Source organism: Halomonas sp. A3H3 (genome assembly GCF_000982975.1).
In the GTDB taxonomy this organism is placed as follows: Bacteria; Pseudomonadota; Gammaproteobacteria; order Pseudomonadales; family Halomonadaceae; genus Vreelandella; species Vreelandella titanicae.
Genome location: NZ_HG423343.1, coordinates 1,489,350 through 1,529,905 on the forward strand (window position 1 = coordinate 1,489,350; position 40,556 = coordinate 1,529,905).

General features: G+C 49.7%; 37 protein-coding genes and 1 pseudogene. 24 read left to right on the forward strand and 14 right to left on the reverse strand.

Annotated features, from left to right (window positions below; translation table 11 throughout):
* Both HALA3H3_RS06520 and phnE read left to right on the forward strand, forming a co-directional pair.
* A partial coding sequence (locus tag HALA3H3_RS06520) for an ATP-binding cassette domain-containing protein (RefSeq protein ID WP_144410448.1) occupies window positions 1-445 on the forward strand: 445 nt, incomplete at its 5' end.
* Window positions 446-461: 16 nt separating this feature from the next.
* On the forward strand, window positions 462-1,265 hold the full coding sequence (gene phnE / locus HALA3H3_RS06525; RefSeq protein ID WP_053856916.1) for a phosphonate ABC transporter, permease protein PhnE: 804 nt from the start codon (window positions 462-464) through the stop codon (window positions 1,263-1,265).
* A gap of 137 nt (window positions 1,266-1,402) precedes the next feature.
* Here phnE and HALA3H3_RS06530 read toward each other — a convergent pair whose 3' ends face one another.
* Window positions 1,403-2,407 carry a porin gene (locus HALA3H3_RS06530; protein ID WP_022520796.1) on the reverse strand — a complete coding sequence of 335 codons (1,005 nt, stop codon included), beginning with the start codon at window positions 2,405-2,407 and terminating at the stop codon, window positions 1,403-1,405.
* Between the two features lie 323 nt (window positions 2,408-2,730).
* Between HALA3H3_RS06530 and HALA3H3_RS06535 the strand changes: the two genes are divergently transcribed.
* The 5 genes from HALA3H3_RS06535 (at window position 2,731) to HALA3H3_RS26610 (ending at window position 6,266) form a co-directional block, all read left to right on the forward strand.
* Entirely contained in the window at window positions 2,731-3,894 is a 1,164-nt protein-coding gene (locus tag HALA3H3_RS06535; RefSeq protein ID WP_022520797.1) for a glycosyltransferase family 4 protein, read from the forward strand.
* On the forward strand, window positions 3,857-4,396 hold the full coding sequence (locus tag HALA3H3_RS06540; RefSeq protein ID WP_022520798.1) for a phosphatase PAP2 family protein: 540 nt from the start codon (window positions 3,857-3,859) through the stop codon (window positions 4,394-4,396). Before HALA3H3_RS06535 ends, HALA3H3_RS06540 begins: the two co-directional genes overlap by 38 nt.
* A gap of 949 nt (window positions 4,397-5,345) precedes the next feature.
* Window positions 5,346-5,471, forward strand: a complete 126-nt coding sequence (locus HALA3H3_RS06545) for an entericidin A/B family lipoprotein (RefSeq protein WP_053856917.1) — start codon at window positions 5,346-5,348, stop codon at window positions 5,469-5,471.
* Between the two features lie 5 nt (window positions 5,472-5,476).
* Entirely contained in the window at window positions 5,477-6,004 is a 528-nt protein-coding gene (locus tag HALA3H3_RS06550; RefSeq protein WP_022520801.1) for a YqiA/YcfP family alpha/beta fold hydrolase, read from the forward strand.
* An 88-nt stretch (window positions 6,005-6,092) separates the two neighbouring features.
* Window positions 6,093-6,266, forward strand: a complete 174-nt coding sequence (locus HALA3H3_RS26610) for a DUF6435 family protein (RefSeq protein WP_007111925.1) — start codon at window positions 6,093-6,095, stop codon at window positions 6,264-6,266.
* Between the two features lie 326 nt (window positions 6,267-6,592).
* Here the strand turns inward: HALA3H3_RS26610 and ntrC are convergent, their stop codons facing one another.
* The 5 genes from ntrC to glnA all read right to left on the reverse strand — a co-directional run bounded on the left by ntrC (window position 6,593) and on the right by glnA (window position 11,290).
* Complete coding sequence (ntrC, locus tag HALA3H3_RS06555) at window positions 6,593-8,020, reverse strand: nitrogen regulation protein NR(I) (protein WP_022520802.1); 1,428 nt, start codon at window positions 8,018-8,020, stop codon at window positions 6,593-6,595.
* Window positions 8,017-9,075: a nitrogen regulation protein NR(II) gene (gene glnL, locus HALA3H3_RS06560; protein WP_027958155.1), complete on the reverse strand. Its 1,059-nt coding sequence runs from the start codon at window positions 9,073-9,075 to the stop codon at window positions 8,017-8,019. Before glnL ends, ntrC begins: the two co-directional genes overlap by 4 nt.
* Before the next feature lie 358 nt (window positions 9,076-9,433).
* Window positions 9,434-9,607, reverse strand: a complete 174-nt coding sequence (locus HALA3H3_RS27295; RefSeq protein ID WP_022520803.1) for a hypothetical protein — start codon at window positions 9,605-9,607, stop codon at window positions 9,434-9,436.
* Window positions 9,544-9,696: a DUF4124 domain-containing protein gene (locus HALA3H3_RS27740; RefSeq protein ID WP_309599327.1), complete on the reverse strand. Its 153-nt coding sequence runs from the start codon at window positions 9,694-9,696 to the stop codon at window positions 9,544-9,546. Before HALA3H3_RS27740 ends, HALA3H3_RS27295 begins: the two co-directional genes overlap by 64 nt.
* Before the next feature lie 187 nt (window positions 9,697-9,883).
* The gene (gene glnA, locus HALA3H3_RS06565) at window positions 9,884-11,290 is read right to left on the reverse strand and encodes a glutamate--ammonia ligase (protein WP_022520804.1); all 1,407 of its coding nucleotides are present in this window, start codon (window positions 11,288-11,290) and stop codon (window positions 9,884-9,886) included.
* Between the two features lie 533 nt (window positions 11,291-11,823).
* Here glnA and HALA3H3_RS06570 point away from each other — a divergent pair.
* Window positions 11,824-12,447, forward strand: coding sequence for a hypothetical protein (locus HALA3H3_RS06570; RefSeq protein WP_022520805.1), 624 nt, complete (start codon window positions 11,824-11,826; stop codon window positions 12,445-12,447).
* Between the two features lie 61 nt (window positions 12,448-12,508).
* On the opposite strand, the gene HALA3H3_RS06575 is transcribed toward HALA3H3_RS06570, so the two are convergent.
* Complete coding sequence (locus HALA3H3_RS06575) at window positions 12,509-13,537, reverse strand: acyltransferase family protein (protein ID WP_022520806.1); 1,029 nt, start codon at window positions 13,535-13,537, stop codon at window positions 12,509-12,511.
* A 152-nt stretch (window positions 13,538-13,689) separates the two neighbouring features.
* Between HALA3H3_RS06575 and HALA3H3_RS06580 the strand changes: the two genes are divergently transcribed.
* The 6 genes from HALA3H3_RS06580 to HALA3H3_RS26615 all read left to right on the forward strand — a co-directional run bounded on the left by HALA3H3_RS06580 (window position 13,690) and on the right by HALA3H3_RS26615 (window position 21,012).
* Window positions 13,690-14,628 carry an alpha/beta hydrolase gene (locus tag HALA3H3_RS06580; protein ID WP_022520807.1) on the forward strand — a complete coding sequence of 313 codons (939 nt, stop codon included), beginning with the start codon at window positions 13,690-13,692 and terminating at the stop codon, window positions 14,626-14,628.
* Between the two features lie 66 nt (window positions 14,629-14,694).
* On the forward strand, window positions 14,695-15,000 hold the full coding sequence (locus tag HALA3H3_RS06585; RefSeq protein WP_022520808.1) for a hypothetical protein: 306 nt from the start codon (window positions 14,695-14,697) through the stop codon (window positions 14,998-15,000).
* Window positions 15,001-15,774: 774 nt separating this feature from the next.
* The gene (gene gmtY, locus HALA3H3_RS26025) at window positions 15,775-17,133 is read left to right on the forward strand and encodes a gamma-mobile-trio recombinase GmtY (RefSeq protein ID WP_082116913.1); all 1,359 of its coding nucleotides are present in this window, start codon (window positions 15,775-15,777) and stop codon (window positions 17,131-17,133) included.
* A gap of 2 nt (window positions 17,134-17,135) precedes the next feature.
* Window positions 17,136-19,700, forward strand: coding sequence for a gamma-mobile-trio integrase GmtZ (gene gmtZ / locus HALA3H3_RS26030; RefSeq protein WP_022520810.1), 2,565 nt, complete (start codon window positions 17,136-17,138; stop codon window positions 19,698-19,700).
* On the forward strand, window positions 19,693-20,340 hold the full coding sequence (gmtX, locus tag HALA3H3_RS06595; protein WP_022520811.1) for a gamma-mobile-trio protein GmtX: 648 nt from the start codon (window positions 19,693-19,695) through the stop codon (window positions 20,338-20,340). The genes gmtZ and gmtX overlap by 8 nt, the downstream gene beginning before the upstream one ends.
* Before the next feature lie 48 nt (window positions 20,341-20,388).
* Complete coding sequence (locus tag HALA3H3_RS26615) at window positions 20,389-21,012, forward strand: hypothetical protein (protein ID WP_022520812.1); 624 nt, start codon at window positions 20,389-20,391, stop codon at window positions 21,010-21,012.
* Window positions 21,013-21,042: 30 nt separating this feature from the next.
* On the opposite strand, the gene HALA3H3_RS06600 is transcribed toward HALA3H3_RS26615, so the two are convergent.
* From HALA3H3_RS06600 to HALA3H3_RS06630, 7 genes are read right to left on the reverse strand one after another with little or no spacing between them, the layout of a single operon-like run.
* Window positions 21,043-21,813 carry a M48 family metallopeptidase gene (locus tag HALA3H3_RS06600; RefSeq protein WP_022520813.1) on the reverse strand — a complete coding sequence of 257 codons (771 nt, stop codon included), beginning with the start codon at window positions 21,811-21,813 and terminating at the stop codon, window positions 21,043-21,045.
* Window positions 21,813-25,091, reverse strand: coding sequence for a type I restriction endonuclease subunit R (locus tag HALA3H3_RS06605; RefSeq protein ID WP_022520814.1), 3,279 nt, complete (start codon window positions 25,089-25,091; stop codon window positions 21,813-21,815). Before HALA3H3_RS06605 ends, HALA3H3_RS06600 begins: the two co-directional genes overlap by 1 nt.
* Window positions 25,088-26,944: a GmrSD restriction endonuclease domain-containing protein gene (locus tag HALA3H3_RS06610; protein ID WP_022520815.1), complete on the reverse strand. Its 1,857-nt coding sequence runs from the start codon at window positions 26,942-26,944 to the stop codon at window positions 25,088-25,090. The genes HALA3H3_RS06605 and HALA3H3_RS06610 overlap by 4 nt, the downstream gene beginning before the upstream one ends.
* Window positions 26,941-28,179: a restriction endonuclease subunit S gene (locus HALA3H3_RS06615; RefSeq protein ID WP_022520816.1), complete on the reverse strand. Its 1,239-nt coding sequence runs from the start codon at window positions 28,177-28,179 to the stop codon at window positions 26,941-26,943. The genes HALA3H3_RS06610 and HALA3H3_RS06615 overlap by 4 nt, the downstream gene beginning before the upstream one ends.
* Window positions 28,169-29,683: a type I restriction-modification system subunit M gene (locus tag HALA3H3_RS06620; protein WP_022520817.1), complete on the reverse strand. Its 1,515-nt coding sequence runs from the start codon at window positions 29,681-29,683 to the stop codon at window positions 28,169-28,171. Before HALA3H3_RS06620 ends, HALA3H3_RS06615 begins: the two co-directional genes overlap by 11 nt.
* On the reverse strand, window positions 29,680-30,267 hold the full coding sequence (locus HALA3H3_RS06625; protein WP_022520818.1) for a restriction endonuclease subunit S: 588 nt from the start codon (window positions 30,265-30,267) through the stop codon (window positions 29,680-29,682). The genes HALA3H3_RS06620 and HALA3H3_RS06625 overlap by 4 nt, the downstream gene beginning before the upstream one ends.
* Before the next feature lie 42 nt (window positions 30,268-30,309).
* Window positions 30,310-30,579, reverse strand: coding sequence for a hypothetical protein (locus HALA3H3_RS06630; protein ID WP_022520819.1), 270 nt, complete (start codon window positions 30,577-30,579; stop codon window positions 30,310-30,312).
* A 252-nt stretch (window positions 30,580-30,831) separates the two neighbouring features.
* On the opposite strand from HALA3H3_RS06630, the gene HALA3H3_RS26915 reads away from it, so the two are divergent.
* From HALA3H3_RS26915 to HALA3H3_RS06680, 10 genes and pseudogenes are all read left to right on the forward strand, one after another.
* Entirely contained in the window at window positions 30,832-31,005 is a 174-nt protein-coding gene (locus tag HALA3H3_RS26915) for a hypothetical protein (protein ID WP_022520820.1), read from the forward strand.
* 77 nt (window positions 31,006-31,082) lie between these two features.
* Entirely contained in the window at window positions 31,083-31,532 is a 450-nt protein-coding gene (locus tag HALA3H3_RS06635) for a LexA family protein (protein ID WP_022520821.1), read from the forward strand.
* Window positions 31,529-32,809 (forward strand): Y-family DNA polymerase, encoded by a 1,281-nt coding sequence (locus HALA3H3_RS06640; protein ID WP_053856919.1) that lies wholly within the window; start codon window positions 31,529-31,531, stop codon window positions 32,807-32,809. Before HALA3H3_RS06635 ends, HALA3H3_RS06640 begins: the two co-directional genes overlap by 4 nt.
* Before the next feature lie 106 nt (window positions 32,810-32,915).
* Complete coding sequence (locus HALA3H3_RS27090) at window positions 32,916-33,554, forward strand: hypothetical protein (protein ID WP_022520823.1); 639 nt, start codon at window positions 32,916-32,918, stop codon at window positions 33,552-33,554.
* Between the two features lie 216 nt (window positions 33,555-33,770).
* A complete protein-coding gene (locus HALA3H3_RS06650; RefSeq protein ID WP_022520824.1) occupies window positions 33,771-34,727 on the forward strand; it encodes a toll/interleukin-1 receptor domain-containing protein in 957 nt (318 codons plus the stop codon).
* 87 nt (window positions 34,728-34,814) lie between these two features.
* Window positions 34,815-35,132: pseudogene (locus HALA3H3_RS06655) on the forward strand (integrase core domain-containing protein); the annotation flags it as partial.
* A gap of 219 nt (window positions 35,133-35,351) precedes the next feature.
* Complete coding sequence (locus HALA3H3_RS06660; protein WP_022520826.1) at window positions 35,352-35,717, forward strand: hypothetical protein; 366 nt, start codon at window positions 35,352-35,354, stop codon at window positions 35,715-35,717.
* Between the two features lie 1,359 nt (window positions 35,718-37,076).
* Window positions 37,077-37,259 (forward strand): YhhA family cyclophane-containing RiPP, encoded by a 183-nt coding sequence (gene yhhA / locus HALA3H3_RS27830; protein WP_022520827.1) that lies wholly within the window; start codon window positions 37,077-37,079, stop codon window positions 37,257-37,259.
* A gap of 9 nt (window positions 37,260-37,268) precedes the next feature.
* Window positions 37,269-39,446 (forward strand): cyclophane-forming radical SAM/SPASM peptide maturase YhhB, encoded by a 2,178-nt coding sequence (gene yhhB, locus HALA3H3_RS06675; RefSeq protein WP_022520828.1) that lies wholly within the window; start codon window positions 37,269-37,271, stop codon window positions 39,444-39,446.
* The gene (locus HALA3H3_RS06680) at window positions 39,400-40,416 is read left to right on the forward strand and encodes a hypothetical protein (RefSeq protein WP_022520829.1); all 1,017 of its coding nucleotides are present in this window, start codon (window positions 39,400-39,402) and stop codon (window positions 40,414-40,416) included. Before yhhB ends, HALA3H3_RS06680 begins: the two co-directional genes overlap by 47 nt.
* The last annotated feature ends 140 nt before the right edge of the window (window positions 40,417-40,556 follow it).

Here is a 40,556-nt window from a genome sequence, read left to right on the forward strand (position 1 = left end):
AGTTGACGATAGCCGTATTATCACTGATGGCAGTGACTTTTTCAGAGCTTCCTTAGCACACAAGGCCCATGCCGACTGCCGTCAACTTTCCGGTGGTCAACAACAGCGGGTGGCCATTGCCCGCACGCTGATGCAGGACGCCGAAATAATTATTGCCGATGAACCTATAGCCAGCCTTGATCCAAAAGCCGGCAAAGAAATCATGGACTTGCTGCTGGACGTAGTGTCGGAGCGGCGTTTAACCGTGCTGTGCACGCTGCACCAGCTGGAGTTAGCCCAACAGTACGGCGACCGCATTATCGGTATGAAAGCGGGCCAAATAGTCCTCGATACGCCGAGGCAGCAAGTGGCTCTTGCCACTATGCAGCAGCTCTACCAGGGCGATGTGCGGGTAGACCAAATTTCGCCCCCAACTGTTGATAACGCCGCTCTCCCCACTTCCTGATAATAGCGAGGCAACCATGCCCAATCACCACCGAACCAGCACGCCTTTGCCACCACGCTTTGCCATGCCCTCCCCTTTTACCTGGGGGGTGGCGTTAATTTTTTTAGCGCTGTTTATTCAAGGTGTCATGGCCACCAACTTAACCCTGGAACGCCTGCTCCGTGGTGGCGTCAATTTAGTACACTTTATAGGGCGCGCCTTTCCTCCCGATCTGGCCGATCTCGATGTATTGGCGTGGTCGATGTTTGAAACCCTTAACATTGCCATTGTTGGCGTTACCATCGGGGTTATTTTAAGCCTGCCGTTTGCGCTGCTGGCGGCTCGCAACACCTCGCCAGCCCCGTGGATCCGCTCCATCACACGCTTGATGATTGCCACCATGCGTACCATTCCAGACCTTATTTGGGCGCTTATTTTTGTGGTAGCGGTTGGCTTAGGGCCGATTGCGGGGGTACTCGCGATTGTGATGGATACCATAGGCTTTGCGGCTCGCTTCTTTTCAGAACGTATTGAAGAGGTTCACCCAGGCCCTTCCGAAGCACTCAGCGCCACCGGTGCAGGCAGGCTGTCAGTCATTGGTGGTGCCATTTTGCCGGAAACGCTGGCCTCCATGACCGCCACTAGCCTTTACAGCGTTGAAAAAGCGCTCCGCTCTGCGGTAACACTTGGCTTGGTGGGGGCTGGAGGCATCGGGGTTGAACTAGCCGCTGCCATGCGTCTGTTTAACTATGACCGCGCGTTAACCATTATCCTGGTGATTCTGATTGTGGTCATTGGGTTTGAGCAACTCTCTTCCCAGATTAGAAAGCGCGTCATTTAAAAATTAGCTTATAAAAACGCTAAAAACCGGTGTGGAGTTATCCACACCGGTAAAGATCGAAACATGCGAGCTAACTAAAAGCTAAAGAACTAATGCAAAAAACTAATGCAACACTACCGCTAACATCACTCTATTAATTAGAAGTGATAGCGAGCGCCTAATGCGTAGTACATATCTTCTTCGAAGTCATTAACAGCATCCAGGTTACGATCGTTCAGCTCAAGGAACATATCGAAATTGCTAGACAGCTTGTACATTGACCCTAGCGCCCAAGCGTTACGCTCATCGCTAGCGCCGTCTACGTCGATGTTGTAGTAATCGGCGAAGAACTTCCAGGAATCGATGGCGTACGTAGCACCAACGCCGATTTTATCGAAACCACCACCGTTAACATCGTCATCACCGCGGGTTTCATAACCTACACGAGCAGCGAAAGCATCTGTAACAGCAAACTCGCCCGTAGCGCCATAACGCACTTCACCGTTACCGCCACCACGTACCGTATCTTCCACATAGCCAAGCGCTAAACGAGCTGGGCCTGTTTCGTAGACAACACCACCCTGAGTGGCGATAACGGATCCTTCGGAAGTCTGCTCGGCTTCAGTCAAACCACGCTCAGAGAAGTGCTTGGCAGAAATAACCGCCTGAAAACCACTCATTTTAGGCGTTTTATAGCCAATAGAGTCGCCGCGTGCCTGGGTACCACCACCCGCAAACTCGTAGCCGCGCTCAACGTAAACATCGAACGGCGTCATCACGTAGTTATCGTAGAAACTGTTGTAGTTCCCGGCCATAAAGGTACCGAACTGCTGGCTTTCCAGGCCTAGGTAGCTGTTACGTACCTCATCGAAACCAGAGGATGTATTACGCTCATCACCCGTAAAACGCCACTCTACACGTGCGAATGCACGCAGGTCAGAGGAAATCTGGTGGCCAGCGGTAATCCGTAAACGCGAGCCGAAATTACGGAACTCTTCGCCGTTATCAACACCGTTGTCAACACCACCGCCTTCAAGACCCATAGCGATGCGACCATAGATTTCGAGATCGGTACCGTCTTGGTCATAAACGGTTGCTGCTTGTGCTGCAGAGGCTGCCAATAAACCGCTAACGGCTAGGGCCAGTGTCGTTTTTTTAAACATGATCGTTCCCATTGAAGTAGTTAATGCTTGCGCTTGCGAAGGCACAATGAAGGACGAATAACGCCTCAACACAGGGAACCTTAAAGGAGTTATGTTTCATTAATCTTAAAGTTTTATTTTTTGGGAACTTATTTTTTTATGCGCTATTAAATAAAACTGCCATCCAAATTTAACATTGAACTGATATTAGAACAGATGGCTGTAGCACTTTGTCTACTAGCCTATTTATTTAAGCGTGTCATCACTTATTCACCTGTTTGTCTCGGCAGTGTCATTCACCCCACCCACACTGTACGAAAACGTGATAAAGGGATGAATCGCTCATGCGGCTCTGCATCGTTAGTGAGACATGGTCACCGGACATCAATGGCGTTGCCCATACGCTGAGCCGGTTAAGCTATGAACTTAACCGGCAAGGAGTGCCGGTGGATGTGATCCGCCCTCGGCCACGATCTGCGGGTAATGCAACCGGTATTAACCGCGAGCTACAGGTGCAGCGCCTTGCCCTACCTGGCTACACCGATGTGCAGGTAGGGCTGGTTAGGCCCGTTACACTGCGCCGCTTTTGGCGCCAACATCGCCCCGATATCATCTATGTAGCGACCCAAGGCCCTCTCGGCTGGGCGGCACGCCAAGCGGCACGGCAACTCAATATCCCCCTGGTAGCGGGCTGGCACACCAACTTTGACCACTACTGTGAAGATTATGGCGTCAATTGGCTGGCTTCGACCACACGCCGCTACCTGCGCTACTTCCATAACGGCTGTGATCTGACGTTAGTGCCTACTCATCAGCAGGCTAAAGCACTGCAGCGCCAAGGGATTCGGGGGGTTCATGTGCTGTCACGCGGGCTGGATGGCGAGCGCTTTTCACCTGCCCACCGTGACCCTTCATTACGTGAACGCTGGGGAGTTAGCGAGCATCAGCCGGTGGCCCTTTACGTTGGCCGACTAGCCGCAGAAAAAAATCTCACCTTGCTCCATGAAAGCCTTCAAGCCATGCGTGAGGTGCGGCCCGATATCGCCCAAGTGATCGTCGGCGATGGCCCCGCACGGGCACAATTGGAAAAGGCGCTGCCCGATGCCCATTTCACCGGCTTCGTGGGGCAGGGATCGCTTGCTCGCCACTATGCCAGCGCCGACCTGTTTATTTTCCCCTCGCTTTCAGAAACCTGGGGCAATGTGGTGGCGGAAGCCATGGCCAGCGGCTTAGCCGTGGTGGCCTATGATCATGCAGCCAGCGCTGAGCTCATTAGCAGCGGCCACAACGGTGTCACCGTACCCGCTGGCAATAGCACCGCTTTTCAACAGGCAGCAGTTGAGTTGTGCCAACACCCAGCTGACTACGCTCGTTTAGGCCGAGTAGCGCGTTTACGCGCCCTTGAGCAGAGTTGGACAGGTATTGCCGAGCAGTTTTTGCGTTACTTACACCAAGCCCAGGAGGCTCATCATGCGCCCGCGTCCGCTTGTCGTATTCGATCGTCTTGACCTGCTGGAGTGGCAGTTCTGCCAGCGCATTGCGCGGCTATCGATCTACCGCCCCTGGCGAATCACGCTCCAGGCCGCCAGCCGCTTAGGCGATTGGCCTATTTGGGTGCTGCTGATTCTCGCCCAGCCCTGGCTTCAACCCAATGGCGCCTGGCGCGTACTGCAGTACAGCGTTATCGCTCTATTTGCCGTGGCGGTTTATCGACTGGTGAAAACTCGCTTATGCCGTGAGCGACCCTTCATTACCTATAGTGAAGGCATCGAGTGCTGTGAACCTGCCCGCGACCGTTACAGTTTTCCCAGCGGCCACACCATGCACGCGGTGATGTTTAGCGTCTTGGTCGCCGCCCACACGCCCTGGCTACTACCGGTGGTATTGCCATTAACGCTTCTAATAGCGGTCTCACGGGTAGGCTTAGGGCTGCACTATGTCAGCGATGTACTGGCAGGGGCAGCGATGGGCTACGCTTTTGCCTTGGCCAGCCTGTATTGGATGGGGTAAAGCGCGTCCTGCCCCCTTAATGGACAACCCTTTGATGGACAGCTAGCGCAAAAACGCCCGCATAAGCGGGCGTTTTACTTTCAAGGCAGATAGTTAAACGTCGGGCGGCATGTCATCGCGTTCATCAATACTGGCCGTAAACGATGTCTTAAACATCATATACACGCCCACGCCTGAAAACCCTAAGAACAAAACAAACATGCATAACATCAATGCCATCGCCATAATCTTGTCCCTGATCGTGCGCGGTCGTTACGTTGACGTTTTCTAACCGCTGCATTTTGGTTTCATCGAAGGATAGACCAAAATCACACTTTTTTCTGTACAAAAGCTGTGCAAAAACCAGAGCCTTATAGAAAGTACTTATCTATCAAATAATTATTTAAATCACACATGCGAAAAAACCACCTCACTTGCATGAGATGGTTGATTCGCATCGGTCCGCTCCCTGGTTTGATGAACAGCGCCTCCTTACGCTGCAACCAGTGAGTGGGCTAATTGTCCCTTAAACATCCTGTTCGTTTTTCGGCTTCCTGCCTTCCATTTTGCTGTTAGCCCACTCACTCAGTTACTGGTGAAAAATGTTAACTCGACTAGCGTTAAGTGACTGAATTTAAAAATGACTTACTTTATTCATTTGCGAGTATTTACTTGGTTTCTTGCTGGATTCTACTTAGTAAATGCAGGCAATGAGCCAAACCATGCCAATAACGAATATAAACATTAAAAAACAACTACTTAAAAAAATAAAAAGTGAATGACAAAGCACTCTCCACCTCTATTTTCCATGTATAGAAGTGGCACATGCGACATAAACATACGGTTTCGAGGCACACTGCTATGCTTCCTTGTGTTTAAACGTATTGAAAACCGTAGCGTATCGTCACGACAGAGGGTATTTTTGCTTTCTACTCCTTTCACTAACGGTATGCCTTCGAAGGAGGCTTTTATGAAACGCACTATCGGCTTCGTGATGGTGGTGACCCTGATGCTGGTCAGTGGCTGTAATACCATTCGCGGTGCGGGTGAAGACCTTCAACAGGGTGGCGAAGCTATCCAGCGTGCAGCGAGCTAACCGTTATGATGACCGTTTATCTATCCCATGGCCTTGAGAGCGGGCCAGGCGCACTGAAAACCCAGGCAATGAAAGGTGTTGCGCAAAAGCTGGATGACTGTGAGCCGGTGGTCATGGATTATCGAGGCATAGCAGAGCCACAGCAACGCCTTGAATACCTGCTGAGAGTATTAGCCGAGCGCGGAGATGATCCTGCCCAGTGTGTGCTGGCAGGCTCAAGCTTGGGGGGTTGGCTAAGCGCGGCAGTTAGCGCTCAGCAGCCGGTGTTGGGCTGCTTTCTGCTGGCGCCTGCGTTGGGACTTGCCGACTATCCGGAAACGTCACCGGTTATTCAGGCGCAGCACAGCCATATTATTCACGGCTGGCGGGATGATGTGGTTGCCCCTGAACCGGTGATCGAACGTGCTCGTCTTCAGCGCCTATCGCTGCGGATGGTTGACGACGATCACCGCCTGCACGCGAGCCTGGAGACTATTTTATGTGATTTTGAGCGCTACTTATGCCAGTGCGCCACGCCTAATCACTACGATTAGCAAGGCTAGTTAAAGCAAACATTCGACACGAGCACTTCAATCCTATACAAATAGTGTACAAGAGACATTGATAGCGAGGAGATTGCTCATGTTAGGTATGTTTAAGCGTGACCCCAAAAAGAAGCTTCAACAAGAGTATGAGCGCAAACTACAAGCCGCCATGGAGGCTTCACGCAATGGCGATATGCGTGCCAATGCCACACTTACTGAAGAAGCAGAAGCGTTACTTGCCGAAATCAGGCGCATTGAAGCGACACAATAACTGCCATAGACAACGCTGTTGCTGCCCAGCGTCACTTCGGCAGCCTACCCAAGCCCAGGGTAGTGGTGGCAGGATGAGCAGCCACTCACCAGTAGCGACTGCACTTTGCCCAACCCCACCACCCTAGCCGATGCGGTATATATACTCGCTGGCGACTAGGAGCCTGTCTGGCTTGGCCGATCGTCGCGAGAAGCACGAATTTTGAGCCAAATTTATCGATCGATTGAGGCGAATAGCGTGCTATTTAACGAAATCGATCGAATAAAGTTGGCCAAAATACCGGGATTCGCAGTAGATCAGTGTTAAGCCAGACAGGCTCCTAACGTTTACTCGTCAGCGAGTGCCGGTAGCAGTGTTTTCAGTTTACGCGTGAGCGTATTGCGCCCCCAGCCCAGCAGCTCGGCGGCTTCCCCTTTGCGCCCGCCGGTATGTTTTAGCGCTGTCTCAATCAGAATCCGCTCAAAATCGGGCACCGCTTCTTCCAGTAGATGGGTATGGCCTTCGGCCAGGGCATGATCCGCCCAGTCACGAAACGCCGTGCGCCAATCGCCGTGGGCGCTGCTTTCAGAAGCGCTGGGTGAACGCAGCTCCGGCGGTAGATCTTCAACCAGAATCTCACGCCCTGATGCCATCACGGTGAGCCAACGGCAGATATTTTCTAACTGCCGCACGTTGCCGGGCCACGGCAAACGCGTTAGGTGGGCTTCCGCTTCGCTGGTCAGCACCTTGATATCGGTCGTCAGCTCTTTCGCCGCTTCAGCTAAAAAGTGCCGCGTTAAACGAGGGATATCTTCGCGGCGCTCGGCAAGCTTGGGCAGGTGAATACGGATCACGTTCAGGCGGTGGAACAAATCCTCCCGGAAGCGGCCGTCATCCACCAACACTTCTAGGTTTTGGTGGGTGGCAGCAATAATGCGCACATCCACTTTGACCGGCGTATGCCCGCCAACGCGATAGAACTCTCCATCGGCCAGCACGCGCAGTAGCCGCGTTTGGGTTTCAGCGGGCATATCGCCTATTTCGTCTAAAAATAGCGTACCGCCGTTGGCTTGCTCAAACCGCCCCTGGCGCTGCTGGGTCGCCCCGGTAAAAGCCCCCTTCTCGTGACCAAACAGCTCAGACTCAATCAAATCACGGGGAATCGCCGCCATATTGAGGGCAATAAACGGCTTGCCCGCACGAGGGCTATGCTGATGGAGTGCCTGGGCAACGCGCTCTTTGCCGGTTCCCGACTCCCCATTAATCAACACCGTGATGTGGGAGTGCGAGAGGCGACCAATGGCACGGAACACCTCCTGCATGGCGGGCGCTTCACCGATAATTTCGGCGTTCAAGCCTTCCGGCACGGTCACCGGACGCTGGCGTTCACGGGCGTGAGCCACGGCGCGACGTACCAGCGCCAGGGCCTCGTCAACATCGAACGGCTTGGGCAGGTATTCAAATGCCCCGCCCTGATACGAGGCCACGGCGCTGTCCAGGTCGGAGTGCGCGGTCATCACGATCACCGGCAGGTCAGGATGCGCTTCGCGTACCCGGGACATTAGATCCAGCCCGTCGATACCTGGCATACGAATATCGGTAACCAGCACGTCGGGTGGGTTTTCCAACAAACGTGTCAGGGCAACGTCGGCGCGCTCGATACACTCAACGTCAAGGTCGGGTTGCGCCAAGGCGCGCTCCAGCACCCAGCGGATAGCGCGGTCATCATCGACAATGACCACCCGCGCAACATCATTACGTGCAGCCTCAGTCATGACGCTTCTCCGGTGAAATTAATAACCATGGGAATCAGTAAACGAAATTCGGTGTGTCCAGGACGTGAATCGCATTCAATCAATCCTTGATGTTGGTGCAAAATCGACTGGGCAATAGAGAGCCCAAGGCCGCTGCCTTCCGCGCGTCCCGACACCATGGGATAAAACAGTGTTTCCTGCAGCGTATCGGGAATGCCGGGGCCGTTATCGATCACGGCGACTTCACTGACCAGCCGGTGACGTTCGGCGCCAAGCGTAAACTGGCGACGGGCACGGGTGCGTAGTATTAAAGTGGGCTCCGGCGTTTGTGCATCGCTCATGGCCTGTACCGCATTGCGCGCCACATTGAGCACCGCCTGAATCATTTGCGATTCATCGCCGGAAAGATCGGGCAAGCTGGGGTCGTAATCACGGCTGATTGTCACACTAGGGTGTTCGGCAATCAGCAGCGCCCGCACTCGCTCCAGCACCTTATGGATGTTGACTGGCTCGTGTTTAAGCATCCGGTTAGGGCCGAGCATGGAGTCGACCAGGTCGCGCAGCCGATCCACCTCTTCAACAATGATATGGGTATATTCGCGCAGCGCCGGGTCGTCTAGATCACGCTCTAGTAGCTGTGCTGCCCCGCGAATGCCACCCAGCGGGTTTTTGACTTCATGGGCGAGCCCGCGGGCGAGCACCTTGATGGTCTCCTGGCGTGTGGTTAGCGCCTCTTCTCGGGAGATCTGCATCAGCCGATCCCGCGGCTCTACTTCCAGTAACAGCTCATCGTCGGATAAGGGCGTCACCGTGTAGTCCACCGTGAGCGGTTCGCTATTCAACGGGGTAATGCGTGCTTCACGCTGGGTATAGGGGTGAAACGCATCCCGCGCCTTGGCCAATACTTCGTCAATGCTTACATCCCCGCCAAGTAGCGTATCCAGGCTGATGCCGTGAACACGGCTAAGGCTGACCGCTAACAACGCTTCAGCGGCAGGGTTCATCCATCGCACACGCAGTTCGCCGTCTAGCAGCAATACCGCTGTGGTGAGATGCTCAAGCAAACGCTGATGCATGGTGGTGTCCTGAAAAATCGCGTCTTCCATCGCCGATACAGACCTACAGGTGGATGATCAATGAGGGAGCTGCAAAAAGCGCGCCAACTATACGTTTATGTCCATTTGCACGGCTTGCGGGCATCGCAGCGAAAGAGCGCGAATCGTTTTAGCGCACTTGCCGTGCCAAATGCTCCTGCTCATGCACCACTTTAGTGCACCCAGGTTTTGGTAGGTAATACTTAGGGCTGTTTTTTTGATCGCGTTTATTAAAGCGCTCTTAAGGAACCGTAATCGTCACCGCTGCCGTGCGGTGCTGTAAACGCTGGCTGCTCTCCAGCATTCTGCCTGGATCTCGTGCCCCCTTGCGGCAGGCACGTTAACCAGAAGACATCGCTGTGCGCGCTTTCTGGCTAATCTCGCCATTCACCAACAGCCGTACCTGATGGTCGTCGCGCAACGGTGGCGCAATAACCACCTCCACCACGGTCATTCCCTCTTCCACCTGTGCGCCTTGCTGGGGCAGAGCGATGGAAAAGTGGTCGCAGGGCATAAAGGGCTGCTTGGGTTATCGGTAAAGGTAACGTTGCCGTGCTGATCGGTCACCCGATACACCGCCTGCCCGAACGCCGTGCCACCCACTCCCCCACGCCCAAGAGAGCTACCAGCACACTGCTCATCGCCCCTCTGGCACGCTTCTCAGCCTCCCAGCAATAAAAAAACCCCGCCGTAGCGGGGTTCTATTGGCAATCATTGTTACCACCGCCTGGCTGATAGTAACAGCCAGAGGCGAGGAACGCTGATTAGCAGCTGTACTTAACAGCTGTACTTAACAACTGTAGTACATATCAAACTCGATGGGGTGAGTGGTCATACGAATACGCTCCACTTCTTCCATCTTGAGGTCGATGTAGGCATCGATCATTTCGTCGGTGAACACGCCACCTTCGGTCAAGAACGCACGGTCAGCGTCGAGGGCTTCCAGTGCTTGATCCAGGCTGTGCGCCACAGTCGGTACTGACTTGCCTTCTTCTGGCGGCAGGTCGTACAGGTTTTTGTCCATGGCATCGCCAGGGTGGATCTTGTTTTTGATACCGTCGATACCCGCCATCAACATGGCAGAGAACGCCAGGTAAGGGTTGGCAGTCGGATCAGGGAAGCGCGCTTCCACACGCTTGCCTTTCGGGCTGGCGGTGTAAGGAATACGGATTGAAGCCGAACGGTTGCGGGCACTGTAGGCCAGCATGACCGGCGCTTCAAAGCCAGGAACCAGACGCTTGTATGAGTTGGTAGAAGCGTTAGTAAAGGCGTTCAGGGCACGGGCGTGCTTGATGATGCCGCCGATGTAGAAAAGCGCCATTTCAGACAGACCAGCGTACTCGTCACCGGCGAACTGGTTGTTGCCATCTTTCCAGAAAGACTGGTGAACGTGCATACCCGAACCGTTATCACCGACCAGCGGCTTCGGCATAAAGGTGGCCGTTTTGCCATACGCGTGGGCCACGTTGTGGATCACGTACTTCATTTCCTGAACTTCGTCAGCTTTCTTCACCAGCGTGTTGAACTTAACGCCGATTTCGTTCTGACCTGCGTTGGAAACCTCGTGGTGGTGTACCTCGACGGTCTGACCAATCGCTTCCAGGGTATTACACATTGCGCCACGAATATCGTGGAAGCTATCGACCGGAGGAACCGGGAAGTAGCCGCCTTTAACGCGCGGGCGGTGGCCAAGGTTGCCGCCTTCAACGACACTGTCGGTTGCCCAAGCGCCTTCGTCGGAGGTGATTTTGTACATGGAGCCCTGGATATCAGACTTCCAATGCACTTCGTCAAAAATAAAGAATTCAGGCTCAGGACCGAAGAACGCGGTGTCGCCCAGGCCAGTAGACTGCAGGTAAGCTTCTGCGCGCTTAGCGATAGAGCGCGGGTCACGATCATAGCCCTGCATAGTGGCCGGCTCGATGATGTCACAGCGCAGCACCAGCGTCGCATCTTCGGTGAAGGGGTCAAGGTAGCCCGTACCATCTTCCGGGCGCAGAATCATGTCGGATTCGTTAATGCCCTTCCAACCTTCAATAGAAGAGCCATCGAACATTTGGCCATTCTCGAAGAATTCTTCGTCTACATCGCGCGCAGGCACGGTCACGTGCTGTTCTTTACCGCGAGTGTCGGTGAAACGCAGGTCTACCCATTTAACATCGTGTTCTTCAATTAGCGCGAGAGTCTTGGCTGACATAGTGTCCTCCGGTATGAGCGTGGCTTAAAGCTAACGACAGTAAGCTACCGATAAAAGTGTTGTTCGACAAAATACGTGCTAAACCGCACGTTTGTCATTCTTGTTCGCTCAACGTTTGCCTGACATTGGTTAACAAATCGCTCAGCGAGCATTTCAGACCGGCTATCGTTTTAGCACGCCGCAGGGCTTATGCCTACGGCCCGCTAGCCGCTTGCAAATACAATGCAGAGAACATGCCAACACTGCACCAATATGGCATAAAAAAACAACAACTATCTGTTTTATAAACATTAAAAAATGGCTTCGAATGCCTCTTGATGACGCATAACGGCGCAACAGGCTATTCTGAACCGTCTAAAAAACCTCTTATGCACCAAAATATAACAAAAATAATGCCGCGCGCCCCATTAAAGTGCACAAGTCATACTTAGCGCTGTTTTTTAGCTCGCAAATTTTTTTACTTGCTACGCAAATAAACCAGATACTACAATAAATTACAATTTGATAGATTTGCTCACAATCGGAGTCGGCAAATGGGATCGGTCTGCTTTATCGTTGATGCCATGGTGACGGGTGAAATGTTGCCACGCCACTTAAAATCCATACGTGAATCCGGTGTCGCCGACCACTTGCTGCCCATTTTGGTGACAGCCACTCAAGCGCAAGCACGCCTGAGTGCTATTGAACAGCGCTACCATGCTCATTCGCTGATTACACCATCAAGGCCGCTGGGGGCTCGCTTGAATAAAGCCGCGTTTACCAGCCAAGCAGAGTGGCTCATCATTGCGCTACAGAAAAAACCACTGCCTGCGGAGCTTTGGTGTGCACTCTATTCACAGCTCAACACTTACACCCTTGACGCCTTGATTATTGGCCTCACCCGGCCATCGCTGTCGGAACGCATCCTGAGGCGCTTATTGGCCAGTGCTTTACTTTTGCCGCCCTACATTGCCGTGAGGCGAGCCTGGCTAGAACGCTTGGGTGGGTTTGACCCTGAGCTGGACGATAACAGCGCGATCGACGATTTTCTGCAACGTTTACACGCCTGCCCTACGCGTTTAAAAACCTACAACGGAAACCTGCTTAGACTAACGAAAGAGCCAGAAAACCCTTTTCTGGCTAACGCCCCGGTTACGGCTTTCACTCCACGCCCATAATGCGTTTTCTGCCGCTATCTACCGATATCATCCACAGATACCATCCACCGCCACTCTCTGACTAACTTACCTTTAGTCGCTTGCCGAACAGCATGGCGCCCAGTGTCGTGGTATTGGCGAGCTTATTAAGCCCCACTGACCCCACCACACCAACCGCCATAAGCGCCAGTGCATACACGCCAATGGGCAACGACAACGGCTCGACAGCCAGATCAGCGAGCACAAAGAACATGGGGTGAGCCAAGTAAATGCCAAACGAATACGCATTAATGTGGCGCACCCACAAAGGCGCAGGACGCCCGGCCAAGTAGCGCATGGCACACAGCGTGAACAGCACGAAGAAAGGAATGACCCACACCTCTTTGGAAGAGAAGGCCAGCCAACCTGCAAAGGTCGCGGCAATAATCAGCGCCACCATTAGCACCAACCAGACCGGGCGGGCCATTTGCTGCATCCAGGCAGGCCGCGCCAGCATCACGCTCTCAGGGGGTAGCGGGTAGTAGCGCACCAGCACCAGGGCAAGAAAAAACACATAGATCCAACCCAGTGGAGCAATCCACAGCAGATAGCCGGGCAGGTCAACCTCAAACCAGTAAGCCAACCCCCAATACGCCATGCTGATCACACAAGCGCCCCACAGCCACGGCACCGGGTTCAAACGCCACAGCTGCCAACGGGTAAACAGCCAATAGGCCACATAAAACTGCATCGCAATAATCAAAAAATAGCCATGCCAGCCCGCGTACACATAATACTCAATGGCGTTGGCCACGAACCCCACCGGCTCATCCGATGGCTGTTGGCTTAGCCATTCAGCCGTCGAATAAATAAAGCCATACACAAAATAGGGCACCATTACATACTTCACGCGCTGGGCAAGGAATCCTTCCGGCACGGATTTATCGTAGCGAACGGCAAACACAAAGATCGCAATAAACAGGAAAATCGGGGTACCCAACACCAGCGGTATGCGCATCAAATCGGTGGCAACGTTATCGAGGCGCTGATTGACATGATCTAGTAAGTGAAACAAAAAAACGGCTATACAGCCGTAAGCACGCAACCAATAGATCTCTTCAATTTTGCGCATTGGGCCTCCCGCCTCGACCTACTCCTACCCTGGCATTTTGCATGGCGATGATGAATGACTATGCTAACTGACTGTCTTATATGGCTATGATGAACAATAAAAGCCTTCGCGCTGTCCGACCCCATTGAACAGTTTTAATTCCCGGAGGAAACGTGTTCATCCCCAAGCCACCAGTATTCTCGTACCGATTTCACGCCCTACTTACGGCATTTATTGGCTGGCTAACGTTCAGTGGCCATAGCTTAGCCAGCGAGGTTGAACACCATCAGTTTTTCTCGCCCACGCTAGGTTACGACTACCCCTACAGTATTTATTTACCCGACAATTATGACGCCCAAGCGACAGACGCGTATCCGGTCGTTTATATGCTGCACGGCTCATTTAACACTGACCGCGACTGGGTTTCTCGCGGCAACTTGCAGCAGGTGGCGGATAGGTTAATCGCTGCCGGGCATATTCCTCCGGCCGTTTTCATTATGCCCGGCAGTCGCAGTTGGTGGGTAGATGGCCACAACGAACCCGCCCGCAGCGCATTTTTTAACGACCTAATGCCACATGTGGAAGCAACCTATCGCGTGGGACAAGAGCGCCACCTGCGTGGCGTGGCAGGCTATTCCGCTGGCGGTTACGGCGCACTCAACTTTGCCCTGGAACGGCCTGAACTGTTTGCCGCGGTAGCCGCGTTAAGTCCCGCCAGCTACGTCCCCCTGCCGCCGCGTAACTCCACCGCCTGGCGCCACCCCTCATTTATCAATGACCAGGGCCGATTTGATCGCGAGCTGTGGCAAAACCTTAACTACACCAACTATTTGGAAGAGTATCGCCTGCGCGTAACCCCTCGCGGTACCGAAGATGAGGGCGACCTTTCCCCCGTACCGCTGTATATCAGCGCCGGGCGTAGCGACGTTTATGATGCTGAATTTCACGCCCGCATACTGCGTCAAGCCATGGAACGCATCCAGCCCAACGATGTGCGCCTCGACCTCTACCCCGGTGGCCATACATGGAAAGTATGGCGCGCCAGCCTACCGGCAGCGCTAAACTTTCTCTTTCAATACGTGGGACAAGAAAACAGCCCAGAGGATACATAACCCCGTTGAAGGCACTACACTGAAACAACACATATCACGCCACTCAACAAGGCAAGGAAGACAGCGATGCATCAGCATATCGAATGGGATGAACCCGGCAACGCCAGTGTTATGCAGTACTTTAAAAAACACCCGGATCAAAGCAGCCAACCCGACCCAGGCGATATTATTTCCGCCCGCTACCAAGGCGCCATGGTGCGCGTCAAAGTAGAAGCCTACCGAGAAGATGACGCCGTCAGCATCGGCGAAGTAGCCGCGATCATCGATACCAACGGCGGCCGCCACCAAAGCCACGACAAGCTGGAAGTCGGCCACATCGTCCGGGTACCCGACGACAAACGCGCGCTAGAAACACCGCCGCAAGAAGATTAAAGCCCTAGCATTGATCGAAATTCAGCGAAAGCCACCCACGCGGTGGCTTGTTAGGGCGAATTTGAATAGCTGCTCGGCAATACGCGCATGACCACTTATTACGGGCCATGCACATTCCGAGTAGCGCGGCGTAGGCCCCAGCGCACCAGCAGCGGTGGCCCGGCGCGAAAGCACCGCGCAGCGTTGATAAGGGCACATACCTTACATCAAGCTTCATTACTGCCTGGGCGGCAGCGAACTGCGGATGGGATGGGGAGACTCGAACTCCCACACTTTTCCGAGCTATCTGAACGGTAACACCCACATTGCCACTCATTACGGATCATGCACATTTCGAGTAGCGCGGCGTAAGCGTTAGCGCACCCGCGAAAGCACCGCGCAGCGGTGCCACGGGCACACTCAATAAATCTATAACCATACTGCCTGGGCGGCAGCGCACAAGTATGGCACGAGCTCGTCCTCAACGGCATCTTTCTGATCTGCCTGGGCGGCAGCGCACCTGAGCTTGGCGAGGTGGCCTGATGCCGGATTTTTCTGAGCTGCCTGGGCGTTATTACCCCCTATTGTAATACATACTTTTGCCATGCGAGGGTCGTTCCGAGGCTAAATAAGCATATATACATGGGTAAATGCTCATACATACTAAAGAAAAAAAACTGTTGCGCTCCACAAAAAAAGAAGATATACCCACATACATACATAGTTTATGTTTCACAACAGTCCCCAGCTTTCAGCTTAGCTGTGCATATTTTCGTTGAATTCATCGGTGAGCTTATGTTTGTTACTACCAAAGCAAAAGTATTTATTGACAATTCAGGCTCATACGTTGAAATGCCCGTACTTATGTCGCCCAGCGGAGTAGTTGGGCCTTTATTCCACTATTGCTTCAATAAAATACAAGAAAAAAGCATTTCGTGGATGAAAAAAACAATCTTTTCAGTAAAACTCTTTTTTGAATATATACAAGCCAATCCTAAAGAAACAGATTCACAGATAGTTTTCAGAAACTTTTCACTTCGGCTTCATACTGGCACATTTAATAATGAAACAGGGCTAGACGATAGTTGGTTGTGCTGGAGCCCTAGATCACCAAAAAATGTAAAATTAATTATTGCGAATTTATCTAACTTTTTCGACTGGATAAATAATGAACATCCCAAAACACCTGTTTTTAACCCAAGATACAGCGGCAGTCCCTACGACCAACAGCTGGACAAAATTGCTTATTTATACAGGAGAAGCAAAGCTTTCCTAGGACACAACTGGGCTGCAAACCCAACTTCTAACGTGGGTAGAAAAGTTAGAAGTAGGCAAGCGCCTAAAATAGAAAACGGAGAACCTCCAGCATTTCCAGAGGATCGGTTCGAAGAGTTTTTATTTAACGGTTTTAAAACTAGAGGTCGTCAGAACTATAGAAACATGTTAATCACGTTGCTACTACACGGGGCAGGATTTAGGGCCTCGGAACCTTTTCATTTATATATTTCTGATGTTCATAAAGACCCAATTAATCCACTTCAAGCAAAAGTACTTATTCATCATCCAATGTTTGGAAAACCGCCAAAAAATGATATTCCGAACAATCTAATTAAGGCTTATAATCGCAAAGAGTATTTAAGTAAAAATTTTGGTCTTTTACCTCGAAGCGAAGCGCTTGGTAAAAATCACTCGGGCTGGAAGGGGGGTATGCATGATGCGTCATATTATAAAGTAGCACATTGGTTCACACCTCAATATGGTGAGTATTTTTTAAATATTTGGTATAAGTATTTAGAAGAGGTTGCCCTTTTTGAGCGTAACCATCCATTTGCTTTTATTAACTTAAGTCGTGCCCCCTTAGGAGCTCCGTACACTCTATCACAGTATAATAAGGCGCACGCTGCTGCTTGCCATCGTATTGGCATTCCAGCTGGCAAACAGCTGGGAACAACTCCCCATGGACACAGACATGCGTATGGCCGCAGATTATGTGCAGGCGGATTGAGCAAGGATTTAATACGCAGGTGTATGCACCACTCTTCGATTAATAGCCAAGATATATATATAAGAGCTACCACCTCTGAAACCTTACAAGCTTTGTCTTCTGCAGCAAAAAATATTGAAAACTCACTGACTACAATTACTAAGAGTTGAGAATGAAAAAAAACACAGTAAAATCTAGTGACTTAACACTTTCTTGGGTCATCCGCGATCATCCTGAGTTATCACAGTGGCACGAGTATGCCGTAAAATGGCTAGCTAACGAACACGTGAATTTACAAGATAGGTTACAGGCATTCATCTATTTTTTTAGAGATTATTTATACAGAGAAAATTTACCATTTTCCCCAGCTAAGTTTTTAGAACGAGGTAGCGTTCTCCCTGACTTTTATTCCACTGCTTGTCCACAGTCTGCTGCTGGCATTAAATATACTAGCATTATAAATCAATTCATCAACTATGTATTGCTTACAGATTACAGTGATTTTGATGATAACGACCAACCTATTGTAAGCCCAGCATTCCACAATCCTATCAGGATAGTATCCAGAAGTATCTTACCAAAATATAGTGAAAGCATTTATAACCCACTGCCCTATGGTTATGTAGATGAGCTTAGAAAAATAATTGTTGAAGGTAGTAACTTTATTGATTGGAAATGGGCTAGAAGTGCTCTGGGTGCTAAAGAAGGTATACCAGGGCCAAAGAATACGGACTGGTTTGAAGTTCATCATGAGTTAATTAATAAAAGAGATCCTGATTGTGTTTGGCGTGAAAGAATAGTAAATAATAAACTTAGATATGAAATCTGGAGTCCTGTGCGTTGGGTAGGACTCTTGACAAAACTAATTCTTCCTTTAAGAACATATCAAGTACGAATGTTAGATTCTGGAGAAGCAGACACCTGGCGTTACTCCCGCAAAAGCTGGAAGATAAATTTTAATTTAATTTCTGAAGGCAGTGAATCTAGTCCACTAGAGCAAGGTGTATTTCGAAGAGCTTTCTCACCCTTAGGTGACAGCAAAGTATCAACTGTATTTTATGTGAATACTAATAAAACAGCAGATATACAAAAAAGTGGCATAGAGAAAGGCTATACCTTTCCATGGTTAGATGAAACTCCTTTACATCAAGATATATTTTACTGGTTAGAAAAATTACGCGACTGGCAAGAAAAATACAATCCCGTTAAAAGAAGGACAAACTGGTCAGAGCTAGATCATAGACACATGTCCAAAAAAAGCGAGAAACAGCTTTTAGAGTATCCTAATGCTTGCTTTCTTTTTAGAAACCCTGATGCGAAGCCTGGTGAAAAACACCTACCGATGCATGAAACTGCAATGCATACATGTTGGTTTAAATTGCTAGAGAAATTTGAAAACAAACTTGAGGCCAGAGAAGAAACACATAGCAATGGCGACAAAATAACTCTTCTGCCAAATAAAAGCACTAGAAAGCCTGGATCGAATACAACACTTTTTCCATTACATAGCCTTCGCGTATCAATTATTACTGCGTTGGCTTTAGATGGACAGTTACCTCTAACTATTCTACAAAAACTTGTAGGGCATAGTCGCTTAATCATGACGCTCTATTATGTTAAGCCTGGACAGCCATATATACATCAAAAACTTTCTGATGCTGCCGAATACTTAGAAAGTAAAAAAGAAGAGAGTATAGTAAATTTCATAAAAAACACTGAGCACCACAATTTAATTGAAACTGCTATCTGCAATGATCCTGAGACTTTACAAGTTTCAGTCCAAAAAAACACAGGGGACCGAAATCCTGCAGGTTGGATGATGATGCACCATGGTATTTGCTTAGCAGGAGGAAACACAGTTGAGAATCAAGAAAACAAATCGCTAGGGGGTTGTTTTAATGGCGGTGATAAAATTTATAAAGGAGACTCCTCTCGCCCTCCGCGATATGAAGCTGTAGCTGGCGGTGCTAGAAATTGTATTCGCTGCAGATGGTTTGTGACTGAACCACATTACCTACCTTCTCTTGTAGCCCATTTTAACAATTTATCATATCATCTTGATGAATCTCGCAATGACCATTTAAGATATGAACAACAGCTTACAGAGTTAAAAAAAGAAAAACTTGATGCTGAGGAAAATGGATTACCCTTTGAAAAACTAAAGAAATACCGTCAAGTTGAGAGGCTTTGGGAAAAAACTATAAAGCGCTTTAGCGATATTTCTGAAAATATTGTAGCCTGCTGGAGACTTGTGGAGCGCTGCAAAAAAGCTTTACAAGAAGACAACTACAAGAACATTAAATTTATATCTATAGCACCAAAAGAAGAAATCTCAATCTCATTCGAAGAGACTGATTCAGAATTACTTCAGCTTTCGGGGGTGTGTGGTGATATTGAAATCTATCCAGACCTAGAACCTGGAAAAGCTATTCTCCGTCGCAGCCAAATTTTGGATCAACTTCTCTATCGAGAAAACATCCCTCCTTTATTCATGAATCTTAGTGAAGAGGATCAATTAACTACAGGTAATGCTTTTATGCAGCGCCTTGCTATACAAGCAGACACACTAAACCCAGAGCTAGCCAAAAAAGAACTAATAACTCTAATTGAGTCCAAGCAAAAAATCAGAGATTTTTTTGACGTTGATTTAGAAATGGCACTACCTACTGAAGAAATCTGTAGTAAATTTTCTTACAATATTTCTAACAATCTTTTAGATGACATTAAAGATGACTAACCAAAATTCAATACACCCTAATGAAGTCCATGATGCGCTAGCTGCTAAGGGTGGAAGAAATAAGCGCATCCAGAATCTTTCTAGAATTCATGAAACGTGCCACCGCCATTTTAAAAACGGTAACAAAAACTTTTCAGTTTCTGTAGTTGGAAAATTATTGGAAGCCGAAGGTATTATTAAATCACGCGCCCTATATAATGCAGCTTCTGCTGACTACAAAATATTACTTAATGCTTGGCAGGAATACGCTGGGAGCCATATACTCGAAAGCAGCACGCCTAACCTATCTTTCATCAAGAGGATTGAAGACCCGGCCATAAGACAAATAATACAATCAATAATCTCAGAAAGAGACCAGTTAAAATCTCAACTTAACACTTTAAAGAACAACTCAAGCATAAGTATTGACTATCGACCTCAAAAAACTGAAAATATTAATTCGCCAAATGTTGTTACTGTTTTTTCTCCTCTTGAGCAACTTACGGATATTGAAATAGAATCGCTTAAAAAATCAATTTGCAAGGATTACCTAGCTTATCACGGCATGATAGAAGGTACACATGGTGAAATACTTAACAATAAAGGACGAATAGTTTTTGATGTGGGATTCGCCCGTGCCATACGAAAATTAATTGGCTAAAGACTAATGGTCTGCATTTCACTAGCGAATGATAAGTTAAGAGTTGACATGATTAACCGTACAGGCCAAATCTTTGGCGAGCTATTAGTCATTAATGACAATTGCACTTCACAACTAATTTGCCGTTGTAAATGTGGAACGGAAGGTAATTATCCCCGCACAATTACTAAACCTTCTTACCGAGGGCCGAAAGCCTGTCCATGGTGCCTTGGCTCCCCCTGCGAAGAGTGCGGCACACTGATTCCTAATAAAGGCAGAATGCCATCAAAAACGTGCTCAGATATCTGTCGAAAGGCAAGATCAAATAGAAAAGAGAAAGTGCGCTATAACCGTATCAAAGATACTGACCACTTTAAGCTTTCACGAGCAGAATATTTAGATGAATTATCGATATTAAAAGCATCTGATTCAGTCCTTGCCGAAAGGTTGCGTGAACGCCATCGCCTAGTTCTTCAAACTTGGCGCATGAAACAGCTTGCAGATCCGGAGCTTAGAAAGCGGTATCTTCAAAAAAAACGTGAGTACGAAAGTGCACGCTTGGAGCGTATTCGTTCTGATCCAAAAAAACATGCTGAACACCTTCTTAGGCAGCGCGAGTGGTACCATTCTTTGAGCGACGAGGATTACCAACGGATTTTTGTTATAAATCGTAAGAAATCCAAACGCTCTTAACCTACTCGTATTGTCAGCAATGAAACAAACTCACATGCCACTTAAAATCACCTCAGCCTGCCCATCCAACTTCTCCTTCACGGGCCGCCACTCAGGCATATACCTATCCAGCAGCGCGTAGAAGCGTGGGCGATGGTTGTGTTCTACCAAGTGGCAGAGCTCATGAAGCAGCACGTAGTCAATAGCCCGCGTGTTGGCTTTGATCAGATGTGGGTTTAATAGCACCGCTCCTTCGGGCGAGCAGCTTCCCCATTGGGTTTGCATTTCGATCATGCGCCAGTCTGGAACTGTTTTCGTCCATGGCAACGCCTCAACCATCATGCTCATGCGGCGCTGAAACACGTCTACCGCTCTATCGCGGTACCACTGGCGTACTGCCTTTTGTATACGCTCAGTGGTCAGCTCTTTACCTTGCACCCGCAGCTGGCCGCCTTTGAGCTTACAGGTGACCTTCCGCTGGCTTGGGCCGTCGATCACCTTGAGGACGTACCTGCGCCCTAGATAGAGCACGCTTTCGCCGCTTACCCACGCTCTTGGCTGCACGTAGCGGTTGCGTTCTTCAATGTCATCCAGGTGCTTGAGTATCCATCTCGCCCGGCGCTGCACCGCCGCTTTAATCTCGGGGAGCTGTGACGTTTCGGGTGCATCCACCTGCACCATGCCGTTAGGGTGAACATGCACCCGTATCGTGGCTTTTTTATGTTCGGGCAGATAGCACAGGTGGTAGCTGAACGTTCGCTCACCGTAGCGCGTTTGATACACGCTTGGTTGTGCGTCCTGCGTGGCATCCACAGCGGTCATCACTTTGCTACTCCGTTACGCAGAATCTGAACCACTTCATCCAGGATCGCTTTGGCTTTATTCAAGCCTACCAGTGAGAACAGCTGTGGGAGCAAGTGTTTGCGGACATCCTGCTCGATACCGACGGGGTTCAGTGAATTTTCTGCCACGGCGCGATTCACCACCGTGTCGACCTCAAAAGCCTCTTCGATCAATTGCGCGCCTTTGTCTTCTTCCAACGCGGCGAAGTCATCCGCCAATACGAGCTTAAACGTGCCGTAATAGGCCTGGGCATGCTTGTTTCCACTAAACGCTTCTAGCGGTAGGTCAGGCACTTCTCGCTCTTCGACCTTGGCTTCCAGGTCACTGAACAGCTTGAACTGGGCTTTGTAGTCGAACATGGATTCGGCTTTTTCGATGGCCTCTTTCAGCAGCGCTGAGAATACCTTGTGGGCGTAGGGATCGTCGCCAAGCTTCTCCTCGATGGTCTTCTTGGTACGCGTTTTGATTTTATCGGTTTCGTTTTTGGTCTTCTCGTCGCTCCAGTTTTCAGGGCTGCTTTCGACGGGGTCGATAAACACGGGCTCATCGCCGGGGGCAACATGGACACCGGTGACATATCGATCAATCAGATCTCGAATCTGGCCTTCGTAGGCGGAGTAATCGACGGTTTCTTGAGCATCTATTCGCACGGTCTTACGCAGGTCTGAAAACCACTTCAAGTCTGACTTATATCGACGGATATCCGCCTCGGTAAACGCTTTATCATCAAAGAAGCTTTGCGTGGAAAGCGCTGTTTTCAAACACATCCCGAAGTGGGTGACGGCCTCGTAAAAGTCCTCCCGCAGTGCCTGACGAACATCCACCTCTCCACCATCTTCGTCGGCTTCATACTTAGGCATGAACACTTGCCGATAGGGCTCAGGGTCTAGGCGGTTATCAATATGCCCGAAGAAGCTCAGAAGGCGGTCGTGCAGCCTTGGCAGCTTCTTGTATTCCGTGTCGACGTTGGCATACAGGCCTTCAATATCCTCGATAGCAAAACCACCCTGAGTCTGATCCTCAAAGTTTTGGTAATCCTTAATGGCGGTATCTAGTTCTCTGAGAATGCCCCGGTAATCGATCAGGTAACCAAAACGCTTTTGCGGATGCAGACGATTGACGCGAGCGATGGCTTGGATAAGGTTGTGGCCTTTTAGCTGCTTGTCGATGTAGAGCACCGCGTTACGCGGCTCATCAAAGCCCGTCAGCAGCTTATCCACCACAATGAGGATGTCGGGTGGCCCGTCAGTGCCAAAGTCCTCTATCGTGGTTTTCTCGTAGTCCTGAGGGTCGCCCGTGACGTTCTGCTTCCACCACGCTTGCACTAACGGCAGGTTGGTTTCATCCACATCGGTATGGCCTTCACGGGTATCCGGTGGAGAGATCACAATGGCACAGGTCACATCGCCGATGCTATCGAGCGCCTGCTTGTAGCGAATCGCGCTGAGTTTGCTGTCGGTGGCCAGCTGTCCCTTCAGTTCTAAGCCTGCTTTTTTGAAGTTCTCGCTGAAATGCACGCTGATATCAAACGCGTTGAGCTTGATACGATCCTGCGCGGTATAAATCTGGCCCTGTTTGGCGTACTTGCGCTTGAGGTCGGCTTTCTGATCGTCTGAGAGTGCAGCGGTCACCTTATCAAACCAGCTATCCACGGCCTTCTGGTTCACATCCAGCAGTGGTTTACGCTCTTCGTACAGCAGCGGCGTAATGGTGCCGTCTTCTACGGCGCGCTTCATGGTGTAGGCGTGGATGATGTTCCCGAACTTCTCGGCGGTTTCGCTTTTCTCGTTTTTGAGTAGCGGCGTGCCTGTAAAGGCAATAAACGACGCCTTGGGCAAGGCTTGACGCATCCGCTGATAGTTTTCGCCCCCCTGGCTGCGGTGGCCTTCATCCACAATAACGATGATATTTTCTGAGGAGTTATAGCATTCTGGCTGCTTAGCGGCGGAAGCGAATTTGTTGATGATGGTGAACATAATCCGCTCATTGCCTTGGCCTATGCGTTTAGCCAGCTCCTTACCGGAACGCGTTTTGGCCAGAGAGTCACCGCTTTTCTTACCGGCGATGTCACTGCCAAAAGCCCCGCCTGTTAGGAAAGTCTTGGAGAGCTGTTTCTCAAGATCTACCCGATCCGTGACGACGATGACTCGGCAGTTCTTTAACGCGTCACTGAGCAGTAGAGCGCGACAGAGGTACACCATGGTGAAAGATTTGCCAGAGCCGGTGGTGTGCCACAGCACGCCACCCCGGCGCTCGCCGCTGGGCTTAAAGTCGGAGATGCGTTCCAACAGAGCCTTAATGCCGAACGCCTGGGGGTAACGGGCCGCAATCTTGCCTACTTTGCGGTCGAAAAGGATGAATAGCCGTAGGAACTCCAGAAACCGGTGTCTATCCAGCAAGCCGACGAGAAGCCGGTCTTGTTCGGTCGGCGTAACGTGTTTCGACCATAGCTGTTCAAAGTAAGCCCGAATCTTCGGGGGCTTGGCCTGAAACAGCACGTCTTTAATGGGGGCAGTCAAGGGCTGGTTCTTGATGCCCTGAACGTAGTGATCATCGAACTCTTCATCTTGCCACGTCGACCAGAACTTAGCCGGGGTGTGAGTCGTACCGTACCGGCCATCGTTACTGCTGATGGCGAGCAGCAACTGGGCGAACGCATACAGGTAAGGGATTTCATCGTTTTTCTGGTTGCGGAGGTTCTGGCTGATGCCTTCCTCCACCATGTTCTTGTTGGGGTTGCCAGAGGCGGCACGCTTAGCCTCTATCACCGCCAAAGGAATACCGTTAACGAACGCCACCACATCGGGCCGGCGGGTATGAGTACCCTGTGTGGAAAGCACCTCCATCTCTTCGGTGACGTGGAATTCGTTGTTATCCAGGTGTTCCCAATCGATCAAATGTATTGTCGGCTGGGCTTTTTTGCCTCCCACGAACTCAGTCACTGTAATGCCTAGCGTCAACATGTCGTACACAGACTGGTTGGCGTCCATCAAGCCTTGAGCCATGGAAGGAGTCGTGATTTCTCGGATGACCTGATCAATAGCCTTTTCAGACAGGGGGTACGATTCACCCTTAAACGTGAAACGGCGCAGACGTAATACGCGCTCTAACACCGGTTTCATCACCACATCCCGCTGACTGCTTCGTAGCGCCTGGCATTCTGTGACGGGTAGAAACGTCCAGCCTAGGTTGATCAGCGTGGCCAGGGCGGGAATGTGACTGGCATGCTGCTCATTCCCTTGAGGAGTTGTATTCATGCGTCCTCCATACCGACCAGCGTCTCAGGCCAGATACGCTCGCAGATCAAACGATACAGTTCTTGCCGCGCTTCAATATCGGCTTTTTTGAAGGTGTCATGTGGCTGGAACGGCAAATTCAACGCCGTTTTCAGCTTGAGAAAGTTGGGATTGTTGTCGTAAGCGAGCGGGCAAAGTGACTTCACCATCAGATTTTCTTTGATGTAGTGCGCCTTTTTTTTCTCAAAAGGCTGGTCACCGTAAGACTGGTTGGTTCCTCTGGGCAGCAGGACAAGATCCCCCAGCCGGTTGCGGTAGTTCTGGAACTCGTGTTCCTGGTCAAACTCATCCTGATGGCGGGAAAACTTGTCAGCCCAGATATGCTCGACTTCAAAGGGCTTACCGCTAGCAGGCTGATAATAGGTCACAAAGCTGCTGCTCATGCCTGCCTGCTGCTCACACCAAGCGGTCATACGAGCCAGCAAGAATTTTACAAAACGCCTGTTCTGACCGTGCCAGCGGAAATGCTCCATGCCCTCGAAAGACTCGTTCATGCCCTGAAGCTTTTGGCTAAGCAGCTGTTGAAGATCTGGCAGGTCTTTGCCTCGAATCTCTTTTACCAAGCTGTACATGGTGTAGCGGATGGAGCTGGCGGAAAAGTTACGGAAATTCACTGAACGACGAACAACGAAAGCCTCAATGTAAGCGGCCACGGTATCAATTTTTTGAACAACGGTTTCGTTGCTGTCTTGAGGGTTAAGCGCCGCCAGCATCAGCGGCAAGCTCAGCGTTGGGGCAATTCCCCAGCGGGAAATATAGAACACATGCTCCAACCCCGGCACCAGGGCTTTCTCTGCATCCAAAATGCGCAGGTACGCTTTGTAGTAAAAGCGGAATTCATGCTGCACAAATTGCTCGAACGAATCACCGCTGTCAGCGTCCAGGCCTACTTTGGAAAGGTTGTCGCGTACCCAGCTGTGAAAACGGGTACCGATTTTCTCAAAATCCTCGTTCTTGGAGCCCGCTTTGCCGGGGCGAATGCTGTCGGCATAGCGCGCCCGTAGCCACGACTGGAAGAAGCGCTGGTCTTCATCCTTATCATAGGCTTTCAGCTCAAGCATGGCCTGCTTCCAGAAATCGTTGGCTTGCTTACGCTTTTCTGTGCTGTCGAAACGCGACAACATAAACCCCTTCAGCATTTCAGAAGGGGTTAGGTTAAGGCCCCGGTCATTCATGGTTTCGAAGATGGTGTAGGCGTTTTCATCGGAGTAGGCGATGATCTCCACCATGATCACGTTGTAGCGGAGCCAATCAATAAAAAAGGGAAACGCGTCGTTTTTCAGCTCTTCAGGGAACGCTTTTTCAATATCTTGATAGCGCTCCGCCATATTGCGGGTAGATTCATCAGCGCTGTCATCCGGCAGGTACTCGCCTTGGTTGAAAAGGGCTTCCAAGCAAGGAATACGCTCCTCGACCGTGATATTGAACGACTTACTGCCGCGGAGCTCCGAGAAAATCATGGGCTCGATTTTCTCCTGAAACGGCAGCTCCTTCTGAAGGTTGTTCAAATAGATCAAAAACAGCGTCAGTGAGGTTAACCGCTGCTGTCCGTCGATAATGCTGCGTTTGCCATCCTTACTGCTGACCACAAAGGGGCCAAGGTAGTAATTGTTGTACTGCTCCCCTTGTTCGCGCTTATCGCCGGGGGTGTATTCACTGAGAAAAGCCGAGGTTAAATCCGTCACTAGCACTTCAATATGCTTCTCGCCCCAACTGTATTCACGCTGGAAGTAGTCGACGGTGTATTTTTGCTCGTTCAAAACATCGAATAGGTTGCGATGGCGGGCCTCAATTTTGTTTTCCAACTTGCTCATGCGGCCTCCTTGTTTACGTTTACCCGTCGTTTGCCGGTCAGGAGTTGCTGCATCAGGGCTCTCTTTTCCTGTTTCAGCCTATCCAAGCGTTGAGAAATAACTTCAAATTCATCGTCACTAACTGTGAGGAGTTCTGCTATTGCTTCCTGCTCTGGCACTGGTGGCAGTGTCAATTCGGCGTTGTGGATAGCGCCAACTGAAAGGCCAAATCGGGTTGCGCCAGTCGCCAATGAGAAGAAGTAATAGCGAGTCTTTGGCATCGACAGGAGATAATTGAGAAAGGAGCCTTTTAGCTTCGAGGGCTTAGGTCGTAGGATTGCCAAGTGATAGCCGCACACAACCCCATCTAAATCCTCTGCTACCAAAGCTGGGACGGCAATATCGCCTGGGGTTTCCGAGTCCTTCGTGATAACAACATCCCCCAGATTCAGAGTATATTTCTCAATCTCGGAGTCTTTTGCTGTCGCCTCCATGAACGACATACGTTTGTTTATTCGGGTGTTGTAATAAACATCTATGTAGTTACAAAGATGAACAGGTTGCTCACCTGGATTAGATTTTTTATCTACAGGACTGACGATCACCTTGGCAACTTCAGCTAATGGGTGCTGAAACCACTCCCCCTCAAACCCCGGCAACCGCTTCTTCCCGGTCAGCAACTTCTGCATTAACCCTTTCTTACGCTGCTGGCTGTTCTCAAGTAGACGCTCGGTGGCGGTGATAGCCTGGTCCCAGGTGGAGAGGATCTGGGCTATCTTTTTTTGTTCGGCAAAAGGGGGGGCGGGCACTCGAATAGTTTTAACTATGGTACCGCTCAAATTACTTTGGCCAGCAGAATTGCTAGCTGAACGTATATACTTGTATCTGCTGAGCAAAAAGTTGTAATAGAACTCTGGGTCACTACCGTCTTTAAGAATGATTGCAGCGCTATTCTGGTTAGTAGTTGCCTTGAACAGCAGCAAGGCTATCTGACCTCTAGTCTTTCCTTGTCCGATCATTGCAAGCAAAATTGTGCCTTCAGGTAGCAACTTCGCAGAAGAGTTTTTCAATCCCTCCTCTGTGATAAATTTAATAGCATCATTAGGCTTTAAACGGCAATTTTGGATTTCAGTAGTTCTGATCCATGGAATAGAGCCCCCAGCCCAATAGCTTGGCTCTGATTTACTTGGTGTACCACCTGAAGTTACCTGGGCAATTTGTCCAAGTGTCGTCGACTTCCACCCATCAGGCACCATAACCCAGCTCCTTCAGATAGCTGTTCATCTGCTCGTTCAGCGTCGCAATCTCTGCCTCAATGTCCTTTCTCGACGCTTGCACGGCCATCAGGTCGATCTCCTCCTCTTCCTCGAAGGTGTCCACGTAGCGAGGAATGTTGAGGTTGAAGTCGTTCTCCTGAATTTCCTCCAGGCTAGCTAGGTAGGAATACTTGTCGCGGGTGTCGCGCTGCTTGTAGGTGTCGACTACCTTAGCGATGTTGTCATCGGATAGTTGGTTCTGGTTCTTACCGGCTTGGAACTCACGGCTGGCCTCAATGAACAGCACCTTGTTATCGCTTTTATCTTTGCGGAACACCACCACCGCCGCTGGGATACCGGTACCGTAGAACAACTTCTCGGGCAGGCCTATGACAGCATCCAGCAAGTTTTCTTCGATAAGCTTCTGGCGAATTCTGCCTTCGCTAGAACCACGAAACAGAACGCCGTGGGGTACGACCACTGCCATGCGTCCGGTCTTTGGCTTCATCGTTTCTATCATATGCAGGATAAAGGCGTAATCACCCTTGGTCTTGGGCGGCAAGCCACGGCGGAACCGGGCATAGGGGTCGCTCTCAGCGCCTTCTACCCCCCACTTTTCCAACGAGAATGGCGGATTGGCTACCACAATGTCGAAGTGCTTCAGGCCACCGTTTTCATCTAGCAGCTTGGGGTTGCGGATGGTATCGCCCCATTCCAGCTTATGGTTGTCGACGCCGTGCAGAAACATATTCATCTTTGCCAAGGCCCAGGTGCTGCCGATAGCTTCCTGACCGTATAGGGCGAAGTTCTTGGAGCCGTCAGCACCTTTGCGGATCTGATTGGCGCACTTGAGCAATAGGGAAGCGGAACCACAGGCCGGGTCACAAATCTCATCGCCTTCTTTTGGCTCAACGATTTCAGCCATCAGCTCGGAGACCTCCGGCGGGGTGTAGAACTCACCGGCTTTCTTGCCGGAGGTGGCCGCGAAGTTTTTGATCAGGTATTCATAGGCATTGCCGATCACATCAAGCTTACCGATACGACTTGGACTTAGGTTGAGTTCCGGGCGGGCAAAGTCTTCCAGGATGTGGCGCAGAAGCTCGTTTTTCTGCTTCTCATCGCCCAACTTGTTGGAGTTGAAGCTGATGTCTTGGAACACATCAGCCAGCTTGACGATGTTGGCCTCTTCAATAGCGTGCAGGGCCTTGTCGATTCGCTCGCCGTTGCCAGGCTCATGTCGCTGGTCATGCAGTGCGTAGAAGCCGGAATCTTTAGGCAACACGAAGCGCTCATTTTTCATCAGCTCTTCGATTAGCTCCGGGGTATCGCCGTATTCGGCCACGTAGTTGTCGTAGTGATCCTGATAAACGTCCGAGAGGTACTTCACGAATAGCATGGTCAGTACGTAATCTTTGTAGATACTGGGATCTACCGTGCCTCGGAAGGTATCGCAGGCATTCCAGACCGCCTTGTTGATCTGTTCCTGCTTGACTGAATCATTCATATTATTTCCCCATAAAGTAGTTTTTTGCTTAGCCCGTACACCATGACTTCGCGGTTATTAAGTAGGGCCTGTGTCAGACGTTTCTCTTCTTCAAATAGTTGGGATAAATGAAGAATACTCTCTTGGGCATCACGGTCTGGAATAGGCAATTTAAGCTGTTGTAACGCTTTTTTGCTCATGGAGTAGATTTTTGTACCGGCCTGCAGCTCAGAGAGCTTATGCAGCGTCTCTGGGTAATTGAGCAGCCAACACAGAAACTCTGGCAACAGCCTTTTGATGTCTATCACCGACAAAACGAGTAGTTGACTAGATGGGACTATATTTTGGTCTTGGCCTAAAAAAACTGAGGCATAGTTCTCACTCCCTTTCGCCGCAATAACTACATCACCGTGCTGTAGCACGGGTGGGCTTCCTCGTCCCGGCCATTCAATGGGTGCTAATCGGGAGGGATCTACTACCTTCATACCGCGTAAATCGCTAATTTGAAGACCTAGTAAGCCCGAAGACTCCTTTAACTGCGCAGCTTTTCGGAAGGAATAACCAGTTCGGATTTCTGCAATTTCATTAAGGTAAGCAGTTTGCATGACATTATTCTCAAATTAGGCGCCGTCCATGGCACCAATAGTTCACGACTTGCTTTGTAGAAGATTCTTCAGGTCTTGTGCCTCTTTGACATTAGACCAAGCAGCTTCTCCTGTTAGGCTGGTAACGAGAAGTCCATCGTCAGCATCAATTGCGCCCTTAAGGTAATCGCGGACTTGAGTAGCAGTTTGTTGTGTGCTGATGATCCATGTTGATTCCAATGGGCGGCAGTGTTGGTAGGTTCGGATTCGTTCGTACAGAGCTGCATAATTGCGCTGGTTACGCAAATCGTAGTCAATTTGATATACTTTCATAGCTTAATACCTCTATTTGGATATGAGTGTTTAAGATCAGCGGCAGGGTGCAACCTGCCGCACTTCTTTTTTGTAGACGATCTACTGTGTAAAGAAGTAATCAAAATCTAGCGGCTTTCTTGTCCTCTGTCAAAGACTAAACAGTAGAGCTTCTACAAAAAGATATACAGGCAGCTCTAGATATTTTAGAAAATAATTTAATTATCAATGGCTTAGCTGGTTAATCCTCATATATTTTAATATGGGCACGATATGAAAAAGCTCAAAGGATCAGTGGGTCATTATGAGCAGCCTTTTGAACCGGTTGGCCTTAGCGATTGGGAAACAGTGCTGCTTGAAGACTTAACCCCCGAAAATGCCCATGAGGATGTGCTTGCAACGCCAACCTTAAAAGAACTCGGAGAAGACACAGGTAATAAGCAGTAATTCTCTGGCTAGGCCTTGTTGATACGGTGCCTCTCTATATACTGTATATAATCACATGTACTTGAGAGGTTCTGCGCATGACAACAATCGTTTCTTTGGTGGGCACTGCCGCCCTAAACCATGCACCACAGCCGTTGCCTATGTTTGCCAGTGCCGTACGGGCGGGTTTTCCAAGCCCCGCCGATGACCATGTGGATGCAGAAATTGATCTTCATCGACATGTCGTAAAACGTCCTGCAGCAACCTTTTTCGTGCGTGCTGAAGGCGACTCTATGATCGGTGATGGCATACATCATGGTGACCTGCTGGTGGTGGATCGCAGTTTGGAGCCGCTACTTGGACGCGTAATTGTGATTGCTGTAGATGGCGAGCTCACCGTGAAGCGGTTAGAACGTGTCGGGCAGCGTGCCTATCTCAAGGCTAGTAATCCCGCCTACAAACCTATTCTTTTGGAAGGGCGTGAATCGCATGTTTGGGGTGTTGTGACCCATGTAATACACAGCCTCCCGGGTGCCACGCCGCTATGATCGCCCTGATCGATTGCAATAACTTCTACGTCAGCTGCGAGCGTGTGTTTAACCCAGCGCTTGAGGGCCGGCCGGTTGGCGTACTCTCAAACAATGATGGCTGTATTGTTGCCCGTTCCAATGAACTAAAAGCTTTGGGAGTCGAGATGGGTACGGCCAAGCATTTACTGCCTGCTTTTATCCGTCGCCAAGCGACGCTGCTATCGAGTAATTACGCGTTATACGGAGATATGAGTCGACGTGTCACCGAGGTTCTTTCTGAGTTTTCGCCGGATGTAGAGTTGTACTCTATCGACGAAAGCTTTGTAGGGTTTTACGGTTTTGATCCTACGACCCTAGAAGCCTATGGGCAAAGATTACGCGAAACGGTGCGGCAATGGACGGGGATTCCTGTTTCGGTCGGCTTCGCGCCTACACGTGTGCTTGCCAAATTGGCAAACAACGCCGCCAAGAAGCACCCTGGCTACCGAGAACAAGGCGTTTGCCTGCTAACGGTAGATAGCAATGCCACTCAGGCACTGCTTAAACAACTGCCGGTCACCGAACTATGGGGCATCGCTCGACGCACCGGAGAGCGATTGCGGATAATGGGGATAGAGACGGCTTGGCAGCTTCGCGAAACAGATCCTAAGCAAATACGGCGGCATTTCAGCGTGGTGCAGGAACGCATTGTTTGGGAGCTGCGAGGCCAGCCTGCGATTCAACTGGATGATGTGAGCCAACCCAAACAACAAATTATGGTGTCCCGCTCATTTGGGCGCCTCACCTCCAGCCCTCACGATCTACGTGAGGCGCTTCGCCAACACGCCGCCCGAGCAGGCGAAAAGCTACGCAAGCAGCACAGCGTTACTATTGCCGTCATGGTGTTTGTGCGCACGAACGCGTTTCGACCTGACTTGCCGCAGTACCGCAACTGTGTAGTGGTGACACTCGACCGTCCGACGGACGATAGCCGCGAGATAATTCACGCTGCTTTCCAAGGGCTTAGACAGCTCTGGCGTAAGGGGTACGCCTACCACAAAGCCGGCGTCATGCTCCTCGATCTTTCGCCCAAAGCCAACCGCCAACTGACACTGACGGAAACACCACAAACAGAGGCTGAAGCAAAGCGCAGCGAGCGGCTGATGGCCACGGTGGATCAACTCAATCGAAAATTAGGTCGAGGGACGATACAGCTAGGACTCCCTCGGGTAGGCAATGCCTGGGCCTTACGCTCTGAACACCGCACCCCACGCTACACCACGCGTTGGAATGAGCTGGTAAACGTTAAGCTTTAAGCAACTGTGCTTCTAATGAAAAAAGCTCAGAAGGGTGAGCACATCTAACAATCTGGTGCTAAGGTAGTTTAGAAAATAGCCGTGCGTAATCTATTTGGAGAGCAGAATGCCATCAGCTCAGCCATCGAACGATGAGCTCTTAGAACGCATATTTGCGTACCGTGCGTTTGATCTGCGTGATCGCTTCCCACAACCGTTGGAAACGTTTCGGCAGGCGCTAGAGTGCTTACAAAGCGATGAATCTTATTTGCCGGACATGAGCGGTGAGATTGTGGCTTATCTCCGGGATGGTCGCGCACTGCCTATCCCCGAATATTTTTTCATCCTTCAGACCGGTAACATTAGCGCTGTGGTGCCGCCGCAAGAAAATGATTATGTCTGCGCGGCTGTTGAAGCTTGGTTACGAGACGCGTTGCTGAAGACATCGACAGTGCTAGAAAAGGCATCAACGGTCAGACCTGCTCGGCTCAACATACTACTTGATCAATGCGACCCCAACGCCCCAGAACCTGATGATATACAAGCATGGCAGCACATGGGTGAGGTTGGCAGAGAAATCATCGACGCACCTTACAGGGAAGATGTTTGGAACGTAGCCGTTAGAGCGATGGGTGAAGTACAAGCACGGCGCTGGATGAAAACAGCGCACCCTCTTCTTGACGGTAAAAGCCCCAACCTGTGTATTGAGGAAGAGCCTATGCGTGTTTATGAGCTTGTATCGCAGATGGTTACAGGAGCGAGCTAGTGGCTGATATCGATTGAAAGCGGCCATTCCAGCAAGCCCGTTCAGACGTATTTTGCAGCAGAAACGATGATCAATGTTTTTGCTGCCGGATAATATTTGGTTTCTTTTAATATCAAGGTGGTTAGTCGTGAATAATATGCGGTATAACACGAATGAAAGTGCCAGCACGTTCCAGCCAATAAGAAATCAGAGCTTATTATATATGATTGGTGATATATGACACATCCAAAAGTATTCTTGAGTCATGCATCTGAAGATAAAGAACGATTTGTAAATGAGTTTTCTATAAGGCTCATTCAAAATGGTGTTGATGTATGGCTGGATAAATGGGAAATGCTTCCAGGTGATAGTTTAGTCGATAAAATATTTGAAGAAGGCCTGAAAGAAGCAGAGGCTGTAATAATTGTGCTGTCCGAATACAGTGTTAGAAAGCCTTGGGTGCAGGAAGAGTTAAACTCAACGATCGTAAGTAAAATACAGAAAGGGACAAAGATAATTCCTGTTCTTATAGATGATTGCGATGTCCCCGAGTCACTGAAATCTACACTATGGGAATCTATAAAAGACAAAAAAAACTATGACTTAAGCTTTGATAGAATCTTAGCATCGGTTTTTGGCGCTTCTTTAAAACCAAAGATTGGTCAGCCGCCCTCATACACGACGTCTGTCATACATGATATTGAGGGATTGGAGTCAGTAGATAGTTTAGTACTAAAATTGTCTTGTGATTCATTGAAAGAGTGGCCTGATGATCCAATAGAACCAGGAGATGTTTTTGATGACAGCAATCCAGAGGCACCACCTAAAGAGCAAGTTCTAGAATCATTGGAAATACTTGAAGATAAAGGTTACTTATCTTTATCACACTATATTGGTGGCGGCCCAGAGCGTTGGGGCTGCCATTACCGAATTACACTATTTGGCTACGAAGAGTACTGTAAAACCTACGTAACCGAATATGGTAAGATGCAGAATTCAATAATTGGAATGATTGTGAATGAGAATGTACTTGTTAATCATGAAATTAGTGAGAAACTGAATATACGATTACCTATAGTTACACATTTCATAAAGATTCTAGAATACAATGATTTTTTGAAAACAAGTGGGGAGATTGGAAGCAGAGTGGCAATTTATTCTGTCTCTGCAAAACTGCGCAGGGCCATGCGATGATTACGTATAACAAGGTAAATACATACGGGAGAATTTCCGTAAAGCTCGTGTTTGCGTGAATCACATGAGCCATTCGTCGCTCAATTTTATGGTAATAGGAGAAGCCAATATCTCTCGATCCGCTACACCGAGCGTATGGCTGACGAGGGTATCTTTGCCTCAGTTGGCACCACCAGCGACTCCTACGACAATGCGCTGGCCGAGACCATAATCGGCTTGTTCAAAACTGAGGTGATCCATCATCGTGGCCCATGGAGAGGGCTGGATACCATTGAGTATGCCCCGCTAGAGTGGGTTGACTTGTTCAACAATCGCCGAATGCTGGAATCCCTCGGATACGTTCCACCAGCAGAACGAAAAAGGACGTATTATCGTCAATTGGAGGAGTCGGGTGAAGCTGCCTGACTCAAACAAACCAGTCTCCAGATTAACCGGGGCTGTTCACTTCTTAAGCCTGTATCGCATCATCTAACTCGACGAGCAATTCCGCGAGAGCTATCTTATTATCAAAGACGACAGAAAGATGACCAGAAGCCACTAACCAAGGTAATAGTGCCTACACATATGAACTTACCAAATAACTTGCGTGAAGCAGAGATGAGAAGGTATACGCTTAGAGCCGTAATGGAAAGCGGCGACTGGTTAACGGCCGCTGAGATATTGCAACTGCTTGGAGCTCACTCATGTAGTGACGGCTTTGAACCTACCACTTGGAAATCCCAAGGTGATATTTTTACTATTGTCTACAATGGCACCGAATACTACCCAATGTTTGGGTTGGAGAAAGAGGCTGGCTACCGACCTTACAGCGTGATGTCGAAAATCATCTACATCTTCAAAGATGATAAAGACGGGTGGGGAATGGCCTTTTGGTTCCAGTCGGTAAATAGCTACCTCGGAGGAAAAAGACCCCAGGATATTATAGCCACAGCCCCTGATCCAATTATCGACGCCGCCTTAGATGAAGTGCGGTGTGTCACACATGGGTAGATCACAAGGGTATAAATGTTGGGGATAGTTCATTAGGCTTCAAGTTTTTGCAGAGATAGTTTACCTATCAACAGAAAGTTGTCTTTTATGTACATGCTGAAAGCCCTCTTATGGTCACGAAGGCCTAGCCAGGCCGCCGTTTTCCACAATAAAACTTCTGATTTTTCAGCCATTTCCAGAGCATCATTTATTTCAATACCAAGTTATCTGACCGTGTTTTCAAGCTTTGTGTGACCCAGAAGCAATTGCACTGCTCTCAAGTTTTTCGTCCGAAGGTGTATGAGCGAGGCTTTTGTACAGCTCATTGTGTGCATGCCATACATTGACGCATCGAGACCTTTTTTGGTGACCCAGGCTTTCACAATACGGGCATATTGGCACTTTGAAAGATGCTTTGCGCAATTGATTCGGCTCGCAAGCAAGAAGTCGACGCTCCAGAGCTGAGCAAACTATATCCATTCGGTGACAGCAGTGCGAGTTTGCTCGGTATTTTCGAACTGGAAAGGTCGATGGGTTTTTTGCTGCATCACAATGGCTCGTGGAGATCTGCACGCACCATGGGCTGTAAATTTGCTATCCATGGCTAAATTCTGAAGGGCAAGGTCTCTAGCCTTCTTGGCAATCTGTAGACGAACACGGACCGCCCAAATATCTCTAAGACGCAGAGGCGCCTTCTGCCCAACCAACTTGCCTTTATTCCAAGGTGTAAATGAGATTTCAGTCGAAGCGTTCATGGCATGATACTGTATGGAGTGGAGGTCAAAAAATGGCTCAATTCACGCTCGTCATGTACTAAGGTTAATTCATGGGCAGGGCTCGACCCCAAGCGGACATGTCGGAAAATGCAGCTGGAAGTGCGAACTTTTGGATATTGATTCTAATTAAAATTAATAACCTTATCTATCATAGATTTAGGGTGGTTTTTTCAAGCTGCATCAGCTAGATAAAAGTGCCAGCACGCTCATCAAATCATAGAACATGCTGTCTAATACGCTGTTATATTACGGGCTGCAAGAGGGTCATTTATCATTAGATTCAAACAGGCTATCAGACAAAAGTTTAAACCATTCCATGGTATAAGGAGATTTCAGTAGAAACGTGCATGACATGAACCACCTTCAGTTAGAGGCCAAAGAATGGCTTAAATCATGCTCATCGTGTGCTAAGGTTATTTGACGGTAGGTGCCGACCCGGAGCGGCCTCCTGTGCCTACAAAAGCAAGCGCGATTTTAGATCCACCGATAAATCGCCGCGCTGCGACGAGGGCATATCCGATTGTTCTGAGGTGGGGAAACGGAAACTTGAATTTTGCATGGATTTTCAACGATATTGATACTTTATTATGACAAGGAGTAAGTAATGCCATCCGCAAAACATAAGATCGAAGAGTCGACCCCGTCGGCAATCCGTTCCAGTCTAGCTAAAGGCCAAAGCACCAACGCTGCCATTCAGCGCTTGCGTTCGCGCGTTTTGGCCGAGTCCGAGTCAAGCCAAGTCATTACTAGTTATGATCGCATGCATCATAAACATAATCGTTCTTGAGTAACTTACATGGATGTTGCGAGATTTTCTTCATTTCTTGTCAAGGTTGCATCAAGATGCAATCTTGATTGCGATTATTGCTATGTATACCATCACGCCGATCAAAGCTGGCGTTCGCTTCCGAAGCTTCTATCCATTAAGCATCTTAAATTTTTCGCAAAGCGACTAGAAGACTACACCAAAGAAAGCAATTTAAAGCATTGTACAGTGATTTTTCACGGTGGCGAACCACTTCTGGCCGGTGCCCAGAAGCTAGCAGATTTTTCAGAAATTTTGCGTAGTGTCTGTAGCATTCCTGTGGATATAAGCCTGCAAACCAATGGGTTGCTTCTCGACGAACAGGCTTTAACAATTCTTGCTGATGCAAATATCAGTATCTCATTGAGTCTCGATGGTCCGAAAACTGCTAATGATAAGCACAGGCTAACCCGAAAAGGACAATCCAGCTTCGATAAGACTGAAAAAGCACTCAAACTTCTTCAGAACCATCCTGAAGCATTTACCGGTGTTATTGCCGTCATCGACGCTTCGACCAGCCCTGATGAGCTCTTTGAATACTTCGATAGATTTCAGATACCCCGCTTGGACTTCCTACTACCTGATGCGAACTGGTTTCGCCAACCTCCAGGACGTAATCAAGATCCTGGGCTTTACGAGCAGTGGCTTGTTAAAGCCTTCGACGTCTGGCTCGATCGCTACGCACACATCCCACTACGTACGTTTGAAGCACTCCTAGATGTGTGTGCAGGATTACCGTCGTCAACTGATGCTTTCGGCTTCGGGGATGTAAGTCTGTTGTCGATAGAAACCGACGGAAGCTACCACGATCTCGATGTTTTGAAAATTACCCAAGAGGGCGCCACGCGTCTATTTGGGAATGTTTTAGATACCCCGATCGCAGATGTGGCGTGTTCAGCCCCCATCCAGAAGCATAGGGAGTATCTGAGTAAGGATGGGCTGTCGGTTACCTGTCAGTCTTGCGAGATTGTAGAAATCTGTGGAGGAGGTTCACTTCCTCATAGGTTCGGAGAAAATGGCTTCGTCAATCCGACCGTTTACTGCAATGAAATGAAGCGATTAATCGGTCATATCAGTGACCGTTTGCAGGAACATCTGGATGACATATCAGATGAGAGCGACGTAGAGCCTCTACCGGAAGAATTCGATCTGGCCTGCTATGAACGAGCCGAGATGTCTGCAGCATCAATGACCTGGTTAGCTAACAGCGCTGAGATTGATGCTATCACCCACCTGCGCAGCGCATTGAGCTTACTTCCTGGCAATGAACAGGCACTGCGACTGGGGTCGCTGCCAGAAGCGCTATTCAGCTGGATAGCCCTACATCCAGGTACGATTGCTTGGTCAAGTGCCCTGATTGCCCAGCAGTGCGGCCAAACCCTGTCTGCAGTTGATGGAAGCGCTATAGACGTCAACCCAGCTTATCTTCACCTTCTGGTCGAGCTGGCCGATTCATTCGATGATGGTCAATCCTTTGACGTGGGCCGCGATGATCAGTGGCTCAGGGCTCCCTTTGGTGGTGCCATATTTTTCGAGGGAGCTGAGCTGACCTTTGAAGGCCGGGCACTGGTCAATAGCGCCATGGCGATTGTACGAGACTGGCGGCCGGCTCTCGCCGCAGAAATGATGGATGTATGCAGAGCCGTCCAGTTCGTTCGTGACCCGGCCGCGGATCCCAGCAAGATCGTGTCGTTCAGTGATAACTCAGTACCAGGCGCCTTGTATGTGTCGATCTCACAGGGCGATTATTTAATCGACCCCTATGACCTCGCAGACTCACTCATCCATGAGCATCGCCATCAGAAGCTGTATCTGTTAGAGCGCCACGCGCCCACCATTGAGAGAACAGCCGCTCAAGTCGTTTCACCTTGGCGCGAAGACTTACGGCCGCCGTCTGGATTACTTCATGCAGTCTTCGTATTCGTAGAACTGAGGCGGTTCTGGATGCATGTTCGTGACCGAGGCCCAGCTAATATGAAATCGCGTGCCGTCAACCAGATCGCTGATACAGACAGCAATTTGAAGAAGGCGTTTGCCACACTTAGAGGCTGTCCTCTAACGGACGTTGGCCAGACGCTTGTAATGTTGCTAAGACGCGCTGCCGTAGAAGGGAAAAAATCAGATGAGCATGTTACCCATTTTGCTCCCAATCTCCCGGTTATCTACTGATCCCCATCAACGGCACGCACAGCTGCGAGATTATTTTTGCGATAAAGATGCAGTAGCTGGTGTTCAGGGTAATCAATGGTTGTTGGAGCTGGGCTGGTCAAACGAAGCTGAACGTTATGTGGATCCTCGCCTCGATGAGGGCTTGGCGTGGTGGGGGCTTGTCGAATATAGAGAAATTGCGATCGCCCGGAAGCGTCGGGGTCGATTGTTACTGACACTCAACGATACATGGACGCTGGAAAGCTGGAGCCAATGGCTGCAGAAGCAACCCGGACGAACGCATGCGGATGTTGTGGTACTGCATGTTGATGATCATAAAGATGTTGGTTCGCCACGACTTTTCCAACAGGGAGAAGGATGGTGCGACCCAATCTCCGGAAAAGTGGTGGCACTGGATCAGCCTGACTCCGTGACGCAGGCGATTGAGAGTGGCGCTTTGGGAATGGGTAGTTTCCTAACTCCTTTTCTGCATTTTGCCCCGGGCGCCGATGTAAGGCACCTGTGCCAAGCCCCTAAGTGTATCACTACAGTGGATTCAGTAGTTCAGCCTGTCTGGATAGACGACACACTACTGGTACCCTCGATGCAGCGTCCGGCAATCAAGCTGGTACAAGATGCAACCGGCGTAGGTCCAGGGCGTTATCGCTTCACCAATGACTTGGAAACGTGGCTTGAGGACGTTGCCCTCTGCGGCAAAGACATCTTACTTCACATCGACATGGACTATTTCTGTAACCGGTATGACGGAGACAGCGATTTTATCGAAAATCCGGGACCCCTCGATATACCCCTTGAGCGCGTCCTAGCCCGTATCGATACGTTATCAGCCGCATTGCAGCGACATCAGTTAATTGAGCGCCTTGTCGATATCACTATCGCCTTTTCACCGGGCTTTTTCCCAGCAGAGTTCTGGGCTCCCACCTGTGATCGCTTGTTAATCGGCTTGGGAGAGGTGCCGTGGCACGATTGATCAAGACTAGCAAAAGGCGGGCTCAGCGCACAAAGACACCGAAGCCCCCCACTGTACTAGCCAAGTCCGGGTTGGGACCTGTAGCACCGTCCGATATTGAACTCGTCCATACCTCCGGAACTATGCTGCGGGGGGGGGGG

Excerpts from the sequence above, each read along its gene's own strand:
- phnE (WP_053856916.1), top strand. The coding sequence starts at position 462 with ATGCCCAATCACCACCGAACCAGCACGCCTTTGCCACCACGCTTTGCC.
- HALA3H3_RS06530 (WP_022520796.1), bottom strand. The coding sequence starts at position 2,407 with ATGTTTAAAAAAACGACACTGGCCCTAGCCGTTAGCGGTTTATTGGCA.
- HALA3H3_RS06535 (WP_022520797.1), top strand. The coding sequence starts at position 2,731 with ATGCGGCTCTGCATCGTTAGTGAGACATGGTCACCGGACATCAATGGC.
- HALA3H3_RS06540 (WP_022520798.1), top strand. The coding sequence starts at position 3,857 with ATGCGCCCGCGTCCGCTTGTCGTATTCGATCGTCTTGACCTGCTGGAG.
- HALA3H3_RS06545 (WP_053856917.1), top strand. The coding sequence starts at position 5,346 with ATGAAACGCACTATCGGCTTCGTGATGGTGGTGACCCTGATGCTGGTC.
- HALA3H3_RS06550 (WP_022520801.1), top strand. The coding sequence starts at position 5,477 with ATGATGACCGTTTATCTATCCCATGGCCTTGAGAGCGGGCCAGGCGCA.
- HALA3H3_RS26610 (WP_007111925.1), top strand. The coding sequence starts at position 6,093 with ATGTTAGGTATGTTTAAGCGTGACCCCAAAAAGAAGCTTCAACAAGAG.
- ntrC (WP_022520802.1), bottom strand. The coding sequence starts at position 8,020 with ATGACTGAGGCTGCACGTAATGATGTTGCGCGGGTGGTCATTGTCGAT.
- glnL (WP_027958155.1), bottom strand. The coding sequence starts at position 9,075 with ATGCATCAGCGTTTGCTTGAGCATCTCACCACAGCGGTATTGCTGCTA.
- HALA3H3_RS27295 (WP_022520803.1), bottom strand. The coding sequence starts at position 9,607 with ATGCCCTGCGACCACTTTTCCATCGCTCTGCCCCAGCAAGGCGCACAG.
- glnA (WP_022520804.1), bottom strand. The coding sequence starts at position 11,290 with ATGTCAGCCAAGACTCTCGCGCTAATTGAAGAACACGATGTTAAATGG.
- HALA3H3_RS06570 (WP_022520805.1), top strand. The coding sequence starts at position 11,824 with ATGGGATCGGTCTGCTTTATCGTTGATGCCATGGTGACGGGTGAAATG.
- HALA3H3_RS06575 (WP_022520806.1), bottom strand. The coding sequence starts at position 13,537 with ATGCGCAAAATTGAAGAGATCTATTGGTTGCGTGCTTACGGCTGTATA.
- HALA3H3_RS06585 (WP_022520808.1), top strand. The coding sequence starts at position 14,695 with ATGCATCAGCATATCGAATGGGATGAACCCGGCAACGCCAGTGTTATG.
- gmtY (WP_082116913.1), top strand. The coding sequence starts at position 15,775 with ATGTTTGTTACTACCAAAGCAAAAGTATTTATTGACAATTCAGGCTCA.
- gmtZ (WP_022520810.1), top strand. The coding sequence starts at position 17,136 with ATGAAAAAAAACACAGTAAAATCTAGTGACTTAACACTTTCTTGGGTC.
- gmtX (WP_022520811.1), top strand. The coding sequence starts at position 19,693 with ATGACTAACCAAAATTCAATACACCCTAATGAAGTCCATGATGCGCTA.
- HALA3H3_RS26615 (WP_022520812.1), top strand. The coding sequence starts at position 20,389 with ATGATTAACCGTACAGGCCAAATCTTTGGCGAGCTATTAGTCATTAAT.
- HALA3H3_RS06600 (WP_022520813.1), bottom strand. The coding sequence starts at position 21,813 with ATGACCGCTGTGGATGCCACGCAGGACGCACAACCAAGCGTGTATCAA.
- HALA3H3_RS06605 (WP_022520814.1), bottom strand. The coding sequence starts at position 25,091 with ATGAATACAACTCCTCAAGGGAATGAGCAGCATGCCAGTCACATTCCC.
- HALA3H3_RS06610 (WP_022520815.1), bottom strand. The coding sequence starts at position 26,944 with ATGAGCAAGTTGGAAAACAAAATTGAGGCCCGCCATCGCAACCTATTC.
- HALA3H3_RS06615 (WP_022520816.1), bottom strand. The coding sequence starts at position 28,179 with ATGGTGCCTGATGGGTGGAAGTCGACGACACTTGGACAAATTGCCCAG.
- HALA3H3_RS06620 (WP_022520817.1), bottom strand. The coding sequence starts at position 29,683 with ATGAATGATTCAGTCAAGCAGGAACAGATCAACAAGGCGGTCTGGAAT.
- HALA3H3_RS06625 (WP_022520818.1), bottom strand. The coding sequence starts at position 30,267 with ATGCAAACTGCTTACCTTAATGAAATTGCAGAAATCCGAACTGGTTAT.
- HALA3H3_RS06630 (WP_022520819.1), bottom strand. The coding sequence starts at position 30,579 with ATGAAAGTATATCAAATTGACTACGATTTGCGTAACCAGCGCAATTAT.
- HALA3H3_RS26915 (WP_022520820.1), top strand. The coding sequence starts at position 30,832 with ATGAAAAAGCTCAAAGGATCAGTGGGTCATTATGAGCAGCCTTTTGAA.
- HALA3H3_RS06635 (WP_022520821.1), top strand. The coding sequence starts at position 31,083 with ATGACAACAATCGTTTCTTTGGTGGGCACTGCCGCCCTAAACCATGCA.
- HALA3H3_RS06640 (WP_053856919.1), top strand. The coding sequence starts at position 31,529 with ATGATCGCCCTGATCGATTGCAATAACTTCTACGTCAGCTGCGAGCGT.
- HALA3H3_RS27090 (WP_022520823.1), top strand. The coding sequence starts at position 32,916 with ATGCCATCAGCTCAGCCATCGAACGATGAGCTCTTAGAACGCATATTT.
- HALA3H3_RS06650 (WP_022520824.1), top strand. The coding sequence starts at position 33,771 with ATGACACATCCAAAAGTATTCTTGAGTCATGCATCTGAAGATAAAGAA.
- HALA3H3_RS06660 (WP_022520826.1), top strand. The coding sequence starts at position 35,352 with ATGGAAAGCGGCGACTGGTTAACGGCCGCTGAGATATTGCAACTGCTT.
- yhhA (WP_022520827.1), top strand. The coding sequence starts at position 37,077 with ATGCCATCCGCAAAACATAAGATCGAAGAGTCGACCCCGTCGGCAATC.
- yhhB (WP_022520828.1), top strand. The coding sequence starts at position 37,269 with ATGGATGTTGCGAGATTTTCTTCATTTCTTGTCAAGGTTGCATCAAGA.
- HALA3H3_RS06680 (WP_022520829.1), top strand. The coding sequence starts at position 39,400 with ATGAGCATGTTACCCATTTTGCTCCCAATCTCCCGGTTATCTACTGAT.